The organism is Kitasatospora sp. NPDC088783 (assembly GCF_044750705.1).
Taxonomy (GTDB): domain Bacteria; phylum Actinomycetota; class Actinomycetes; order Streptomycetales; family Streptomycetaceae; genus Kitasatospora; species Kitasatospora fiedleri.
In genome coordinates, this window is the sequence record NZ_JBIVKJ010000006.1 from 282,671 (window position 1) to 339,258 (window position 56,588).

At 74.0% G+C, this 56,588-nt stretch carries 47 protein-coding genes, 1 pseudogene and 1 CRISPR repeat array (2 of these 49 running past the window's edge); of the genes and pseudogenes, 18 read left to right on the forward strand and 30 right to left on the reverse strand.

Annotation, left to right across the window (positions count from 1 at the left end):
- Positions 1 to 9, forward strand: the end of a protein-coding gene (locus ACIP60_RS19420) for a polysaccharide deacetylase family protein (protein WP_400685956.1). Its footprint begins 597 nt before the window's first position; 9 of the gene's 606 nt are visible here — the last part of the coding sequence; the start codon falls outside the window, past its left edge; its stop codon occupies positions 7 to 9.
- Between the two features lie 143 nt (positions 10 to 152).
- On the opposite strand, the gene ACIP60_RS19425 is transcribed toward ACIP60_RS19420, so the two are convergent.
- The gene (locus ACIP60_RS19425) at positions 153 to 1,514 is read right to left on the reverse strand and encodes an ROK family protein (RefSeq protein WP_400685959.1); all 1,362 of its coding nucleotides are present in this window, start codon (positions 1,512 to 1,514) and stop codon (positions 153 to 155) included.
- Between the two features lie 210 nt (positions 1,515 to 1,724).
- Positions 1,725 to 3,152, reverse strand: coding sequence for a xylulokinase (xylB, locus tag ACIP60_RS19430; protein WP_400685961.1), 1,428 nt, complete (start codon positions 3,150 to 3,152; stop codon positions 1,725 to 1,727).
- Positions 3,153 to 3,436: 284 nt separating this feature from the next.
- On the opposite strand from xylB, the gene xylA reads away from it, so the two are divergent.
- Complete coding sequence (xylA, locus tag ACIP60_RS19435) at positions 3,437 to 4,603, forward strand: xylose isomerase (protein ID WP_400685964.1); 1,167 nt, start codon at positions 3,437 to 3,439, stop codon at positions 4,601 to 4,603.
- Positions 4,604 to 4,796: 193 nt separating this feature from the next.
- Here the strand turns inward: xylA and ACIP60_RS19440 are convergent, their stop codons facing one another.
- Positions 4,797 to 5,945 (reverse strand): FAD-dependent oxidoreductase, encoded by a 1,149-nt coding sequence (locus tag ACIP60_RS19440; RefSeq protein ID WP_400685967.1) that lies wholly within the window; start codon positions 5,943 to 5,945, stop codon positions 4,797 to 4,799.
- Positions 5,946 to 6,071: 126 nt separating this feature from the next.
- Between ACIP60_RS19440 and ACIP60_RS19445 the strand changes: the two genes are divergently transcribed.
- The gene (locus tag ACIP60_RS19445) at positions 6,072 to 6,722 is read left to right on the forward strand and encodes a TetR/AcrR family transcriptional regulator (RefSeq protein WP_400685970.1); all 651 of its coding nucleotides are present in this window, start codon (positions 6,072 to 6,074) and stop codon (positions 6,720 to 6,722) included.
- A 40-nt stretch (positions 6,723 to 6,762) separates the two neighbouring features.
- Here the strand turns inward: ACIP60_RS19445 and ACIP60_RS19450 are convergent, their stop codons facing one another.
- A complete protein-coding gene (locus ACIP60_RS19450; protein WP_400685973.1) occupies positions 6,763 to 7,959 on the reverse strand; it encodes an aminotransferase class V-fold PLP-dependent enzyme in 1,197 nt (398 codons plus the stop codon).
- A gap of 429 nt (positions 7,960 to 8,388) precedes the next feature.
- On the opposite strand from ACIP60_RS19450, the gene ACIP60_RS19455 reads away from it, so the two are divergent.
- The 4 genes from ACIP60_RS19455 (at position 8,389) to lanL (ending at position 14,479) form a co-directional block, all read left to right on the forward strand.
- Complete coding sequence (locus ACIP60_RS19455) at positions 8,389 to 8,871, forward strand: tyrosine protein phosphatase (protein ID WP_400685976.1); 483 nt, start codon at positions 8,389 to 8,391, stop codon at positions 8,869 to 8,871.
- 231 nt (positions 8,872 to 9,102) lie between these two features.
- On the forward strand, positions 9,103 to 11,355 hold the full coding sequence (locus ACIP60_RS19460) for an MMPL family transporter (RefSeq protein WP_400685979.1): 2,253 nt from the start codon (positions 9,103 to 9,105) through the stop codon (positions 11,353 to 11,355).
- Positions 11,356 to 11,597: 242 nt separating this feature from the next.
- The gene (locus ACIP60_RS19465; RefSeq protein ID WP_199528016.1) at positions 11,598 to 11,765 is read left to right on the forward strand and encodes an SflA family class IV lanthipeptide; all 168 of its coding nucleotides are present in this window, start codon (positions 11,598 to 11,600) and stop codon (positions 11,763 to 11,765) included.
- A 2-nt stretch (positions 11,766 to 11,767) separates the two neighbouring features.
- Entirely contained in the window at positions 11,768 to 14,479 is a 2,712-nt protein-coding gene (lanL, locus tag ACIP60_RS19470) for a class IV lanthionine synthetase LanL (RefSeq protein WP_400685982.1), read from the forward strand.
- A 69-nt stretch (positions 14,480 to 14,548) separates the two neighbouring features.
- Here lanL and ACIP60_RS19475 read toward each other — a convergent pair whose 3' ends face one another.
- Entirely contained in the window at positions 14,549 to 14,977 is a 429-nt protein-coding gene (locus ACIP60_RS19475; RefSeq protein ID WP_400685985.1) for a nuclear transport factor 2 family protein, read from the reverse strand.
- A 209-nt stretch (positions 14,978 to 15,186) separates the two neighbouring features.
- On the opposite strand from ACIP60_RS19475, the gene ACIP60_RS19480 reads away from it, so the two are divergent.
- On the forward strand, positions 15,187 to 16,641 hold the full coding sequence (locus ACIP60_RS19480) for an amidase (RefSeq protein WP_400685988.1): 1,455 nt from the start codon (positions 15,187 to 15,189) through the stop codon (positions 16,639 to 16,641).
- A gap of 109 nt (positions 16,642 to 16,750) precedes the next feature.
- On the opposite strand, the gene ACIP60_RS19485 is transcribed toward ACIP60_RS19480, so the two are convergent.
- The gene (locus tag ACIP60_RS19485; protein WP_400685991.1) at positions 16,751 to 18,763 is read right to left on the reverse strand and encodes a sigma-70 family RNA polymerase sigma factor; all 2,013 of its coding nucleotides are present in this window, start codon (positions 18,761 to 18,763) and stop codon (positions 16,751 to 16,753) included.
- 552 nt (positions 18,764 to 19,315) lie between these two features.
- Complete coding sequence (locus ACIP60_RS19490; protein WP_400685994.1) at positions 19,316 to 21,892, reverse strand: discoidin domain-containing protein; 2,577 nt, start codon at positions 21,890 to 21,892, stop codon at positions 19,316 to 19,318.
- Between the two features lie 513 nt (positions 21,893 to 22,405).
- Here ACIP60_RS19490 and ACIP60_RS19495 point away from each other — a divergent pair.
- Positions 22,406 to 22,876: a TrkA C-terminal domain-containing protein gene (locus ACIP60_RS19495; RefSeq protein WP_100835080.1), complete on the forward strand. Its 471-nt coding sequence runs from the start codon at positions 22,406 to 22,408 to the stop codon at positions 22,874 to 22,876.
- Between the two features lie 4 nt (positions 22,877 to 22,880).
- Positions 22,881 to 24,098, forward strand: coding sequence for a cation:proton antiporter (locus ACIP60_RS19500; protein WP_100835081.1), 1,218 nt, complete (start codon positions 22,881 to 22,883; stop codon positions 24,096 to 24,098).
- A gap of 415 nt (positions 24,099 to 24,513) precedes the next feature.
- Here the strand turns inward: ACIP60_RS19500 and ACIP60_RS19505 are convergent, their stop codons facing one another.
- From ACIP60_RS19505 to ACIP60_RS19515, 3 genes are all read right to left on the reverse strand, one after another.
- On the reverse strand, positions 24,514 to 25,395 hold the full coding sequence (locus ACIP60_RS19505; RefSeq protein ID WP_400685997.1) for a class I SAM-dependent methyltransferase: 882 nt from the start codon (positions 25,393 to 25,395) through the stop codon (positions 24,514 to 24,516).
- A 63-nt stretch (positions 25,396 to 25,458) separates the two neighbouring features.
- On the reverse strand, positions 25,459 to 25,821 hold the full coding sequence (locus ACIP60_RS19510) for a hypothetical protein (RefSeq protein WP_400686000.1): 363 nt from the start codon (positions 25,819 to 25,821) through the stop codon (positions 25,459 to 25,461).
- Between the two features lie 97 nt (positions 25,822 to 25,918).
- Positions 25,919 to 26,623, reverse strand: coding sequence for a flavodoxin family protein (locus tag ACIP60_RS19515; protein ID WP_400686002.1), 705 nt, complete (start codon positions 26,621 to 26,623; stop codon positions 25,919 to 25,921).
- 186 nt (positions 26,624 to 26,809) lie between these two features.
- Between ACIP60_RS19515 and ACIP60_RS19520 the strand changes: the two genes are divergently transcribed.
- Positions 26,810 to 27,304 carry a glutathione peroxidase gene (locus tag ACIP60_RS19520; RefSeq protein ID WP_100835088.1) on the forward strand — a complete coding sequence of 165 codons (495 nt, stop codon included), beginning with the start codon at positions 26,810 to 26,812 and terminating at the stop codon, positions 27,302 to 27,304.
- Positions 27,305 to 27,464: 160 nt separating this feature from the next.
- Positions 27,465 to 28,049, forward strand: a complete 585-nt coding sequence (locus ACIP60_RS19525; protein ID WP_400686005.1) for an isochorismatase family protein — start codon at positions 27,465 to 27,467, stop codon at positions 28,047 to 28,049.
- Between the two features lie 113 nt (positions 28,050 to 28,162).
- Here the strand turns inward: ACIP60_RS19525 and ACIP60_RS19530 are convergent, their stop codons facing one another.
- Positions 28,163 to 28,405 carry a hypothetical protein gene (locus ACIP60_RS19530; RefSeq protein ID WP_400686008.1) on the reverse strand — a complete coding sequence of 81 codons (243 nt, stop codon included), beginning with the start codon at positions 28,403 to 28,405 and terminating at the stop codon, positions 28,163 to 28,165.
- Positions 28,406 to 28,596: 191 nt separating this feature from the next.
- Between ACIP60_RS19530 and ACIP60_RS19535 the strand changes: the two genes are divergently transcribed.
- Both ACIP60_RS19535 and ACIP60_RS19540 read left to right on the forward strand, forming a co-directional pair.
- Entirely contained in the window at positions 28,597 to 28,998 is a 402-nt protein-coding gene (locus ACIP60_RS19535) for a YkvA family protein (RefSeq protein WP_400686011.1), read from the forward strand.
- A gap of 120 nt (positions 28,999 to 29,118) precedes the next feature.
- Positions 29,119 to 31,176, forward strand: a complete 2,058-nt coding sequence (locus tag ACIP60_RS19540; RefSeq protein ID WP_400686013.1) for a glycosyl hydrolase family 28-related protein — start codon at positions 29,119 to 29,121, stop codon at positions 31,174 to 31,176.
- 7 nt (positions 31,177 to 31,183) lie between these two features.
- On the opposite strand, the gene ACIP60_RS19545 is transcribed toward ACIP60_RS19540, so the two are convergent.
- The 9 genes from ACIP60_RS19545 to casA all read right to left on the reverse strand — a co-directional run bounded on the left by ACIP60_RS19545 (position 31,184) and on the right by casA (position 41,826).
- Positions 31,184 to 31,765, reverse strand: a complete 582-nt coding sequence (locus ACIP60_RS19545) for a GNAT family N-acetyltransferase (protein WP_400686016.1) — start codon at positions 31,763 to 31,765, stop codon at positions 31,184 to 31,186.
- Between the two features lie 226 nt (positions 31,766 to 31,991).
- Positions 31,992 to 32,325: a CRISPR direct-repeat array (repeat unit 29 nt; unit sequence CGGCAGACCCCCGCTCGCGCGGGGAGGAC).
- Between the two features lie 20 nt (positions 32,326 to 32,345).
- Entirely contained in the window at positions 32,346 to 32,666 is a 321-nt protein-coding gene (gene cas2e, locus ACIP60_RS19550) for a type I-E CRISPR-associated endoribonuclease Cas2e (protein ID WP_400686019.1), read from the reverse strand.
- Positions 32,667 to 32,700: 34 nt separating this feature from the next.
- Positions 32,701 to 33,702 (reverse strand): type I-E CRISPR-associated endonuclease Cas1e, encoded by a 1,002-nt coding sequence (cas1e, locus tag ACIP60_RS19555; RefSeq protein WP_400686022.1) that lies wholly within the window; start codon positions 33,700 to 33,702, stop codon positions 32,701 to 32,703.
- Positions 33,699 to 34,355 carry a type I-E CRISPR-associated protein Cas6/Cse3/CasE gene (gene cas6e / locus ACIP60_RS19560; protein WP_400686025.1) on the reverse strand — a complete coding sequence of 219 codons (657 nt, stop codon included), beginning with the start codon at positions 34,353 to 34,355 and terminating at the stop codon, positions 33,699 to 33,701. Before cas6e ends, cas1e begins: the two co-directional genes overlap by 4 nt.
- A 70-nt stretch (positions 34,356 to 34,425) precedes the next feature.
- Entirely contained in the window at positions 34,426 to 37,491 is a 3,066-nt protein-coding gene (cas3, locus tag ACIP60_RS19565; protein ID WP_400686028.1) for a CRISPR-associated helicase Cas3', read from the reverse strand.
- Between the two features lie 66 nt (positions 37,492 to 37,557).
- On the reverse strand, positions 37,558 to 38,313 hold the full coding sequence (gene cas5e, locus ACIP60_RS19570; protein WP_400686030.1) for a type I-E CRISPR-associated protein Cas5/CasD: 756 nt from the start codon (positions 38,311 to 38,313) through the stop codon (positions 37,558 to 37,560).
- Positions 38,310 to 39,506: a type I-E CRISPR-associated protein Cas7/Cse4/CasC gene (gene cas7e / locus ACIP60_RS19575; protein ID WP_400686033.1), complete on the reverse strand. Its 1,197-nt coding sequence runs from the start codon at positions 39,504 to 39,506 to the stop codon at positions 38,310 to 38,312. The genes cas5e and cas7e overlap by 4 nt, the downstream gene beginning before the upstream one ends.
- Positions 39,506 to 40,216 carry a type I-E CRISPR-associated protein Cse2/CasB gene (gene casB, locus ACIP60_RS19580; RefSeq protein WP_400686035.1) on the reverse strand — a complete coding sequence of 237 codons (711 nt, stop codon included), beginning with the start codon at positions 40,214 to 40,216 and terminating at the stop codon, positions 39,506 to 39,508. Before casB ends, cas7e begins: the two co-directional genes overlap by 1 nt.
- Complete coding sequence (gene casA, locus ACIP60_RS19585) at positions 40,213 to 41,826, reverse strand: type I-E CRISPR-associated protein Cse1/CasA (RefSeq protein WP_400686038.1); 1,614 nt, start codon at positions 41,824 to 41,826, stop codon at positions 40,213 to 40,215. Before casA ends, casB begins: the two co-directional genes overlap by 4 nt.
- Positions 41,827 to 42,598: 772 nt before the next feature.
- Between casA and ACIP60_RS19590 the strand changes: the two genes are divergently transcribed.
- A complete protein-coding gene (locus ACIP60_RS19590) occupies positions 42,599 to 43,762 on the forward strand; it encodes a methyltransferase domain-containing protein (protein ID WP_400686041.1) in 1,164 nt (387 codons plus the stop codon).
- A 594-nt stretch (positions 43,763 to 44,356) separates the two neighbouring features.
- Here ACIP60_RS19590 and ACIP60_RS19595 read toward each other — a convergent pair.
- Both ACIP60_RS19595 and ACIP60_RS19600 read right to left on the reverse strand, forming a co-directional pair.
- Complete coding sequence (locus ACIP60_RS19595) at positions 44,357 to 45,391, reverse strand: protein-L-isoaspartate O-methyltransferase (RefSeq protein WP_400686044.1); 1,035 nt, start codon at positions 45,389 to 45,391, stop codon at positions 44,357 to 44,359.
- A gap of 685 nt (positions 45,392 to 46,076) precedes the next feature.
- The gene (locus tag ACIP60_RS19600) at positions 46,077 to 46,430 is read right to left on the reverse strand and encodes a PRC-barrel domain-containing protein (RefSeq protein ID WP_400686047.1); all 354 of its coding nucleotides are present in this window, start codon (positions 46,428 to 46,430) and stop codon (positions 46,077 to 46,079) included.
- A 217-nt stretch (positions 46,431 to 46,647) separates the two neighbouring features.
- On the opposite strand from ACIP60_RS19600, the gene ACIP60_RS19605 reads away from it, so the two are divergent.
- On the forward strand, positions 46,648 to 47,376 hold the full coding sequence (locus ACIP60_RS19605; RefSeq protein ID WP_400686050.1) for a type II toxin-antitoxin system PemK/MazF family toxin: 729 nt from the start codon (positions 46,648 to 46,650) through the stop codon (positions 47,374 to 47,376).
- A gap of 312 nt (positions 47,377 to 47,688) precedes the next feature.
- Positions 47,689 to 48,282 carry a hypothetical protein gene (locus ACIP60_RS19610; protein WP_400686053.1) on the forward strand — a complete coding sequence of 198 codons (594 nt, stop codon included), beginning with the start codon at positions 47,689 to 47,691 and terminating at the stop codon, positions 48,280 to 48,282.
- A 485-nt stretch (positions 48,283 to 48,767) separates the two neighbouring features.
- Here ACIP60_RS19610 and ACIP60_RS19615 read toward each other — a convergent pair whose 3' ends face one another.
- From ACIP60_RS19615 to ACIP60_RS19625, 3 genes are all read right to left on the reverse strand, one after another.
- Positions 48,768 to 49,508 carry a 3-keto-5-aminohexanoate cleavage protein gene (locus ACIP60_RS19615; protein ID WP_400686055.1) on the reverse strand — a complete coding sequence of 247 codons (741 nt, stop codon included), beginning with the start codon at positions 49,506 to 49,508 and terminating at the stop codon, positions 48,768 to 48,770.
- A gap of 227 nt (positions 49,509 to 49,735) precedes the next feature.
- A complete protein-coding gene (locus ACIP60_RS19620) occupies positions 49,736 to 50,872 on the reverse strand; it encodes a winged helix DNA-binding domain-containing protein (protein ID WP_400686057.1) in 1,137 nt (378 codons plus the stop codon).
- An 82-nt stretch (positions 50,873 to 50,954) separates the two neighbouring features.
- Positions 50,955 to 51,827 (reverse strand): metallophosphoesterase family protein, encoded by an 873-nt coding sequence (locus tag ACIP60_RS19625; protein ID WP_400686059.1) that lies wholly within the window; start codon positions 51,825 to 51,827, stop codon positions 50,955 to 50,957.
- Between the two features lie 276 nt (positions 51,828 to 52,103).
- Between ACIP60_RS19625 and ACIP60_RS19630 the strand changes: the two genes are divergently transcribed.
- Positions 52,104 to 52,955: a lysozyme gene (locus ACIP60_RS19630; protein WP_400686062.1), complete on the forward strand. Its 852-nt coding sequence runs from the start codon at positions 52,104 to 52,106 to the stop codon at positions 52,953 to 52,955.
- Positions 52,956 to 53,061: 106 nt separating this feature from the next.
- On the opposite strand, the gene ACIP60_RS19635 is transcribed toward ACIP60_RS19630, so the two are convergent.
- The 5 genes and pseudogenes from ACIP60_RS19635 to ACIP60_RS19655 all read right to left on the reverse strand — a co-directional run.
- Positions 53,062 to 53,808: a class I SAM-dependent methyltransferase gene (locus ACIP60_RS19635; RefSeq protein ID WP_400686065.1), complete on the reverse strand. Its 747-nt coding sequence runs from the start codon at positions 53,806 to 53,808 to the stop codon at positions 53,062 to 53,064.
- A 14-nt stretch (positions 53,809 to 53,822) separates the two neighbouring features.
- Complete coding sequence (locus ACIP60_RS19640) at positions 53,823 to 55,007, reverse strand: hypothetical protein (RefSeq protein ID WP_400686068.1); 1,185 nt, start codon at positions 55,005 to 55,007, stop codon at positions 53,823 to 53,825.
- Positions 55,004 to 55,243, reverse strand: coding sequence for an acyl carrier protein (locus ACIP60_RS19645; protein ID WP_282206433.1), 240 nt, complete (start codon positions 55,241 to 55,243; stop codon positions 55,004 to 55,006). The genes ACIP60_RS19640 and ACIP60_RS19645 overlap by 4 nt, the downstream gene beginning before the upstream one ends.
- A gap of 129 nt (positions 55,244 to 55,372) precedes the next feature.
- A pseudogene (locus ACIP60_RS19650) lies at positions 55,373 to 55,753 on the reverse strand (holo-ACP synthase); the annotation flags it as partial.
- A gap of 35 nt (positions 55,754 to 55,788) precedes the next feature.
- Positions 55,789 to 56,588: the 3' portion of an NAD(P)H-dependent flavin oxidoreductase gene (locus tag ACIP60_RS19655; RefSeq protein WP_400686071.1), read on the reverse strand. Its footprint extends 367 nt past the window's final position; 800 of the gene's 1,167 nt are visible here — the last part of the coding sequence; the start codon falls outside the window, past its right edge; the stop codon is at positions 55,789 to 55,791.

The window sequence follows — 56,588 nt, forward strand, 5'->3', positions numbered from 1 at the left end:
CCCCGCTGACCCTCCCGCCGCCTTCCGGCCCCTCCCCCGCACTCCGGTGGCCGGGCGCACCCGCCCAGCACCACGCGCCCGGCCACCGGTGAACCCGCCGCACCGCACCACGCGGCCGGAAGGCCCGGCCGGAACGGTGGAGGCACGTCCGGTCAGGCGGTCTCGGCCAGCCAGAGGCCCGCCGGGTCGGAGTGCAGGCTGCGGACGGTGACCAGGGCCGCGCCGAGGACGGGGCCGCGGCGGCCCAACGGCGAGGCGCGCAGGGCCTCTTCGGGCCAGGGGCGGACCCGGATCAGCGCGGCCAGCTCGGTCCGCATCGCGGGCAGCAGCCAGTGCGCCAGGTCGGCGTAGCCGCCGCCGAGGACCAGCGAGTCGGGGTCGACCAGGTTGACCGCGGCGGCCAGCGCGGTGCCCAGCGCGGTGCCGGCGTGCCGGAGCGCGCGCCGGGTCGCCGGGTCGCCCCGCTCCGCGCGGCGGACCAACTCCGCGATGGGGTCGCCGTTCTGACGTCCCGTCAGGCTCGTCGCACCCGGCGCCCCGCTGGAACCGTCCGGCCGGTCCAGCCGCTCCAGCCGGTCCGACTCGTCGAGCGCGTCGAGCCCGTCGAACCCGTCCGGCCCGTCCAGTTCGTCGGTGAACCCGGCGGAGCGGAGCACGGCCGCCAGGCCCGCGTACGGTTCGAGGCAGCCGCGGGCGCCGCAGGAGCAGGGGCGGCCGTCGGGGCGGACGGTGAGGTGGCCGAGTTCGCCCGCGAAGCCCTGGACGCCGCGGAACAGGCGCCCGTCCAGGACGAGCGCGCCGCCGATGCCCTCGCCTGCCGAGATGTGCACGAAGGTGCCGCTGCCGGTGCCCTGCCAGAGTTCGGCCAGCGCGCCGAGGTTGGCCTCGTTCTCGACGGCGGGGGCGGTGCCGGGGCCGGGCCACAGCTCGGTGACGTCGACCTGGTGCCAGCCCAGGTTGGGGGCGTGCTCGACCTGGTTGGCGGGGCTGCCCAGCGGGACGCTGCCGGGGACGGCGAGCACCCGGCCGACCACCCGCAGGCCGAGCGCGGTGGCCTCGCGTTCGGCCCGGTCGGCGAGTTCGGCGAGTTCGGCGAGGGTCTGCTCGGCGGAGCGGCCCGCGTTCGCGGCGGGGCGGTGCAGTTCGACCCGGACCTCGCCGCGCAGGTCGAGGACGCAGGCGCTGAGGTGCTCGACGCCGATCTCCAGGCCCAGACCGGCCGGTCCGTCCCCGTTCAGCACCAGGGCCCGGCCGGGGCGGCCGACCCGGCCGCTGCGCTCCAGCTCGCCCTCCAGCAGCAGGCCGCCGCCGATGAGTTCGTCGACCAGGCTGGAGACGGCGGTCCGGGTCAGCCCGGTGCGGCCGGCCACGTCGGCGCGGGAGAGCGGGTGGGCGGCGGCGACGGTGCGCATCACCAGGGCGAGGTTCTGCCGCCGCATGTCCTGCTGGGAGGCGGGGCCGCGCCTGGTCCCGGGGTCGCCGTCAGGCGGCTGCTGCTGCCCGTCCTCTGCCACGTCCGCCCTGTCCCTCCGCGCCGCTGTCCGCCGCACCGTCTGTCCGCCGTCTGCCGTTCACTGCCCGTCCGGTGGACCCGTCCGGTGGTCCCGGGCGGGCCGTGGTCGCCGCCGTCCGGTCGACCCGTTCCCGCCGGTCGCCCCGTCCCGTCCGGTCGGGGTGGCCGCCCGGTGGGGTGCGGCGGTCCCGGCCGGACGGTCCGGTTCCGGTCACCGCGGGCCGTCCCCCTGGAGGGCGGCCGTCTGCGAAATGGTAGTCCCGATCCGTTCGAGTGCCGCGTCGTCCCGGGCCAGGGCGGGCAGCACCGGGCCGTCGGCGGTGCCCCAGCGGCGGGCGACGGCGTCGGCGCGCTCGCCGGTGAGCAGCGCGGCGGCCTGGGCGGCGGCGCCGAGGGCCACCAGTTCGCGGGCGGCGGGCAGTTGGACGGGGCGGCCGGAGAGCCGGCGGACGGTGTCCTGCCAGGCCCGGCCCCGGGCGCCGCCGCCGATCAGCAGGATCGGCCGTTCGGGGTCGGCGGCGTCGGGGCCGTCGACGGCGAGGACGTCGTCGAGGGCGGCGAGCAGCGAGTACGCGGCGCCGTCGTAGGCGGCCTGGAGGAGTTGGCCGGCGGTGGTGTCGTGGCGCAGGCCGTGCAGCAGGCCGCTGGCGTGCGGGAGGGCGGGGGTGCGTTCGCCGTCGAGGTAGGGCAGCAGGACGGCGCTGCCGCCGGGTTCGACGTCCTGGCGGTCGCGGCCGAGCAGGGTGGCGATCCGGTCGACGGCGAGGGTGCAGTTGAGGGTGCAGGCGAGCGGGAGCCAGCCGTCGAGGGCGTCGGCGAAGCCCGCGACGGTGCCGGTGGGGTCGGCGGGGCGGTGGCGGGCGACGGTGTAGACGGTGCCGGAGGTGCCGAGGCTGAGCACGGGGGTGCCGGCGGTGAGGCCGAGGCCGAGGGCGGCGGCCATGTTGTCGCCGGTGCCGGCGGCGACGGGGGTTCCGGGGCGCAGCGGTCCGCCGGGGCGGGCGTGGCCGGCGGGGGTTCCGGCGGGGGTGACGGCGGGGAGCAGGGCGGGGTCGAGGCCGAGGTGGTCGAGGACGGCGGAGTGGTAGCCGTCGGGGGTCCACCAGCCGGTGCCGGAGGCGTCGCCGCGGTCGGTGGTGGCGGTACCGGTGAGCCGTTCGGTGAGGTAGTCGTGCGGGAGGCGGACGGCGGCGGTGCGCTCGGCGTGCTCGGGTTCGGTGGCGCGCAGCCAGGCCCATTTGGCGGCGGTGAAGGAGGCACCGGGGACGCTGCCGAGTTCGGCGGCCCACCGGTCCGCGCCGAACTTCCGCACCAGTTCGGCGGCCTGCGGTGCGGAGCGGACGTCGTTCCAGAGCAGGGCGGGGCGGACGGGGGCTCCGGCGGCGTCCAGGGTGACCAGTCCGTGCTGCTGGCCGCCGACGGCCAGGGCCTGGGCGCGGTCGGCCCAGCCGGTGGCGGCGACGGCGGCGGTGAGGGCGTCCCACCACTGGGCGGGGTCGCTCTCCTGGCCGTGGCGGGAGTCGACCCGGTGGGGGGCGCGGCCTTCGCCGAGGACGCGGCCGGTCTCGGCGTCGACGGCCAGTGCCTTGGTGGACTGGGTCGAGCTGTCGACGCCGATCACCACCTGCGGGTGTGCCATGGGGCGTGCTCCTGTCTGCGGTCGTCCGGCGCCGGTGTGCGGCCGTCCGGGGCGGGGTTCCACCGGAGTGGGTTCCGCCGGGTCCGGGTTCCGTCGGGCGTGGGTTCCGTCGGGTGTTGCGCACGGGGGCTTCCCTCCCGGGCTCGGCCATATTAATTTGTCTTTCGGCCTGACGAATAGACCCCGATCCGGGTTACCGTCGGTTCCGGCCCCGATTCGCGTCGGGCCACCGGTCGATCCCTCGGTCGATCCACCCGGTCGATCACCAGCGTTTGGAGTACGAGATGAGCCAGCTCACCCCCACCCCCGCCGACAAGTTCACCTTCGGCCTGTGGACGGTCGGCTGGCAGGGCCGCGACCCGTTCGGCGACGCCACCCGTCCGGCCCTGGACCCGGTCGAGACGGTGGAGAGGCTCGCCGGACTGGGCGCGTACGGCGTGACCTTCCACGACGACGACCTGGTCCCGTTCGGCTCCTCGGACGCGGAGCGGGAGGCGATCGTCAAGCGCTTCCGCGCCGCCCTGGAGTCCACCGGCCTGCGGGTGCCGATGGCCACCACCAACCTGTTCACCCACCCGGTCTTCAAGGACGGCGCGTTCACCGCCAACGACCGCGACGTGCGCCGCTACGCCCTGCGCAAGACCATCCGCAACATCGACCTGGCGGTCGAGCTGGGCGCGAGCGTGTACGTCGCCTGGGGCGGCCGGGAGGGCGCCGAGCACGGCGCGTCCAAGGACGTCCGGGTCGCCCTCGACCGGATGAAGGAAGCCTTCGACCTGCTCGGCGACTACGTCACGGAGCAGGGCTACGACCTGCGCTTCGCGATCGAGCCCAAGCCGAACGAGCCGCGCGGCGACATCCTGCTGCCGACCATCGGCCACGCCCTCGCCTTCATCGAGCGCCTGGAGCGCCCCGAACTGGTCGGCGTCAACCCCGAGGTCGGCCACGAGCAGATGGCGGGCCTGAACTTCCCGCACGGCATCGCGCAGGCGCTGTGGGCGGGCAAGCTGTTCCACATCGACCTGAACGGCCAGTCCGGCATCAAGTACGACCAGGACTTCCGGTTCGGCGCGGGCGACCTGCGGCAGGCGTTCTGGCTGGTCGACCTGCTGGAGTCCTCCGACTACCAGGGCCCGCGGCACTTCGACTTCAAGCCGCCGCGCACCGAGGACTTCGACGGCGTCTGGGCCTCCGCGGCCGGCAACATGCGCAACTACCTGCTGCTCAAGGAGCGCGCGCTGGCCTTCCGCGCCGACCCGCAGGTGCAGGAGGCGCTGCGCGCCGCCCGCCTCGACCAGCTCGCCCGGCCGACCGCCGCCGACGGCCTGTCCGCGCTGCTCGCCGACCGCTCGGCGTTCGAGGACTTCGACGTCACCGCCGCCGCCGAGCGCGGCATGGCCTTCGAGCACCTCGACCAGTTGGCCATCGAGCACCTGCTCGGCGCCCGCTGAGCCGGGACGGCGGCCGGAACGGCTCCGGTCGGCTCCCCGTCCCTGGGGGCCGACCGGATTCGAGCCCACTCAACTCCGGTACTTAACAGCTCTGCTGACGGAGCATCACCCAGCTGCACCGACGGACCCCCGGCCGGACGGGGACGTGCTCCCGCGAGGCCGACCCGCGCGGGAATCCGCCCCCGGTGTCCGTTCAGCGCGGGAGCGCCCCCGGCCGGTAGTCGTGCAGCCAGCCCGTCGACCGGGCGTAGCCGCGGGCGAACACCAGCGGCATCACCGCGTCCCGCACCCGGGCGGCGAACGGGCCCGCGGTCTTGGCGTCCCGGTTGGCCGCCGCCGTGCGGGCGAGCTTCCCGGCGCGGGCCGTCCGTTCCCGGTCGAACGCGGCCAGGGCGGCGGCCCGGTCGGGCCCGGCGTGCAGCGCCCGGGCCAGCGCGACCGCGTCCTCCAGCGCCATGGACGCGCCCTGCCCGGCGCCCACCGGGTGCGCCGCGTCGCCGACCAGCACGTGCCGCCCGTCCTGGCGGCGCGGCACCGGCGGCAGGACGTGGAACAGTGTCGCCGCCTCGACCCGGGCCGCGCCGAGGATCCGCCGGGGCACCTCCTCGGTGGCGAAGACCTCGGCCACCTCCGCCGCCCCGAGCGCGGGGCCGCCCGGCGGCACGGGGCCGACGAGCTGCGCGGACCACCACACGGTGCCGTCCGGCGCGGGCTGGTGCAGGAACGTGCCGCGACGCCCGAAGGTCAGGTTGAACGTCCGGCCCGGGCCCGCCTCCGGCACCCCCTCCGCGACGCCCGCGACCCCGTACAGCCCGGCGTACGAGGGCTCCGGCCCGCCCGGGTCGAGCACCTGCCGGACGGTCGAGCGCAGCCCGTCCGCCCCGACCACCAGGTCCGCACCGGCCACCGCCGCCGCCACCGGACCGCCCGCCGCACTCCTCTCCGTCCCGTCGTCCGGTCCGGACAGCCGCTCGCCGAGCACGATCCGCGCGCCCGCCCGGACCGCCGCCGCCCGCAGCGCCGCGACCAGGTCGGCCCGCATCAGCGTGACCGCGCGCAGCGGGTCGTCCGCCGCCCGGCCGCGCGGCACGTCGCCCAGCAGCCTGCCGCGCCCCGACCACATCAGCTGCCGGTCGACCTCGAAGCCCGCCGCCCGCACCTCGTCCAGGCAGCCCAGCGACTCCAGCGCCCGCAGCCCGTTGACGGCCAGGCCCAGGAACGCGCCGACCCGGCCGGCCGGGTCCGGGTGCGCCTCGTACACCGTCACCTCGGCACCGATCCTGCGCAGCGCGATCGCGCTCGCCGCGCCGGCCACCCCCGCGCCGATGACTACCGCCTTCATGGGCCCACCCCTCATTGAATCGACGTTCAATGAATGTACATTCACCGAACTGGACGTCAGTATGCTGTCGGCACGAACGGCGGGTCAAGGCTGCGGGTCAAGGCGGGTCAAGGGAGGCTGGACGCGATGGGCGTGCGCAAGGCGCAGGCGGCGGGGACCAGGGCGGCGCTACTGGAGGCCGCCCGGCAGCAGTTCGTCGAACGCGGCTACCTCAACACGAAGATCACCGACATCACCGCGGCCGCCGGTCGGGCCACCGGCTCGTTCTACGCGCACTTCGCCGACAAGGACGAGTTGCTGCGCGCCCTGCTCGACGACGTCCGCACCCAGGCCCGCGGCCAGGTCGTCGCCCAGGTCCACCCGCGCGAGCACGACCTCGGCGACCGGGACCAACTGCGCGCCCACCTCGGCGCGTCCTGGCAGGCCATGCGCGACCACCTGCCGGTCACCATCGCCCTGTTCGAGTCGATCGTCGCCGCGGGCCCGCGCTCCGGCCGGGCCTGGCAGCGCCTCACCACGGACACCGACGTCCTCCGCGACCACCTCGAATACCTCCGCGAACAGGGCCGCCCCCTCCCCGGCGACCCCGCCCTGCTCGCCCCCGCGATGGGCGCGATGCTCGGCCTGCTCTCCTACGCCCTGCTCACCGCCGACCACCCCGCCCACGACGACACCGAAGTGGTCGACACCCTCACCGACCTCCTCCTCCACGGCTTGGCCGGCCGCCCCGCGCCACCGGAGCGGCCGGACCGGCCGGCATCCGGAACGGCGAGCTGACACCCGCCCCCTCAGCACCGCCCCCCTCAGCGCAGTCCCCTCAGCACCGCCCGGACGACCCGGCCGGCGCGGGCACCGCCTCGACCAGCCGGTCGAGTTCGGCCTCCGTGTTGTAGTAGTGCGGCGAGGCGCGGACGACCGACGCGAGGCCCCGGGGCCCGAGGTCCCAGCGCGCGTACTCGGCGAGGGAGACCGAGACGTTGATCCCGCTGTCGCGCAGCGCGCGGGCGACGTCCTCGCTGTCGCGGCCCTCGACGGTGAAGGTGACGAGGGCGCACTGCCGCGCGCCCCGGTCGTGCACCCGCACCCCGGGCAGTGTCCGCAGGCGGGCGCGCAGGGCCGCGCCCAGCCGGGTGACCCGTTCCCCGATCGCGTCCGGGCCGAGGGCGAGGGCGTACTCGGCGGCGACGCCGAGGCCGATCCGGGCCGCGCAGTTGCCCTCCCAGCTCTCGAACCGCCTGGCGTCGGCGCGGACTTCGTAGTCGTCCGCCGAGGTCCAGGTCGCCGCGTGCAGGTCCAGGAACGGCGGTTGCAGCTGTTCGCGGATCCGCGGCGAGCAGTACAGGAAGCCGGTGCCGCGCGGGCCGCGCAGGAACTTGCGGCCGGGCGCGGTGAGCAGGTCGCAGCCGATCTCGCTCACGTCCAGCGGGAGTTGGCCGACGGACTGGCAGGCGTCCAGCAGGTAGACGACACCGGCCTCCCGGGCCACCCGCCCGATCTCGGCGGCCGGGTTGACCAGCCCGCCCTGGGTGGGCACGTGCGTGACCGCGATCAGCCGGACCCGCTCGTCGATCATCGCGCGCAGCGCGTCGACGTCGAGCTGCCCGTCGGCGTCGTCGGGCACGACCTCGACCCGCGCCCCGTGGCGGCGGGCGGTCTGGAGGTACGCGATGGCGTTGCTCGCGTACTCGGCGCGGGCGGTCAGGATGCGGTCGCCCGCCGCCCAGGGCAGCGCGTGGAACGCCATGTCCCAGGCCCTGGTGGCACTCTCCACCACCGCGACGTCCTCCCGCCCGGCCCCGACCAGCCGGGCCAGCGCGTCGTACGTCCGCTCGATCCGCCCGGCCCGCGCGTCCGCCGCCTCGTACCCCCCGATCTCCTCCTCCAGCCGCAGGTGCTCCACCACCGCGTCCACCACCACCCGCGGCTGCAACGCCGCCCCGGCGTTGTTGAGGTGCACCACCCGCCCGACCCCCGCCGTCTCCCGCCGCACCCGCTCCACGTCGATCCCCGCCACCAGCGCCCCCTCCCGGAACCACGCCCGCGCGTCCTCGCCGCGGGCGGCGCGCGAAACTCTTCGGCGCCCGGGGGTAACGCGCCGTCGGTGGCGGCCGGTTCCCCTCGCGGCGGGGCATCGTTGGTCGGGGTGACGGGCGGCGGGGTGGGGGGTGAGGAGGGCGGGCCGGACGGCCCGGGGCACGGGACACCGACGTCCTGACGGCCCGTCCGGCGGGCGGTGCTACGCTCGGGGCACCGCCCGCCGTCGCACCGCGCGCCTCTTCTCGCGCCTGTTCGCACCCGGCCGGCCGGTCGTTCCCCCGGTGTCGACGCCCCGGTCCGCTGTCCTGCCGACCGCCGGGCCGACGCCGCCTCGGTCACCGCCCGCGCCAAGGCCCGTGCCGGTGACCGCCGTTCCCTCTCCCCCGCCCCGGAGGTCCGTGCCGTCATGCGTCCCACCCTGTTCACGATCGAACGGCCCGGTCCCGGGCTGCTGAGCACCATGGCCCGGCCGCGCGGCGGTGACTGGCTCGCGGAGGAGGTGGCGGGGCTGGCCGCGCTGGGGGTGACGGAGGTGGTCAGCGCGCTGACCGTCCCGGAGTGCGTCGAGCTCGGGCTGGGCGCGGAGCCGGGGTTGGTCCGGGCCGCCGGGCTGCGCTTCACGGCGGTGCCGATCCAGGACCGCACCGTCCCCGTCCTGGCCGAAGTCCGGCCGGTGATCGACGAGTTGGCGCGAAGGCTGGACGCGGGCGGCCACCTGGCGGTGCACTGCCGGGCCGGGATCGGACGGTCCTCGCTGCTGGCGGCGGCCGTGCTGGTCCGCTGCGGCACGGAGCCGGACGACGCGTGGGCGCGGATCGCCCGGGCCCGCGGCCTGCCGGTACCGGACACCGCCGAACAGCGGGCCTGGACCGACCAACTGACCGGCTGACAAGACGACCAACCGACAAGACGACCAACCCACCAACCGACAGGCCGACCAACCGACCGCCCTACCGTCCGACCGTCACTCGTACCGGCCCGCCCGGCCGGTGGGGTGGCGGCGTTCGGGTGGGCCTGGCCGTGTCGCGGGGCGGCGGGTCGGGGCGGGGGCGGAGGCGCGCCTAACGTCGGGGTTCGGTCACCGTGCGCGGGTGGTGGCGTTGTGCCCCTGGGAGGGTTGATGTCTTCGTCCGGCAGCACGTCAGCGTCGGCGTCCGGTCCGGCGGGAGCGTCCGGGCCGCCGTCCCGGGGGCGGTTGTGGCGGCTGGGCGGGTGGTGCGCCCGGCATCCGGTGGTGGTGCTCGCGGGGTGGCTGCTGGTGCTGGTGGGGGCACAGATCGCGGACCACGCCGTGGGCGGCACGTACTCGGACGACTTCTCGCTGCCGGGTACCCAGGCGCAGGACGGCGCGGACGTGCTGTCCGCGCACGAGCCGGCCGCGGGCGGGACGGGCGCGCAGGTGGTGCTGCACGACGGGCAGCCGCTGACGCAGTTCCAGGCGCAGGTCGACCAGGCGGTGACCTCCCTGCAGCACCTGCCGCACGTGCTGTCGGCGCAGAACCCGCTGCCGCCGCCGGGGCAGGCCCCGCAGCCGGGCGGGCCGCTGGCCGCGGACGGGCTGACGGGGTACGTCACGGTGCGTTTCGACGGCGTACTGGCGACCTTCGGCGACGACTACCTGGGCCAGGTGGACGCGGCGGTGGCGCCGCTGCGGCAGGCGGGCGTGGAGGTCGAGTACGGTGGTCCGCTGGGCGAGTTGGCGCGGCCGGAGCCGAGCGACCGGGTGAGCGAGCTGATCGGGTTCGGGGTCGCGGTCGTGGTGCTGCTGGCCGGGTTCGGCAGCGTGGTCGCGGCGGGGCTGCCGCTGGTGAGCGCGCTGGTCGCGGTGGTCCTGGGCCTGGGGCTGCTGGGTCTGTTGGCGGCGCTGACCACCTTCGCGACGGTCGCGCCGACGCTGGCGACGATGATCGGGCTGGGCGTCGGCATCGACTACGCGCTGTTCCTGCTGACCAGGCACCGGCAGAACCTGATGGACGGCCGGGACCCCGGGACGGCGGCCGGGCACGCGGTGGCGACCAGCGGCCGGGCGGTGCTGATCTCCGGCACCACGGTGGTGGTCGCGCTGGCGGGCCTGTCGGTGTCGGGCATCTCGTTCATGGCGAAGCTGGGCCTGGCGGCGGGCGTGACGGTGGTGACGGCGGTGTGCGGCGCGCTGACGCTGCTGCCCGCGCTGCTGGGCGTGGTCGGCCGCCGGATGGACCGCTTCACGGTGCACCCGCCGGTGGCCGAGGGCACCGGCCCGGGCGGGGCGTCGGCGAGCGGCCTGTGGCACCGGTACGCGCGGCGGGTCGAGCGTCGGCCGTGGTGGTACCTGGCGGCGGGCCTGGTCACGGTGCTGGTGCTGGCGGTGCCGCTGCCGTCGATCCGGCTCGGGCACGTCGGGGACGGCGCCGACCCGACCTCGTTCACCGACCGGCGGGCGTTCGACCTGATGGCGGCGGCGTTCGGCCCGGGCTCCAACGGCCCGCTGACGGTGGTGGTCGACCAGAGCGCGGTCGCCGCGTCCGACCGTCCGGCGCTGGCCGCCGCCGTCCAGCAGGCGCTGACCGGCGTGCCGGACACGGCGGGCACCGCGCCGCTGCAGACCAGCGCGGACGGCGACGTGCTGTTCACCACCGTCACGCCCGCGCAGGCCCCGCAGAGCCAACGGACCACCGACCTGGTCGGCCACCTCTCCGACACGGTGCTGCCGGACGCGGTCCGGGGCACGCCCGCCACCACGTACGTCACCGGCACCACCGCCGCCCAGGTCGACTTCCTGGACCTGATCGCCGCCCGGCTGCTGCCGATCATCGCGGTGGTGGTCGCGCTGGCCTTCCTGATCATCCTGCTGGTGTTCCGGGCCCCGCTGGTCGCGCTGAAGGCGGCCGTCCTCAACCTGGTGTCGATCGCCGCCTCGTACGGGGTGCTGGTCGCGGTGTTCCAGTGGGGCTGGGGCGGCCCGGCGCTCGGGGTGGCGGGCAAGGTGCCGATCGAGAGCTACGTCCCGATGATGATGTTCGCCATCGTCTTCGGCCTGAGCATGGACTACGAGGTGTTCCTGCTCTCCCGCGTCCACGAGCACTGGCGGCGGACCGGCGACAGCCGCGGCGCGGTCGCGCACGCGCTGGAGACCACCGCGCGGGTGATCGGCTGCGCGGCCCTGATCATGGTCAGCGTGTTCGCCGCGTTCGTGGTCAGTGACGACGTGGTGGTCAAGATGATGGGCCTGGGCCTGGCCGTCAGCGTGCTGATCGACGCCACCGTGGTCCGCCTGCTGATGGTCCCCGCCGCGATGACGCTGCTCGGCGACGCCGCCTGGTGGACCCCGCGACTGCTGGACCGGCTCCTCCCGGACATCGATGCCGAGGGGAGCAACGTCTCTGCTCGATAGCAGAATTGATACTCCATCAGCACTGCGCCGGGCGCCCCTTCCGCTCCACCCGCCCCGCCCGCCCCACCGCTCCCGCCGGTCGGCCGCCGGTGCGGAAGCGGTCCGTCCGCCCCCTTGTCAGGTGCGGCGTTCCTGCCTACCTTCGTGCCCCAGGACTTCGGCCCGACCGGGCCGGGCGGTCCACGGCGCCGGGCGCAAACCCGCGGCCGCGCCGGACGCGCGACAAGACCTGGAGGCGTCACATGCCCGTTGCCACCCCCACCGCGATCCGCGACGCCGGCCCGCTGGCCGTGGACGACGAGACCCTGGTGTTCGAGGACGACGACCGCACCGACCACGGCCCCACCGCCTGTCTGTCCGACCCGTGGGTGACCGCGACCACCCGCGTGGCCTGCGACTTCAACTCCTGACGGTGACCGGCCCCATCGCCGGCCGCCGCCCCTGGTCCGACGACACCTGGTCGTACCTGAACGATCCGCGGATGCCGGCGATGGAGCACGGCTGGAAGCTCCACGTCTCCGCCCGCCCCGGCACCCTGGACGCCGTCCTCGCGCTCGTCCTGCCGGTGCTGGCCCGGCACGTCTGCCACGCCAAGTGGGCCCGCGACCCCGAGGTGCTGCGGACCCTCAACTCCGGTGCCCGGGACGCCGCCTCGGTCGGCAAGGCGATCACCGTCTATCCGATGCCGGACGAACTCCTGCCGCTCGCCACCGAGTTGGCCGCCGCCCTGCGCGGCCGGGAGGGACCGCCGATCACCGGCGACCGCCGCCTCGACCCCGACTCGCCCGTCTACTACCGCTACGGGCCGTTCACCGGCGACTACCGCACCGGGCGCAGCGGGCGCCTCGAATCCGTGATGACCGGCCCCGACGGGCGCCTCTTCGACGGCCTGGCGGGCACCGCGTACCGCTGCCCGCCGTGGGCCGCGGACCCGTTCGCCCGCCCCGCGGACGCCGGCCCGGCCGGGACGAGCGCGGGGGCCGGGGCGAACGTGGCGGCCGGGCGGGCGGACGGGCCGTCCGGGCCGGTGGAGGCACAGGCGGGGCGGCCCGGGTTCGGCGGCGGGCGCTACCGGGTGACCGGCGGGATCGCCCGCAAGGCGCAGGGCAACGTCTACCGGGCCCTGGACCTGGTCAGCGGGCTGGCCGTGGTGGTCAAGCAGGCCCGCGCCCACGTCGCCGAGGACGCGGACGGCTCCGACGCCCGCGACCGGCTGCGCAACGAGCACGCCGTGCTCACCGCGCTCGACGGCGTCCCCGGCGTCCCGCGCGCCCTCGACTACTTCCGCCACCGCGCCGACGAGTACCTGGTCACGACCAGTTGCGGCAACCGCGACCTGCGCCGCGAGGTGCAGGACCACGGGCCCTTCGCCGCGGCCGGACCGGACCACCCGCGCGCGCCCGGCCCGCTCGCCGTCCGGCTGCTGCGGGTGCTGGACGGCGTCCACCGGCGGGGCGTGGTGGTGCGCGACCTCAAGCCCGACAACGTCGTCCTCGACGCCGGAGGGCGCTGCCACCTGGTCGACTTCGGCATCAGCGCGCACCACGGCACCGGACCGGACGGTTCCACCCCCGGCTACAGCGGGCCGGTGCACCGGCCCGGCGCCCCGGCCGAACCCGCCGACGACTACCACGCGTTGGGCATGACGCTGCACTTCGCCGCCACCGGCCTGGACCCGGTCGTCCTCGACCCCGATCCGGCCGTCAACCACGAACGCACGCTCGCCTGCCTGGAGTTCGCCCTCCCCGGCCACGCCCACCGCCGACTCCGCAGCCTGATCAGTGAGTTGACCAGCCCCGACGCCGGGACCCGGGCCGTCGGCGCGGAGCGGCTGCGCCACGGCAGCCGCTCCGGAAGAGGCCACCACCCCTACCGCGCAGCGGAGTTCACCCCGACGGTCGAGTCCGACCCGCCACGCCCGCCGGAACCCGCGCCGCGCACCGCGCCGACGAAGGTGGTGGCGGCGGCGACAGCGGTCCCGCCCGACCGGGACCGGCTGGCGGAGATCGTCGAGCACACCGTCGCCCGCTGCGTCGCCCAGGCCCACCGGATCGCCGACCCGGCGCGCGCCGACCGCTCCGGCATCCCCACCCCGGTCGACGTCTACGGCGGGAGCTCCGGTCTCGGCCTGGAACTCCTCCAGCACCTGCACCGCCCCGGCGTCCCGGCCGCCGTCGCCGCGCTCGCCGACTGGACGGCCCGCCAGGACCGCACGCTCCCACCCGGGTTCTACTGCGGGCGGGCCGGTGTCGACCTGTTCCTGACCGCCGCCGGCGTCCCGCCCCCGGAACGCGCGACGGACCTGCGGGACCTGCCGGACCTGCCGGAGCAGCGCCCCGGCGGCGGGCCGCCGGAGGCCGACCTGATCGACGGCGTCGCCGGGACCGGCCTCGGCCACCTGCTCCTGGCCCGCCTCCTCCCGGCCACCGCCACCGCCACCGTCTCCACCGACCGGCACCTCGCCGCCGCCACGGCCTGCCGCGACCGGCTGACCACCGGCCGCGCCCGCCTCACCCCGCCCGCCGTACCGCGTCCCGGCGACGCCGCCCTCACCCGGGGGATCGCCCACGGCGACGCGGGCGTCGCCCACTTCCTGCTCGCGCACGCCCGCGCCACCGGCGACCCGGACTCCCGGCGCCACGCCGCCCGGGCCTGCGCACGCCTCGCCGAGGCCGTCCCCGCGCTGCTCGCCGCCGCCGCCCGACCCGGCGCCACCCGGCGCTACGGCTCCTGGTGCCGGGGGCTGGCCGGGATCGGCGCCGTCCTGGCCCGCGCCGCCGAACAGCTCGGCGCCCCCGCCCACCGCGCCCTCGCCGAACGGTGCGCCCGCGCCTGCCTGGCGCTGGCCCCGCGCATGCCACTGGCCACCCAGTGCTGCGGCCTCGCCGGAGTGGGCGACCTGATGCTCGAACTCGCGCCCGGAGCACCGGAGTTCCACACCGCCGCAGGCACCGTCGCCACCCTCGTACTGGCCCGCTCGGCCGGCCCCGCCACCCACCCGGTCTTCCCCGACGCCGGCCTGGTCCGCGAGTCCTTCGGCCACGCCACCGGCACCACCGGCGTCCTCTCCTTCCTCCGCCGCCTGCACTCCCCCGGCGGCCCCCCGCTCGGCGTGCTCCCCTGACGCCCGCGGGACGCCGGAGCGGCTGGTGCCGGCGCTACCGCCAGGGCCGGACCGGCCCCTGACCAGACGTCACCCCGACTCCCCGGCCCGCGCCGCCATCATCCGCAGCAGGGGCGTGACGTCCCGCTCGAAGGTGAACTCCCGCAGCAGGGTGGCCCATCGGCCGTCCGCCCGGCGCCAGACGAAGGTGTAGCGGGCCGGCACGCCGTCCTCGCAGCGGTACACGACGACCGTGCCCTGGTCGCCGTGCCGGGTGGTGGCCAGGAACCGGACGTCCTCGGTGCTGCCGCCGACCGCCTCGCCGCGGGCGGCCAGGGCCCGGAACCGGCCCATGAAGTGCGCCTTCGTCAGCCGTGCCACCCGGCCCGCCTCGTCGATCCGGAGGTTCTCGAACTCCTCGTCGTACAGCGCCTCCAGCGCTTCCAGGTCCGTCGCCGCGCCCGCCGCCAGGTACTCCCGCATCCGCGCGACCAGCGTCCCGTCCAGCTTCTCGTCCATCGTCCCGCCCCGCTCCCTCGCACTCTCCGTGCCGGTGCCCCCATCGTGACGACCCCCACCGGCAGACCGCTCTCGGCGCGCTCTCGGTCCGCTGTCACCGCACCGGCGTCACGCCGTCGCGCCGTCGGGCGGTCGCGGCCGTCCCGCCGATCCGGTTGCCCCGCACGGCATTTCGTGCCCCGCGCCGGGGGCACGTACGGTCCCGTTCCATGGAGAAGTGGACGCACGCGACGGCGGAAGAACTGACGGCGGCCCTGCGGTCCGGGGAGGTCAGCTCGGTGGAGCTGACCGAGGACGCGATCGGCCGGATCGAACGGGAGGACGGGGCCCTGAACGCGATCTGCGTGCCGGACTTCGAACGGGCCAGGGACGCCGCCCGGGAGGCCGACCGGGCCCGGGCGCGGGGGGAGGAGCGGCCGCTGCTGGGCATCCCGGTGACGGTCAAGGAGTCGTACAACGTGGCAGGTCTGCCCACGAGTTGGGGCATGCCGCAGTTCCGGGACCACGTCCCGGCCGAGGACGCCCTGCCGGTGGCCCGGGTCAGGGCGGCGGGCGCGGTGGTGCTCGGCAAGACCAACGTGCCGCTCGGGCTGCAGGACATCCAGACCTTCAACGAGATCCACGGCACCACCACCAACCCGTGGGACCGCTCCCGCACCTGCGGCGGCTCCTCCGGCGGCTCGGCCGTCGCCCTGGCCGCCGGGTTCGGGGCGCTGTCGCTGGGCACCGACCTCGCCGGTTCGCTGCGCACCCCCGCCCACTTCTGCGGCGTCTACGCGCACAAGCCGACCCTGCACCTGGTGCCCACCCGCGGCATGGTCCCGCCCCCGGCCCCCGCGCTGCCCGCCGACATCGACCTGGCCGTCGCCGGGCCGATGGCCCGCTCGGCCCGCGACCTGTCCCTGCTGCTCGACGTGATGGCCGGGCCCGACCCGCTGACCGGCGGCCTGGCGCACACCCTGCGCCTGCCGGCCGCCCGGCACGACCGGCTGCGCGACTTCCGGGTCCTGGTCCTGGACGAGCACCCGTTCATCCCGACCGGCACCGACGTCCGCGCGGGCCTCGCCCGGGTCGCCGACGCGCTCACCGCGGGCGGCGCCCGGGTCGAGCGGCACAGCCCGCTGCTGCCCGACCTCGCCGACGCCGCCGAGCTCTACACCCTGCTGCTGTTCTCCGGCCGCACGGCCCACTTCCCCACCGGCCTGCACAGCGAACTGGTCGCCCGCGCGGCCGGGTTGAGCGAGGACGACCACAGCCTGGACGCCGCCCGGCTGCGCGGCATGACGCTCTCCCACCGCGACTGGCTGGCCGCCGACCACCGCCGCGAACTGCACCGCCACGGCTGGCGGGAGTTCTTCGCCGAGTTCGACGCCGTGGTCGCCCCGATCACCCCCACCCCGGCCTTCCCGCACGACCACGACCCCGACCTGATGCGCCGCCGGATCACCGTCGACGGCACCGACCACCCCTACTTCGACCAGCTGGTCTGGGCCGGGCTCGCCACCATGCCGGGCCTGCCCGCCACCGCCGTCCCCACCGGCCCCTCCGCCGGGGGCCTCCCGGTCGGCGTCCAGCTGATCGGCCCGATGTACGAGGACCGCACCCCGCTGCGCCTGGCCGAACTCCTGGAGGAACAGCTCGGCGGCTTCCGCGCACCGCACTGAGCCAGCGCCGGACCGCCCGCCGCCCACCGGCCGTGCGCCCACCAGCCGTGCGCGCAACGGGTCGGCGGGCGGCGCGGCGGCACGGCGGAACGGCGGCGCGGCGGAGCCGTCAGCGGGCGGCCTGGTACGCGCGTCCGGCGGCGGTGGCGGTCGTCCCGTCGGTGAACAGGCCGCTGCTGGGCTTCGCCGGGTCCGCGCCGAGGCCGAACCAGGCGTAGCGCTGGAGGTAGGGCAGCGCGTCGAGGGCCTTGGTGGAGGCGGTGACGAAGGCGGCCTGCTGGTCGGCGGTCGGGAAGCGGGTGCCCTGGGAGAAGTCGATCAGGGCGTACTCGGTGAGCCAGATCGGCTTGTGGTAGCGCTGGTGGACCGCCTCCAGGTAGGAGGTCAGCTGCTGGACGGCCTGCGGGGTGCGGAAGTCGCCGCCGTACCAGTGCAGCGTGATGAAGTCGACCCGGTAGCCCTTGGCGGCGGCGCCGGTCATGAAGCGGTCCAGCCAGCCGCCGGGCGTGTCGGCCCCGTACGCGACGGCCGGGCTGCCCAGGGTCTGCCCGGCCTGCATCAGCTTCGGCCACAGCTCCAGCGCCCGGTCGACCGTCATGTTCGACTGGGCGGCCATGTCGGGCTCGTTGAACCCGAGCAGGTAGGGGCCGTTGGCGCGGGCCTGGGCGAGGGCGGCGTCGGTGACCGAGGACGCGCCCCAGATCATCGGGACGAAGGACGCCGAGGCGGGCGTGGTGATGCCGGGGTGCTGCGGGGCCCAGGTGTAGTACCAGCCCGCGCCGGAGGCGGCGAGCGCCTGGTTCACCCCGGTGAAGGACCACACGCCGACGCCCTTGCGCGCGGAGGTGGCGACGGGGTTCTGCTGCGCCGGGGCGGCCGCGGGGGACGACGCGGACACGGACGCCGACGCGGAGCCGGACGGCGAGGGCGAGGACGAGGGGGCGGGCGAGGGCGAGGACGAGTCGGACGGCGCGGGCGAGGGCGACGGTGACGTCCCGTCGGGGACCGGCAGCGCCGGCGCCTCGGCGGCCGTGGGCGGCGCGACGGCCCAGGCCGGTACGGGGGCCGCCGCCGGGGCGGCGTCCTGCCCCGGCGCGAGCTCGGCCCCGACCAGGACGGCGGCGGCCACCAGCGCCACCGCCGCCACCCCGCCCAGCACCGGCTTGGAGAGCAGCGGCTTCGTCCGGGCGGAGCGCGGCCGCCGGTGGCCGGAGCGGCCACCCGGAGCGCCGCCGGAGGAACCGGACGGACCGTCACCGGCCGGGCCGTCACCGACCGGGCCGGAGGGCCCGCCGGGGTGCGGGCCGTCCGGGGCGAGCGCGGCGAGGATGCGGGCCGGGTCGAGGCTCGGCGGGACGGCCAGCAGCGGCAGGCCGTACAGCAGCCGTTCGGCGGGGAGCAGTTCGCCGCGTCCGCCGGTGCAGCGTCCGCAGTCGCGCACGTGCCGGGCCAGGCGCTTGCGCCACAGCGGGCCCGGGGTGCCGTCCCAGGTGGCGGCGGTCTCGGCCAGTCCGGGGCAGCGCGGGTCGGCGGCCAGGGCGCGCACCAGCAGGCGGGAGAGGTCCAGTTGCTTCTTCATCCGGCCGGTCCGGACGGCGGCGTGGCCGGAGCTGAGGCCGAGCGCGGCGACCAGGTCGGCCTGTTCGAGTTCGCCGGTCTCCTTGAGCCACCAGAGCGCGAGCAGTTCGCGGTCGTCGGGGTCGAGCCAGCGGGTGGCCTCGGCGATCTCGCGGCGCTGTTCGGTGAGGCCCAAGCGCAGGACGGTCAGCCCGGCGAAGTCGAGCGCGGGGTCCGGTATCGCCTCGGCCTCCTCCAGCCGGGCGGACCGGTCGAGGGCCGCGGCCCGGTCCTGCTGGCGGTTGCGGACCTGCCGGACGGCGATGGCCACCAGCCAGGACCGGAAGGCGGCCGGGTCCCGCAGGTCGGGCAGTCCGCGGACCGTGCGCAACAGCGTCTCCTGTACGACGTCGTCGGTGTCGGCGTGGCCGTTCAGCGCGCGGCCGACGATGTTGTAGACCAGCGGCAGGCTCTGGGCCACCAGGTGTTCCAGCGCCTGCCGGTCCCCGGCGCGCGCCGCCGTCACCGTTGCGGTGTCGGGTCCACTGCGTCTGGTGTGCGGCATGGGTCCGTTCCTCTCCGTACGCGGGGTGGGAGCTGCGGCGGGATCGCGCTCCGTCCTGGGAGACCGGCCCCGGGGGTGGCCGCCAACAGAAATTCTCCGTCCGGGCCGGAATTTGTGTTGGCGGGTGCCTCCGGCGGCGGTCTCCGATACGTGCGCGACGCACCCCGGGGAACGTCCCGGGAAGCGCCGCGCCGAGCGTCCCGGGGAACAGGAGGAGGACCGAGGATGGCACGCCGACCTCGCCGCCCCGCCTCCGGCACCCCCTGAACCAGGCGGCCGGGCGGCCCCCACCGCCCGTCCGTCCCCACCCCTGCCGACCCGGGCCCCACCCGGCCCCACCCGGCCCGGCAGGGCACGCCGGGCACCGCGCCCTTCCCCCTGCACGGGGCGCGGTGCCCGGCTTCTCCGCGTTCGCGCCCGGTGCGGTCGGCCCGGTCGGTGCGGTCGGCGCGCCCGGTGCGGTCCGCGCTGTCGGCGGGACGAAACGGTGGCGGCCACCGCCCCGGGCATGGGGACGGTGGCCGCCGGTTCCGTACTGGCCGTGGTTTCCCGTTACGGGTAGGAGACCAGGTTGGAGGGGACGGTCCCGGTGCCGGAGGTCCCGGCGCCGGTGTTGTTGACCACGTGCAGGAACTGGCCGTTGCCGCCCAGCGAGTTGACCAGGACGTCGTGCAGCTTGACGCCGGGTGCGTTCGGGACCTCGAAGCCGTGGTCCATCACGATGGTCGGGTCGACGTTGAAGTAGCAGTAGCTGCCCAGGCCCCAGCCCTCGTGGGTGGTGACGTTGTTCTCGACCTTGTAGGCGGCGTAGCCCTTGGTGCTGCCGTTCTGGATCGCGGCCTGGTTGGGGGCGTCGTACGCCTTCTCGTTCTGGAAGAAGATCGTCCGGCCGCCGTTGCCCTTCCACCACACGTCGTACTTGTTGAAGTGCTCGACGAACAGGCCGGTGGCGAGGACGTCGTTGCCGCCGACGACGAAGCCGTAGTCGGAGCGGTTGCTCTCCCAGCCGACGCCCGCGCCGTGGTCGGCGCGCCAGATCCAGGTGTGGTCGACGATGGTGTTGTTGCTGTTGATCACCATGCCGTTGGTGGCCTTGCCGGCGGTGACGCCGCCGACCCGGACGAAGACGTCCTGGATGACGATCGGGTCGGCCGCGTGGTTCGCGCCCGGGGTGTCGTTGCCGACCTGGAGCAGGGCCGGGGAGTTGACGGTGCCGGCGTCCAGCAGCAGGCCGGAGACCTTGACGCCGTCGACGTCGGCGACCTTGAGCGCGGTCACGCCGTTGTCCGGGATGACGGTGGCGAGGCCGAGGCCGAGCACCACGGTGTCCGGGCGGGTGATGTTGATGCTCTGGTCGACGTGGTAGACGCCGGGGGTGAAGAGCAGGTTCAGGCCCTGGGCGAGCGCCTGGTTGATGCTGGCGGCGGTGGCGCCGGCCTTCACCACGTAGAACTGGCTGAGCGGCAGCGAGGCGCCCTGCGGGGTGCCGTTGCCCCAGGAGGTGCCGCGGGCGTTGGTGCGCTTGGCGGGCACGAACACCTTGTAGGCGTTGCCGTCCAGGTACAGGAACGGCTTCTCCTGCGAGACCGGCGTGGTGTCGAGCGTGGTGTACGGCGGGTTCGGGAAGCCCTGGGCGGGGGCGCCCTGGACACCGGAGAAGGTCTGGTTCCACACGCCGTTGGAGAACCCGCCGATGGAGCTGTCGCGGGTGTACCACTGCTGCTGCGAGTAGTTGCCGACCTGGCCGTCGATCTTGGAGTCGGCGATGTAGCCGCCCGACGCCCAGCCGTAGCTGGCGGGGGCGAGGTTGAGGCCGCCCTCGACGTGCATCCGGCGGAACGGCGCGGCCTGCGAGACGGCCCAGCGGTCGGTGCCGCTGACCGGCTTGAGGTGCAGGTTCTCGGCGGAGCGCCAGAAGTTCTGGGTGGCGTTGCCGTTGAACCAGCCCGCGTCGACGGTGACGTCGCCGTTGAAGGTGGTGTCGTCCGGGTTCAGGCCCAGGCCCGCGATCGAGGTGTAGAAGCCGATCTGGGCGTTGATGTTGTTGTACGTGCCCGGCTTGAACAGCAGCGCGTAGCGGTCGGTGCCGAACTGGTTCGACTCCTGCTTGGCGAAGACCTGGTCGACCGTGGCCTGGATGTTCGGCGTGGACGGGTCGAAGACCAGCACGTTCGGGCCGAGGTCGCCGCCGCCCTGCACCGGCGGGACGGTGGAGCCGCCGCCACCGGTGTGCACGCCCAGCTCCCACAGCGAGTAGCCGTAGTTGGTGGCGCGCTGGGTGCCGTACAGCCGCACGTAGCGGCCGGAGCCGGAGACGTTCAGCATCTCGTTGCCGCCGGCGCCGGTGGTGGTGGAGTAGATCGTCGCCCAGGTGGTGCCGTCGCTGGACGCCTGGATCTGGTACGACTTGCCGTACGCGGCCTCCCACTTGAGGTCGACCTTGCACAGCTGCTGCACGGAGCCGAGGTCGACCTGGAGCCACTGCGGGTCGGCGGCGGCCGAGGACCAGCGGGTGCCGAGGTTGCCGTCGACCGCGGAGGAGGCCGGGGTGCCGCCGTTCTCGGTGGAGGAGGCGGTGGCGGTCTTGCCCTGGGCCGCGTTGTCGGTGGAGCAGGTCCCGCCCGTCGGGGTGGACGGGTTGCCGGTGGGCGTGCCGCCGAGGGTGCCGTACACCTGGAACTCCCAGAGGGAGTAGCCGTATCCGGTGCCGCGGGTGATGCCGTTCATCCGCACGTAACGGCCGGAGCCGGAGACGTTCAGCACCTCGGTGCCGCCGGCGCCGGTGGTGGTGGAGTAGATCGTCGTCCAGGTGGTGCCGTCGTTGGACGTCTGGATCTGGTACGCCTTGCCGTACGCGTTCTCCCAGTTCAGCTGGACCTTGCTGATACTGGAGACGGAACCGAGGTCGACCTGCAGCCACTGCTGGTCGGAGGCCGCCGAGGCCCAGCGGGTGCCGAGGTCGCCGTCGACGGCACCGGCCGCGGTGGTGCCGCCGTTCTCGATGGACGACGCGGTGACCGCCTTGCCCTGCGAGATCAGCGAGTCCGCGGCCTGCGCGGTGCCCGGGATCGTCATGACGGCACCGGCGACCAGGGCCGCGGCGGCGAGTACGGCAGGCGTCCGGCGCATGGGGGCACCGGAAGGGGGAGGGGCGAGCCGCATGGCTCCTCCTGCTGTGAGCGGTGGGTGGGGTGGGGAAAACAGCGGAGAGCGCTCTCCAGGCGGAGTGTCACGCCAGGATGCACCGGGCGTCAAGCCTGCCGTGGGGGTGGCTTGAAACCTCGGCTTCACCTGGGGGAAACGCCGCCGCATCAGGTTAGTTCATGGCGAGAGAAAAGTAGAGACCCTGACGCCAACATCTCGATTTCCCGGGATCGCGCCGGGAGAGCGCTCTCCCAGATCGCGGCTCGGGGGCTCCGCGGGAGCCGACGCCCCGTCTCCGGCCTCCCGCCGTCCCGCGCTCGATCCGGGACCGGCTGGCGCTCGGCCTGGGATCGGACGGGAGACCCGGCGTGGGGAAGGTCACCCTCTTGGGAATGCCTTTACCTTTGGTTGACCCTTACGATCTCGGGCCCACCTCTGAAAGGGTGGGACGACCGCCCCGACCTGCACCCGAAGGAATGCACCGTGCCCGTCTCGCGCATGCAATCGACCCCGCTGCCCGGCATCGGCGTGCGGTACGACCTGACCACCCGAGAACGCCAACACGTCTCGGTCATCGCCCACCGCGACGGCACCCGCACCGTCAACACCTACCGCCGCGAGGACCCGGACGCCTGCGCCCACTCCCTCCACCTGACGGAGGGTGAGAGCGCCGCGCTCATCGACGCACTCACCCCCACCCACCACAGCCCCAACCTGCTGCACACCTCCGGCCTCGGCCTGGTCGCCGAACGCGTCGAACTGACCGGCTCCTCGCACTGGAACGGACGCGCCCTCGGCGAGACCCGGATGCGCACCGAGACCGGCGTCTCCATCGTCGCCGTCCTGCGCCGCACCGGCGCCGTCCCCTCCCCCACCCCGGACTTCCGGCTGGCCGGCGGGGACACCCTCATCCTGATCGGCACCCGCGAAGGCGTGGACGCCGCCGCCGTGATCCTCGGAAGGGAGTGAACGCTTGCACACCGCCACCGTCTTCATCGAACTCGGCGCGATCATCCTCACCCTGGGGCTGCTCGGCCGAATAGGCTCCCGCTACGGCCTCTCCCCCATCCCGCTCTACCTGCTCGGCGGCCTCGCCTTCGGCCACGGCGGCCTGCTCCCGCTCAGCGCCAGCGAGGAGTTCGTCGCCACCGGCGCCGAGATCGGCGTCATCCTGCTGCTGCTCATGCTCGGCCTCGAGTACACCGCCGCCGACCTGGTCACCAACCTCAAGAGCCAGTACCCCGCCGGACTGGTCGACTTCGTCTTCAACGCCCTGCCCGGCGCCGCCATGGCCCTGCTGCTCGGCTGGGGCCCGGTGGCCGCCGTCGTACTGGCCGGCGTCACCTGGATCTCCTCCTCCGGCGTCATCGCCAAAGTCCTCGGCGACCTCGGCCGGCTCGGCAACCGCGAAACCCCGGTCATCCTCAGCATCCTGGTCCTCGAAGACCTCGCCATGGCCGTCTACCTGCCGATCCTCACCGCCCTGCTGGCCGGGGCCGGACTCCTGGTCGGCAGCGTCACCCTCGCCATCGCCCTGGCCACCGCCGGCGCCGTCCTGTTCGTCGCCCTGCGCTACGGACGCCTCATCTCCCGCTTCGTCTCCCACGACGACCCCGAGAAACTGCTCCTCGTCGTCCTGGGCCTGACCCTGCTGGTCGCCGGCATCGCCCAGAAACTCCAAGTCTCCGCCGCCGTCGGCGCCTTCCTCGTCGGCATCGCCCTGTCCGGCGAAGCCGCCGAAGGCGCCCACACCCTGCTCAGCCCGCTGCGCGACCTGTTCGCGGCCGTCTTCTTCGTCTTCTTCGGCCTCAACACCAACCCCGCCAGCATCCCGCCCGTCCTGCTGCCCGCCCTCGCCCTGGCCCTCACCACCGCCCTCACCAAGATCGCCACCGGCTACTGGGCCGCCCGCCGCGCCGGCATCGCCACCAAGGGCCGCTGGCGCGCCGGCGGCGCACTCGTCGCCCGCGGCGAGTTCTCCATCGTCATCGCCGGACTCGCCGTCACCGCCGGCATCGAACCCTCCCTCGGTCCCCTCGCCACCGCCTACGTCCTGCTCCTCGTCATCATCGGCCCCCTCGCCGCCCGCTGGACCGAACCCCTCGCCGCCCGCCTCACCCGCCGCGACCGGACCGCCACGACCGAACCCCACCCCCACCCCGAAACCGAAGAACCCGGCATCCGCGTCTGACCACCCGCGCTCGACGGCCACTTGCCGCCCGCCGCCCGTTGCCCGAAGGGGCGGCGGGCGGTCGGCGTCTGACGTCCCGTCGGCACCCACCGCCCCCGACGGCCCGCCCGCTCAGCCGAGTTCGGCGACCGCCACCCCGGCCCGAGCACAGCGGGACACGGACCAGCACCTCGCGCTCCCCCACCGCCCGCCTTCTCCCCGCCGCCCGCTCAGCCGAGTTCGGCGACCGCCACCCGGCCCGAGCGCAGCGAAGCGCGAATGGCGGCCCGCCAACACCGACAGCCCCCGACGCCCCACCCCTTCCCGCCACCCACTCACCCGAGTTCGGCAACCGTCGCCCCGGCCCGAGCACAGCGCGACGCACCCCCACCGGACCCCCCCGGCGCCCCTCCCCTTCTCCCTTCCTCCCGCCCACTCAGGCGAGTTCGGCGACCGCCACCCGACCGGAACGCAGCGAGGCGCGGGTGGCGACCGGGGTGTCGAGGGACCGGGCGAGGGTGAGCAGGTCCCGGTCGGAGCGCGTCCGCAGGCCGTGTTCGGCGAGCAGGGCGGCCATCCGTTCCGGCCTCCACCGGGAGCGCCAGGGTTCGCCCGCGGTGATGGAGTTGCGCAGCAGCCGGGTCAGCAGCCGTCCGGCGGTCGCTGCGGCCGAGGGGGCCTGGTAGTTGAGGACGAGTGTGCTGCCGGGGGCGGAGCGGGCGGTGAGCGCGGCGAGGGTGGCGCGGACCTGGTCGCGGGTGAGGTAGGGGACGACGCCCTCCCAGAGCCAGGTGGTCGGGGCGGCGGCGTCGTGTCCGGCGGCGGCCAGGGCCGCGCCGAGGTCGTCGACGGCGAAGTCGACCGGGGTGAAGCGCACCGACCGGGCGACGGGCCGGACTTCGGCGTCGGCCAGGCGGCGGCGCTTGTCCTGCTGGGAGGCCGGGTGGTCGACCTCCCACACGTCGGTGCCGGCGAGCGCGGCGAGCCGCCAGGCGCGGGTGTCCAACCCGGCGCCCAGCACCACGAGCTGGCCGTCGGCCCGTTCCCGCAGGGCTTCGTCGATGGCGACCGTCCGGGGCACCGCCACCTCGGCGCAGGCCCGTACGCTCTCGTACCCGGTGCGGGCCTGCCAGCCCTGCGGCGGGGTGCCGGCCCGTACGGCGTCGACCACCGCCCGTTCCGCGGGGCGCAGCAGCCGGACCGCCACCGGGTCCGCGAAGCGTCCCGTCGCGGTGCGGCCGTCGGCGACCGCCCGGCCCTGGCAGACCAGCACCGCGGTCCGGCTGGCGGCCCGTCCGTTCCCGTGCGTGGAGTCCATGGGCCCATTGAACACGCCGGGCCCCGCCCCGGCGGGGGGCGGGGCCCGGTGGGGCGGGGGCGGTCAGTCGTCGGAGTAGCTGAGGTCGCCGACCGACCAGGCGCTGATGTCGGCGATGGCGATCCGGTACATGCCGCCGGTGTGGGGCAGTCCGAAGTCGCCCTGGAGGATCTTCGCCCGGTGCAGGTGGAGGTGGGTGGGCGGGGAGGGCGCGGGCTCGGCGGGGTGGCTGAACAGGGTGGCGAACGGTTTCAGGTGGTCGGACGTGCGCAGGACGTCCGCCACCCGCTCCCACCACAGGGCGGCCGGCGCGAGCCTGCCGGTGATCACCGCACCGGGAACCACTACTGTCATGGACATCTGGTTGCTGTGCTCGGATTCGACCGTCGCGGCGATATCGACGAGCAGCCCGTCGGGGTTCGACATGCCTCCGAGCCTAGGCCACCGCCCGGCCCCGCGGTACGCGGTCGTACGCATCTCCGGTTTTCGAGTCGCCGTCCGGGTCCGGAGGGGCGGGCGCCGGCTACCGGTGCTCGGGGTTCTCGAAGTCGAAGCGGCAGCCGGCGTCCCACTCGGAGCGCTGGTTGCCGTGGGCCGGGAGGCCGCCGGCGTCCTTGAGCATCCGGGCCAGGTGCAGCTGGTTCCAGGTCATGAAGGTCACGTTGCGGTTGGTGAAGTCGTTCTCGGGGCCGCCGGAGCCCTCGTCCAGGTAGGACGGCCCCGGCCCGGCCTCGCCGACCCAGGCGGCGTCGGCCTGCGGCGGGATGGTGAAGCCCAGGTGCTGGAGGCTGTAGAGGACGTTCATCGCGCAGTGCTTGGCGCCGTCCTCGTTGCCGGTGATCAGGCAGCCGCCGACCCGGCCGTAGTAGGCGTACTGGCCGCGGTCGTTGAGGACGGACGAGCAGGCGTAGAGCCGCTCGATGACGCGCTTCGTCACCGAGGAGTTGTCGCCGAGCCAGACCGGTCCGGCCAGGGTGAGGATGTCGGCGTCCATGAGCCGGGAGTAGAGGACGGGCCACTCGTCGGTGTCCCAGCCGTGGTCGGTCATGTCGGGCCAGACGCCGGTGGCGATGTCGTGGTCGACGGCGCGGATCTCGTCGACCCGGACGCCCTGGCGGCGCAGGATGCCGGCGCTGAGGTCGATGAGGCCCTGGGTGTGGCTGCGTTCGGGGCTGCGCTTGAGGGTGCAGTTGAGGAAGACCGCCCGCAGGTCGGAGTACTGGGTCATCGCCGTCCGTCCGTTCGTCTCGCCGCTGTTCCGGTGGCCCATCGGACCACGCGGGCCGCCGCCCGGCGGGGACCCTCCGCCGGACGGCGCAGCGGCCGCGGTGTCGGGGGTCCCGGCGTCCGGGCCCGGACGGGGGGTAGGTTCGGGGGCGTTGGTGTGTCGTCGCACAGGAAGCAGGTTCAGGTCATGGTGGATTCGCTGTTCGAGCTCCCGATCCGGACGCTGGCGGGCGAGCCGTCCTCGCTGGGCGAGTACCGGGGCAAGGTGCTGCTGCTGGTGAACGTGGCGTCCAAGTGCGGTCTGACGCCGCAGTACTCGGGTCTGGAGCAGTTGCAGAAGACGTACGGGGAGCGCGGGTTCACCGTGCTCGGGTTCCCGTGCAACCAGTTCATGGGACAGGAGCCGGGGTCGGCGGAGGAGATCCAGGAGTTCTGCTCGACCACGTACGGGGTGTCGTTCCCGCTGTTCGAGAAGATCGACGTGAACGGGGCGGAGCGCCACCCGCTGTACGCGCGGCTGACCGAGGTCCCGGACGGGGCGGGCGAGGCCGGGGACGTGCAGTGGAACTTCGAGAAGTTCCTGGTGTCGGCGGACGGCGAGGTGGTCGGGCGGTTCCGGCCGCGGACCGAGCCGGAGTCGGCGGAGCTGGTGGCCGCGATCGAGGCGCAGCTCGGCGGCTGAGCGGGGCGGCCGGGGCCGGGCGGCGCCCGGTCGCGTGACGGGTCCGGGGCCCGGGCGGTCCGGTGGTTCGAACTGTACAGGTAACCTGCACAGTGGAACTGGACAGTCCGGGCTCCGGCCTGTCCGCACGCCCTCCCGTCCCTCCCCCGAAAGGTCCGCCGTGTCCGTCACCGCGCTCGACCCGACCACCGCCCTGGTCGTCATCGACCTCCAGCAGGGCATCCTCGCCATCCCCGGCGCCCCGCACCCCACCACCGAGGTGCTGGAGCGCAGCGTCGCGCTCGCCCGGGCGTTCCGCGCCGCCAAGCTGCCGGTGGTGCTGGTGCGGGTGTCCTTCGCCGCCGACGGCGGGGACGTGCCGCCCGGCCGCACCGAGCAGAACCGTTCCGGCGGCGGGGCCGCCCACCCCGAGGGCTGGGACCGGCTCTCCGCCGAGCTGCACGACCCGTCCGACCTGGTCGTCACCAAGCACAACTGGGGCGCCTTCCACGGCACCGACCTGGACGTGCAGCTGCGCCGCCGGGGCGTCACCCAGATCGTGCTGACCGGCGTGGCCACCAGCATCGGGGTGGAGTCCACCGCGCGGGCCGCGCACGAGCACGGCTACCACGTGACGCCGGTGGTGGACGCGATGACCGACATGGACCCGGAGGCCCACCGCAACAGCGTGGAGCGGATCTTCCCGCGACTGGGCGAGACCGGCACCACCGAGGAGGTCCTGGCGCTGCTGGCCGCGGGCCGCTGACGTCCGGACGCGGCGGAGCCCGCGCCCACCGACTCCCGTGAGGGGCGGTGGGCGCGGGCTCCGCCGCGTCGGGTCAGGCTCCGCCGAGGCGGGTCAGGTTCCGCCGCGCCGGGTCAGGCTTCGCCGGGGCGCCAGGCGGGCCACTCCCAGGGGCGGTCGTCCCAGTGCACCCGGACGGGGTCGCGCGGGTCGAGGTCGGGGAAGTGGTGGCGCACCTCGGGTTCGAACTCCTCGGGGGCGAGCGGCTTCCAGCCCTCCCCCTGGAAGTGGACCAGCCGGTAGCGGCTGTCGGTGCGGAACTCGGCGACCCGGACCAGGGGCTCCTCGGTGCTGCTGCTGTTCGTGTGGCTCGTCATGCGGCCAGCATCGGCCGGGCCGCGGCGCGACGCACGCCCGCTCCGCCACCCGCAGCGTGTCGCGTCACCCCGAGCACCAGCACGGGCACCGACCCGAGCACCCCCGGAGCGTGGGCGGCGTCCCGTACCGTGGAGGGCCGGCAGCGGAACCGGCCGGGAGCGGAACCGGCCGGACGTGCGGGGAGGACCGGATGGGCAAGGGACGGGGCAGGGGCGGCGTCGGCGGCACCGGCGGCGGGGCCCGGGTGCGCGGGCTGGACGGGGTGGCGGTGACCCGCTCGGCGTGGGGGCTGTACCGGGAGACCCGGCGGCCTGGCGCGCCGGGGCTCGGGGCGCGGGTGCGGGCGCTGCCCCGGCTGCTGCGGGACGCGCTGACCGGCCGCTACCCGGGGGTCGGGCCGGGGAAGCTGGCGGCGCTGACGGTGGCGGTGGGGGTGTACCTGCTCAGCCCGGTGGACGCGGTGCCGGACTTCCTGCCGGTGATCGGCTGGGGTGACGACACGGCGCTGCTGCTGTGGTTCCTGATGGGGCTGACCCGGGAGTCGGGCCGGTACGTGGAGTGGGCCGGGAGCCGATCGCACCGCAACGATTGACCTTCAAGTCGCAAGAAGCTGACATCTGTAAGAAATTTCTGCGCAACTCTCTTGTGGTGGTGTGGCGCGTCCCCCTACTGTCGGCTCGCTTCCACCACGCCTTCAGAGAGCCGGTCCCCGATGACTGCTGCCCCCGCATCCCCCCACCGTTCCGTGCTGTCCCGTCCGGCCCGCGCGGGAGCGGTGGTGGTCGCCTCCGTGCTCGGGCTGGGGGTGGCGCTGTGCGCCCCGGCCGCGCAGGCCGCGTCCGCGTCCGGCGGGAGCACCGCCGCGGTGACCCGGGCCGGGATCGACCCGGCGCTGACCGCGGGCCGCGGCGCGCGGGTGGACTTCCTGGAGCAGGAGGCGGAGCACGCCGCCACCAACGGCAGCGTGATCGCCGCCGACCGCACCGCGTACACCCTGGCTGCCGAGGCGTCCGGCCGCAGCGCGGTGAAGCTGGCGCCCGGCCAGTACGTGGAGTTCACCCTCCCCAAGGACGCCAACGCGATCACCGTCCGCTACAGCCTGCCGGACGCGGCGAACGGCGGCGGCCTCACCGCGCCGCTGGACGTCACCGTCAACGGCAAGGACCGCCGGCAGCTCTCGGCCACCAGCCAGTACTCCTGGCTGTACAACCAGTACCCGTTCAGCAACGACCCGAAGGCCGGGCTGCTGCACCCCGACTGGTGGATCACCGAGTGCGGCTGCGTGCCCGCCGACACCACCCCCGCCCCGGCCATCTCCACCCCGTTCCGCCCCGGCCACATGTACGACGAGCAGCGGCTGCTGCTGGGCCGCACCTACAAGGCGGGCGACAAGGTCCGGATCGCGCTGCCCGCCGGGTCCAAGGCGCCCTGGGCGGCGATCGACCTGCTGGACTCCCAGCTGGTGGCCGCGCCGCACGTCGAGCTGAAGGCCGTCAACGTGCTCGCGCTGGGCGCCGACCCGACCGGGCGGCGCGACTCCGCGGACGCCATCGACCGGGCCGTCCAGCTCGCCAAGCTGCTGCACCTGCCGGTCTACCTGCCGCCGGGCGTCTTCCAGGTCAACCGCCACCTGGTGGTCGACGACGTCACGCTGATCGGCGCGGGCAGCTGGTACACCGTGCTCAAGGGCAGCCAGCAGACCCTGTCCGCCCCCGCGCCGGACGGCAGCGTGCACACCGGCGTCGGCCTCTACGGCAAGGACGCGGCGCAGGGCGGCAGCCGCAACGTCCACCTGTCCGGGTTCGCGATCGAGGGCGACGTCCGGGAGCGGATCGACACCGACCAGGTCAACGGCATCGGCGGGGCGTTCAGCGACTCCAGCATCGAGGGCCTGTACATCCACCACACCAAGGTCGGCATCTGGCTGGACGGCCCGATGAAGAACCTGAGGATCACCGGCAACCAGATCGCCGACCAGATCGCCGACGGCATCAACTTCCACACCGGCGTGGCCGACTCGGTGATCCGCGACAACTTCCTGCGCAACACCGGCGACGACGGCATCGCGCTCTGGTCGGAGAAGACCGAGGACGCCCGCACCGTCATCGACCACAACACCGTGCAGTCGCCGACCCTGGCCAACGCCATCGCGGTGTACGGCGGCACCGACACCACCGTCTCGAACAACCTGGTCGCCGACCCGGTCCGCGAGGGCTCCGGCCTGCACGCCGGCTCCCGCTTCGGTGCCGAGCCGTTCACCGGCTACCTGCACTTCACCGACAACACCACGGTGCGGGCCGGCACCTACGAGCTGAACTGGAACATCGGCCTCGGCGCGATCTGGTTCGAGGTGCTGGACCGGGACATCGACGCGGACGTCAAGGTCACCGGCGACCACTACCTGGACTCCACCTACAACGCGATCATGGCGGTCGCCGAGTGGGGCGTGAAGGACCAGTACAAGCTGTCGAACCTGGCCTTCAAGGACGTCCGGATCGACGGCACCGGCACCTCGGTGCTCAGCGCCCGGGTGGCCGGCTCGGCCAGCTTCCAGAACGTGGTGGCCCGCAACGTCGGCGCCGTCGGCGTCAACAACTGCGGCACCTTCCACTTCACCCCGGCCGGCTCCGAGTTCTCGGTCGCCGACCTGGGCGGCAACTCCGGCGGCGGCACCACCGGCGACTGGCTGGCCTCCTGGGAGCTGCCCAACACCATCACCTGCGACGACCGCCCGCCGGTGGTCGCCCCGCCCGCCCCCTCCAACTGGTGACCGGCCGTCACTCCCCCTGCGGCTCCAGCGGCTTGACCAGCCGGGCGAACCGCAGGTCGGGGCGGAGCGGCACGCCGAAGCGCTCGTTCCCGTAGGGGAAGGGCTCGAACTCGCCGGTACGGGCGAAACCCCGTCGCTCGTACCAGGCGATCAGGTCGGCGCGCTGGTCGATGACCGTCATCTCCATCGCGGTCGACCCCCACGCGGCCCGGGCCCACTCCTCGGCCCGGGCCAGCACCCGCCGCCCCAGGCCACCGCCCTGGACGGCGGGCGACACCGAGAACATGCCGAAGTACGCGGCCGGGCCGCGCCGCTCCAGGTGGCAGCAGGCCACCGGGGCGCCGTCCCGCTCGACCAGCAGCACCACCGAGTCCGGACGGCCCAGCAGCTCGGCCACCGCGGCCTCGTCCGTGCGCTGCCCCGCCAGCAGGTCCGCCTCGGTGGTCCACCCGGCCCGGCTCGCCTCGCCCCGGTAAGCCGACTCCACCAGCGCCACCAGCGCCGGCACGTCCGCGGGCCCCGCGGGCCGCAGCACCGGGTCGGGAGTCCGGTCGGTGGCCGGGGCGGACGTCGGCTCGGCGGCGGTCATCGGTGCTCTCCTCGAAACGGGGTGCGGTGGTACGGGCGCGGCCAGGCGGACACCGCGCCACGGCGGGACGCCGGAACCGCCATGGTGCCACAGCACCCACCCCGCCGGGCCACCCCCACGGCCCGGCGGGGACCCCCCGACCGGCGCGGTCGACCCCGGGCCGGGGGCCGACCGCGCCGCACACCCCTCCCGCCGAGGGCCCAGCCGGCGCCGTGCACCCCACGACACCGGACCCTCCGCCCGCGCAGGGAGGACGCCCGCCCCACGCCCGCGTTTTCCTCCTTCGGCGGCAGACCCCCGCTCGCGCGGAGAGGACCCGATCGCCCTCTACCAGGCGTACGCCTCCGCCGGCAGACCCCCGCTCGCGCGGGGAGGACGAGCCCGACATCTTCCGGTTCGCCGAGTTCGACGGCAGACCCCCGCTCGCGCGGGGAGGACTGCTTGATGCCGATGCCGCCGTTGCCCAGTGGCGGCAGACCCCCGCTCGCGCGGGGAGGACTCGACCAGGGCCTGGCGGGTGGCCTTGTCCGCCGGCAGACCCCCGCTCGCGCGGGGAGGACCTTTTTGACCTGCACCTCTTCTAGAGCTTTGCGATTTCTTGACCATTTGGCGCGATGGTTCGCGCTTGGGCAATGAGGAGCAGTCCGTCGAAGTCGACGGGCTGACGTCGTTGGGTTCCCGCCGTTCGTAGTGCGAATCCTTGTTCGTTTGCGGCGGGGTGGACGAGAACGGCGACTCCGTCGGCGATGCAGTTGCTGACGGACGACCAGAGTTCTTCACGGATCTTGGCGGAGATGGTGCCGACGTACAGCTGGGGTGTGACTTCCAGCAGCCATCTGGTCAGAGCGCCGCGCAGGTGGTCCGGGACGGCGGTCATCGACAGGACGGTCAGGGACGCCACGGCAGCTCCTTGGTAGCGGCGGCCGGCAGGAAGCTCACAGCGCTTCTCCGGTGGAGTAGTTGACTCCGCCGGGGACGACTCCGACGACCGGGTCCCAGAGGTCGACGAGTTGCTCGTCCGGGTCGGGGGTGGCGATGTCGGTGCCGGGCGCGAGCAGGCGCTGGACGTCGGTGACGATCCTGGGCAGGAGTTTGAAGAGCCGGAGTCCTTCCCTGAACCCGCGGCGGGCTTCGGCTTCCGGTTCGGTGGAGGAGTGCAGGGAGAAGGCCAGGGGCATGGTCAGTTCGGCTTTGTAGAGGTCGGCGATGTCGTAGACGAAGGCCTGCTGGTTGCCGCTGTGGACGAAGCCCAGCGCGGGTGAGCAGCCGAGGGCGAGGATCGCGGCGTGGACGATTCCGTAGAGGCAGGTGTTCGCGGCGGACAGGGCCAGGTTGACGGGGTCCTGGGTGTCCCAGGAGTCCGGGTCGTAGTTACGGCGGAAGCGCCCGATGCGGTGCTGTTGGGCCAGCAGGCGGTAGTGGGCTTTGACGCGCTGGCCTTCCATGCCGCGGAGTTTGTCGAGGTTGGTGTCGGTGGGGATGTCGGTGTCGCCGAAGCGCTGCCGGTACATGGCGATGGCGACGGCCATGCGTTGCCGGTCATCAGCCCAGGCTCGCGCTTGGCGTTCGAGCCAGGTGGTGCTGAGGGATTCGGGGAGGGTGGCGGCGTAGCAGCGCACGCCGCCGGAGCCGGCGATGAGGACGGTGGTGCCGTGGCGGGCGAGGGTGGCCAGGGCGCGGGAGGTGATGGAGGTGCCGGGCCCGAGCAGGACGCAACTGAGGGCGGCGGTGGGCAGGTAGACGGTCTCGGTGCCGCGTTGGGTGGTGTTGATCTCGGCGCAGACGCCGGTGTCGTCCTGGACGATGCGGACGAGGTCGAGGTAGAGGAAGGAGAGGGAGTCGGCGATGCGGGGCAGCATCGCGACGGTGGGTGCGGCGAGTCTGCGGCGGGCGTCGGCGGGGTTGCCGTTGCCGTTGCGTGGGCGCGGGGGTGTCATGAGGGTTCCCGGCGGGGGGCGATGCTGAGCAGGCCGCAGCCGTAGGCCTTGCCGCGGCCGATGCCTTCGCGGATGCGGGTGCGCAGGAGGTCGGGGTCGGTGATGTGGGCGGTGCCTTCGAAGAGGGTGCGGGCGTGGTGGACGCGTTGCTTGTCCTGGCGGCGGTTGCCGGTGGCGGCGTCGAGGGGGGTGGAGTGCAGGGTGGTGAGAGCGAGGCCGGAGGTCTCGGCTTGGCGGGTCCACCATTCTTCGGCGTACGGGCCGTTGAGAGCGACGACTTCGGGGAGGTCGTAGAGGGCGCGGGTGGTGGTGCCGGGTTTGCGGACGGCGCTGGCTGCGATGCGGTAGCGCACGGGCAGGCCCTTGCGTAGGGCGGCCAGGAGCGGTGTGAGTGGTTTGGCGGCGAACGTCCCGTAGCCGTCGGGGAGTTGGGTCGGGTCGGGTTCGCGGTTGCTCTGCAGCAGGATCTGGTCGCCGTCGCGGCCGGTCTCGGTGCGGAAGAGGATGCCGAGGTGGCGGCGGGGTTCGGTGCTGGGGACGTCGTCGGGGAACAGCGACATGATCCGGTGGTGGAGGTGGACGGCGTCGGCGCCGTCGTGGCGGACGTCGCGGTGCCACTGGTCGGTGATGATGCGGGTCAGCCAGATAGACATGTGGAGTTTCCTAGGGAAGTCGGGATCCGGGTAGGGCCTGTTGAGGGGTGAGGACCTGCACCGGTCTGTTTCAGTCAGTACCGCGCTCGCGGACGATGCCGTGGGCACGGTGGGCGTGGAGGGTGTGGCCGGATGGAGCTTGGTACTTCCACTTGGCCGGGGTTCCGGTGCGGTGGTGGGGCAGGAGCCTGAGATCGCATGCGATGGGTGTGTCGGCCCAGGCGTCCGGGGTGTGGGTATTGCTGTCCTCGAAGGGCAGGTAGTGCGCGGGGGCCTGGATGCTGCGGCGCACCAGGTCTTCGACGGTGGCACGGTCGAGTTGTTGTCCGTCGGCAGGTTCGGGGAGCGGCCTGGTGCGTTGGCGGTTGAGCCAGTGACTGCCTTTTTGGTCGAGGTAGACGGGCAGGAGTCGGACGGTGGCGGCGCCCAGGCGGGTCGTCAGGTCGTCCTCGTCGCCGTCGTAGGTGGTCAGTGGGTAGAGGTCGGTGACGGCGCAGGGGCTGGGAATGGTGCGGATGTCCGCGGCGGCCTGTTGGGCGGCGTCGCGGGCCGCGAGCTGCCGGTCGTCGTACTGGGCGAGGGTTTGTTCGGCGAGGGCGTTGTAGTCGGCGTAGACGGTGTTGATCGCGGCGGCGACATCCTTGGGGACGTGGATCCTGCGGGTGGGCAGTTGTGCGAGGTGTTCGGCGGTGCGGCGCAGGAGCGCGGCTTGATAGACCTGTTTGTCGCCGTGGCCCCATGCCTGGGGCGGGAGCTGCCCGGTGGGGACGAGCACGGTGAGCGAGGGGAGGGGGGCCCAGGCGGGGCGGGTGCCGCGGCCGGTGATGTCGTGGCGGTGGCAGCGGCCGGCGCGCTGCAGGAGCTGGGCGAGGGGGGCGAGGTCGGAGATGACGAGGTCGGCGTCGATGTCGAGGCTCTGTTCGGCGACCTGGGTGGAGACGACGATGACGGGCCTGGTCGGGCGCGGGCCGGTTTTGCCCAGGAGTGTTTTCAGCCTGTCGGTGCTCTTGTCGCGGCGGCGTTCGCTCATGCGGGCGTGCAGGAGCAGGACGCGGGGGCGGCGGGTGCCGTCTTTGTGGGTGGTGAGGAGTTTGTAGGTGGCCTGGGCGTCGCCGACGGTGTTGCACACGACCAGGACGCTGCCTGTGTCGGCTGTCGCGTCGTACAGGGGGGCGAGATGGTCGAGGAGGGCGCGGGCGCGGCCGTCGGGCTTCTCGGGGTCGTGGGTGTGCCGGGCGGTGATGGTGGTGATGGGGAGGTCGCGGGCTCGGGTGGTCCTCAGGGCTTCAGAGGGGATGACGTCACCGGTGCGGGCGTCCGCGAACAGCCAGCCGGGGTAGGCGGGTTCGATGGTGCTGGGTTCGTGGTGGCCGGCGCCGGCGCGGTAGGCGTTGACGAGGCGGCGGGCGATGCCGCCGGCGAGGGTCGCGGAGAGCAGGACGACCGGGGCGCGGAGCTGGCCGAGCCATTCCAGGAGCCGGACGGTCAGGGCGTGGCCGTAGGCGTCGTAGGCGTGGGCTTCGTCGATGATGATCGTCTTGCCGGAGATGCCGAGCCAGCGCATGCAGCCGAACCGGATGGGAAGGGCGGCGATGGCGCCCTGGTCCCAGGTGGCGACGGTGGCACCGGAGAGCCAGCCGCGGTGGCGGCCGCGCAGCCAGTCGTTGGGGCGGACGCAGCCGCAGCCGGCGGTGAGGACGGTGTCGTCGGCCGGGCCTTCGCCGGGGGCGTATTTGAGATTGAGCCAGGCCATGGAGTGCTGCAGCGTTACCGTGATCGCGTTGGAAGCCTGTCGACCGACGTACTCGGTGACGCGTTCCCACATGGCGTTGGTGGTCGCCATCGTGGGCAGCAGCACGGCCAGTCCGGGCCGGCCGGACAGGGACGCGAGGACGAGTGCCGCGTACAGCGCGGACTCGGTCTTCCCGTCGCCGGTCGGGGCGGTGATCAGTACGAGCCCGCTCCGCCGGTCCTGCTTGTCGTCGGGGCTACCGCACGCCTGGATGACGTCGGGCAGCCGGTCGAGGTCGGCCTGCAGCGGATGCGGGTCCTTGATCTCGGGGAAGACGTCACGGAACGCGGCGGCGGGCTTCCAACGCGGTGCCTGCAGTTGGGTCCGGGCCAGTTCCCTCGGCGCGTATGCGACGGCCCGCTCGTAGTGGGCCTGCCAGTCGTGCGGGTCGTCGCGCTCCCACTGGGCCTGGCGGGCCTTGACCCAGCCGAGGCGGGAAGCGAGCCAGTCCGCAGTGACGATCAAGCCGGTCACCACTACAGCGACAGCCGGCTTCGCGATCCGGCGCGGTGCTACGGGTTTTCCGGTGAGGTCGTACAGCAGGTCGGCGATCTCCTGCCGCTCGCTCATCCAGCCCGGTGCTGTCCCGACCCGGGCGTCCCCGCCGGACGGATCTGTCAGGTGTTCCCGGTCGAGGGCGCGTCCGTACACGCCGTGGTGGCCGCCGAGGATCTGTGCGATCTGGTGCGCGCTGGACTTGCTCGGCCGAGAGGTGTTGTCGTAGCCGTATCGGGCGAGCAGGTGGGGGGCGACGAGGTGGGTGACCCGCTCGTGGGCGACTGGGTCTTGGTGCATCCATCCCATGGGCGGGACGAAGTCGGGTGTGGCGAGGAACACCGGAGCGGGCCCACCGGGTTGATCTTGGAAGCAGGGGCAGGCTTTGCCGATGTCGTGCAGGCCGGCCCAGAACCGCACCATGGCAGCGGCTTCGACGACGTCGACGCCGAAACCCTCGGCGATCATCTGCCGCTGCCCCTCGGACAGGTAGCTGTCCCAGAGCTCCCCGGCCATCGCGGCCGTGTCGATCAGATGCCCGCGCAACGGGTAATGCCTGGTCAGGCCCTTTGATTTCCCCCACATGCCGCACTCACGGCACGCACCACCGTGTCGCCGACTACCCACGACACCCTCCTCACTCGAATTCCAAGACTGCGGACAACACCTCGGCCCGAACCGCACCGCACCGCACCGAGGCCCCACCGCGTTCACACCGGGCCCAGGTCCAGACGCCCAGGCCCAGTTCCAGGTCCCGGCCGCAGCCCCGGCCTCCCAGGCAGGTACCGACGGTCCGGAACATCTCGCCCGTGCCCTCTGGCACCCGTCGTGCCCCAGGTGGAGCCCCATGCGCCGACAGGACGACGGGGCTCCACCCGAGCAGGAACACACCGGCCGGGAGACGGGCCGGGTACTTCAGGCGGCGATGCCTTCCCGCCAGGCCGTGAGCGTCGACACGAACTCGGTGCCGTACCCGCCGCACTGCTCAGCCGGATGCGACCTGTGGCTCTCCCACACCGGACGGCTCGTCCACGAGCGCCCGGCCAACCCGACATCCGGCACGTGCCGCGTCGCCGGACGGCCCGGCTCCGCGGCCGGCGCCCGCTCCGCGATGTACGCCACCCGCACCGGCGGCGCTTCCTTGCCCCAGGGTGCTTGCGGCTTGGGCCGGTGCAGAGGCATCCGCAGCAGCAGGTCCTCCACCTCGTCGCTCTCGGCAATCAGCACCGGTGTCGCGGGCGGGCAGGAACGCCGGCCCAGGTAGGGCGGGAAGTGCGGGCACCGCAACGCCCCTGCCACCTGCGCGACCACCTCGTCGGGGCCGAAGAGGGCAACCGTGAACGCCGCGTCTGCCAGGTACCAGCTGTCGAACAGCAGCGCGTCACCGCGGCGGTCGCCGCCCGCCGTCACCACCGTCCGCTCCTTCGGCAGGCCTCCACCGACCGTCTGGAAGTCCCGGACCCGCTTCCCGGGCCGGTCCACCCGCACCAAGTGCGACAACTCCTCCAGGTCCCCGATGTCCGAGCCCCGCGGCCGCCCGAGCACTGCGGCCAGCATCCCCGTCACACCGCTGCGCGTCGGCACCGGATACGTGTCGCGCACCTTGCCGCCTTTGGGACCACCCCACGACTGCAGCGGACCGGACAGGTGCAGCAGGACGCCACGGCTCAACGCGCCGACTCCAATTCCAGCTCCAGCGCGCGGCGGGTCGCCAACTCCACCAGGTCCCCCAAGCTGCCGATCCGCTTCCCCAGGTTCTGCACCCCCGACAGGTCGGCGGTGCCGGCGTGCCCGTGCTCGGCCAGCGCTTCCTTGTCGAAGAAGTCCGCGACGGCCTTCGCGTGCACGTCCAGCCGCTCGATGCTCGGCGCCGTCCACCCGCTTCCCGCCTTCGCCGTCACCGGCGCCTCGAACGCCCCCGACAGGTTCACCGGCTGATCGGTACGCACCGTCAGGTACACCAGCGCCGGCGGCGTGAACGGCGCCGTGTTGCGCTGCTTGGCCGTCGGCACCAGCACCGCCAGTTCGCGCAGAAACGCCCGCAGGAACTCCTCCGCCGCCTCCCGGTCACCGCCCATGTTCCCCACCAGCTCGCTCACGTTCACCGACCCGTAGCGGTAGTAGGTGCCCGAGGTGTGCCCGGCAGACCCCATGTGCGCCGAGCCCGCGTCCTCCCCCGGGATGTCGTCCACCGCGGTGAAGAAATCCGGCTGCTCCACCAGGGCGTGGGTCGTCAGGGTGTGCGCCACGCTCACCGCGCCGTCCACCGTCGACTCCGAGCTGTTCGCCAGCATCCGCCCGAACGCCGCGATCGACGCGTTGCGGCTCGACAGGATTTCCCGCACCCGCCCCTGCAGCTCCTTGACGAATGCCTTCTCCTCCTTCGACAGCGCCGGCGCCTTCGTCTTCTTGGTCTTGTCCGCTGCGGCCTTCGCCACCGCCTCCGCATGCGCGGCCACCTTCAACACCGCGCCCCGGTCAGCAACGACCAGGTCCGCCAGCTCCTGCGCCACCTGCTGCGGCACGTACAGCATGACGCTCGTCATCCCGCCCTCGCCGATAATCAACCCCTGGATACCCGACGCCATCACCACCGCCTGGCCGGCCGCCACCGCCTCCTCCTCGTCCCAGCCCCGCTCCCGCAGCAGCTGCGCGACCTGCGACGGCAGCCGACGCGTACGCAGCGCCCGTTCGCCGATCCTCTCCTCCACCCGCACCCGAGCCACTCGCTTCGTGTTCTGCGACGACGTCCGCCCCCGCAGCGCGCCACCGAACTCCACCGTCTTCGGACTGCCCAGGTCGTCCCTGTTCAGGTTCGACAGCGGATAGTCGTGCACCACGTGCGCGCAGATGTGAACAGCCATCAGGAAGTCTCCTCGGAACCGAAATCGTTCACGCCACCACCGGGCACCACAGCGCTGTCGCCGCCCGGCCCGTTCTCCTCACCACCGCCGTCGCCGTCCGGCGCCATGCCGTGGACGAAACTGAAAAACCAGCCGTTCGCGATATCCACCCGCCGCTCCGGCCAGCGCCGCAGATCTTGCAGCAGCAGCGGCCAGTTCAACGGCACCCCCTCACCGGCCACCCGCGCCACCAGCGGCCGGCACTGCACCACCAGAGCACCCAAGTCCGACAGCCGCGCCAACCGCTGCAGCCGCTCCTGCGCCGAGTCCTCGTGCAGCACCCCCGAGAACACCGCCATCCGCAGCGTCCACCCCAAGTCGCCCCACCCCGGACGCCACACCCGCGCCACGTCCGAACCGGACTCCCTGCGGCCGGCCGACACCGACGGCGACTGCGCCGCGAACATCCCCGCGACCGCCCCGTACGCCAACCGCCCCACCGGGTTCTGTGGCACCAGTCTGGCGACATGCACCGGCAGCTCCCATCCGGAGACCGTCCCCGCCGACGACAGCACCCGCCGCAGCCGAGCCCGTCCAGCAGGCGTCCCACAGGCCCTCGCGACCGCCTCCACGTACTTGACCTCGTAGGCGATCCACTCCGGCGGCCCCTCCGGGCCGCCCTCACCCTCCACGGGGGGCGCTTCCACGCCCGCACCGATCACATCCGTCACGACGCCATCACCTTCTCCTCCTTCTTCCTGTTCTTGGCGCGCGCCCGCTGCTCGGGCACACCCGCCAACGGACCCCGCGCCAACTGCACAGCCGCCATCCCCCGCACCGTCGCCGACCGCACCCCCACCGTCACCTCGTCGAACACCCCAAGAGCCAGCCGCCGAAACTGCGGCGCCTGCCCAGCCGGATCGGCCACCACACGCCAGAACTCCACCTCCGCCCGCTCCATGAACACCGCGATCCCCGGACCCACGAACCCCTCCCGGTCATCACTCCTACGACCGGGGTTCAACAGGTGCCACACCCGCGCCAGCGACTTGCCCAGCAGCGACGCCGCCTCCTCTGCCGCCCCCCGTGCCGCGGAAACCGCCGCCGCCCCGTCAGGACTGCACTCCTCCACCAGCTCCAGCACCGGCGGCGTCTCCCCCACCACCCACGCGCTGTTCTTGTCCTGCTTGTCCTGATCCCAGCCCAGCGCCCGCACCCGCAACGCCCGCCTCACCTCGACCGGAAGGTCCTTCGCGCTGTCGAAGACTCGCGGTCGGCGCGTCGTCACCTTGTCGCCCGGGCGCTCCTTCAGCAGCAATGCGTCCAGGTCACGCCACACCGCCCGCCGGTGGTTCGCCCGCACCGGACCGCCACTTGAGCGGTCGATCACATACGGGTCCACCGCCGCAGGAAGGTCCACGCTTGTCCCCCACGCGATCCGGCACCCCACCGTCTGCCCACCGCCCGCGCTAGGCGTCAGCAGCACGGCGTGCGCGGACCGGCCGGTCAACAACGACACCACCCCGCACGGCGCCGCCGGTGCCAGCGGATCCGGCAACTGCTCCGTCTCCCACGGCGCCAGGTCCTCCCCCGGACCCGACGGCCACGCATCGGGCTGCGGCACCGACAGGACCAGCGACTCGAACAAGTTTCTCCCTCGCGGGAACCAGCGCATCAACGCCCGCGCCGGCCCCGCCTTGCAGGACTTCGACGACCGCCCGCCGTGCGAGCGCACCGCCCCCATCCCCGACGGACCGAACGCCCGCCACGCCAGCACCCACCCCAACGCCTCCCCCGAGGCAACCGGCACCGACTCGGCGATCCGCCCGCTCCACATCGCGTTCGCCCCCGACGGACGGTCCATCACCAACCGCCCCGCCGGCACCACATCCCCCGCCTCCAACGCGAGCCGCGGATCCTGCATGAACGGCCGCACCCCGTCGTAGAGACCCAGCCCCGCCGAACACTCCCCCAGGTACTCACGGACCGCCTTCGCATCGAACCGGCCCTCGGCCAGGACCTCCTCCAACCGGTCCAGCCACCACTCTCCCAACCCTTCCCCGGCCCGATCGGCCGTCCGACCATCGAGCCCCGTCACCCGCGCCGCGAACGCCGCCAGCACCGGACGCACCGCCGACTCCACCGGCACCACACTGAAATCCAGCTCACTCAGCAGATGAGCCGCCAACAGCACGTTCTCCACCCCGGCGACCGCCTGCCCTCCCGGCTTCATGCCAGGCAGCACACCTCCCAACTCGCCCAGCTCCTCAGCAGACAAGTCCACCCGCGCCCTGACACGGACCCACCCGTCCGACGCAGCCGAAAACCCCTCGTCAGACACCAGCGCACACCTTTCCCAGACGTGTAGCCATCACAGGAGAAGAAGTAGCAACAGCCACCGACAGTTATTGATTGCTGACCATAAGTGATCAAAAATGTCTATCAATGATTCCTTTTGGCCAATAAATCGCGCACGGGCGGGACCGTCCGCGCGCGGAAGGGCCGAGAAGTTCGGCAGCTACGCCCTCCCCCGCACCTGCGGGATTCTGCCGCCCGGGACGCATCGGCCTTGCCGGCCCGGCCCGGAAGCCCGGTGGAGTCCCGCCCCGTCGTCGTACCGCCGTGCCAAGATGCACCCGCACACTGCTCTTTGACACCCCAACAGCCAAAAAATGGCAAAGAAATCGTAAAGCCACCATCATGCCGCAGTTCACGAAACACCCTCCCCGCACCCGCGGGGGTCAGCCGTAGTCCAGCTCGATGTCGGTGCCGTGCGTGGTGTTGTCCCCGCATGAGCGGAGGTCAGCCGCCGTCACCGGAGCCGGGCCCAACGTCCTCTCCGCCAGCGCGGGGATGGTCCCCGGCGGGGCCCCGTCATTACTTGTAGAGCTGACCTAGCGTCAGCATGCCCTCTACTTCTCTCGGATCCGGGCGGGCACAATCGGAGGCGACATCGAGGAGGTCCGTATGGACAGCACCATCGACATGGAGAATTCCGGTGGGGATGGGGGCGGCAGCGGGGGCGACGGTCACCCCGGCACGCCGTGGACTCCCCCGCCTACGCCGCCCTCGCCGGATGGCACCACCCCGCCCGGTGACGGTGGGCGCCGCAAGTGACCCTCGCACCCGACCAGGTGGGCCGCCTTGACCAGGGGCGGCCCTTCCCCGTTCCCCCCGCGTGGGCGCCCGCGTTCGACGCCGTACCCCGAGCGCTGTTCCTACCGGACCTGGTGTGGGCGCACGACATGGCCGACGGGACGAGCCGGCCCGTCGACCGGGGCGTCGACGAGGCGGGCTGGCTGGCGGCCGCGGCCGCGGACATCCCGATCGTGACCCAGTGGGACGACGGCGACCACCAGGGCACCGGAGCCGGCAACGTGCCCACCAGCTCCGCCTCGCAACCCTCACTGGTCGCCGCCATGCTCGACGACCTCCGGGCCGAACCCGGGATGCGGGTCCTGGAACAGGGCACCGGCACCGGCTGGAACGCCGCCTTGCTCAGCCACCGGCTCGGCGACACCAACATCACCACCGTCGAGATCGACCCCGCCGTCTGCGCGCAGGCCCGCACCGCCCTCCACACCGCCGGCTTCCACCCACACCTGGTATGCGGCGACGGCGCCCCCGGCCACCTGCCCAACGCCCCCTACGACCGCATCATCGCCACCTACGGCCTGCGCGACGTCCCCCGCGCGTGGATCGACCAGACCCGCCCCGGCGGCCTGATCCTCGCCCCGTTCGGCACCCACTACTCCAACGCCGACGCCCTGCTCCGCCTCACCGTCACCGGCGACGGCACCGCGACCGGGCCCTTCCTCCAGCCGGTCGAGTTCATGAAGATGCGTTCCCACCGCCTCGCCTGGCCAGCCAACCCCGCCCCCGGTGGCCTCGTTACCGAAACCACCACCACCGCCCAACTTCCTACCCACGGCAAGTTCGACCCGTTCCCGTTTGCCGCCGGACTGCGCCTGCCCGACATCGTCCACGCGATCCAGTCCCACCCCGACGGCGCCCGGACCCTGTGGCTGTACTCCCTCACCACCCCGGCCTGGGCCGCCGTGACCTTCCGCGACGACGAGAACACCCACCAGGTCCGTCAGTACGGCGGCCGCTGCCTATGGGACGAATTCGAACAGATCCTCCACTGGTGGTACGACGCTGGAGAACCGCACGTCGAACGCTTCGGTGTCACCGTCACCCGCGCCGGCTGGCACGCCTGGCTCGACAACCCCGGGCAGCCAGTCCGGCCGGACCCGGCGACCGGACCCCGAACCTAGGAACCGCGCGCCGGAAGGCCGGCACCTGACCGCGGTCTACCAGCCGACGGCGGCGCGCCCGAACCGGCGGATGGGTCGTCCCCGCGCGAGCGGAGGTCAGCCGGAGGCCCCGCCGCAGCCGGTGCCCGACGTCCAGTCATCCCCGCGCGAGCGTGGGCAGCCGGCCTTGCCGGTCCGGCGCGGGAGTGCGCTGAAGTCCTCCCCCGCGTCGTACCACCGTGGCACGATGCGCCCACACACCGCTCCTTGACACCCCAATAACCAAACACGGCAAAGAAACTGCAAAGCCACCACAACGCCGCAGTTCACGAAGGTTCTCCCCGCGCGAGCGGGGGTCAGCCGCCGCACGTGGTGGCCATCGTCTTGGACGCCCTGTTCTCCCCGCGCGAGCGAAGGTCAGCCGTGCTGTGTTGTCCGCGGACACCATGGTGTCCTTCTACCGGCGGGGGATCAGCAACTGTTGGTGGGTGGTCAGGTTGAGGTGGGCCACCGTGGGCCGTTGTCGGGGTCGGCGTGCCAGATCCACTGCCGCTCCGGGGTGACGGTCATGCCGTAGTCGTAGACCGACGGTCGACCGAGTTCCTCCCACTCCGCTCAGGCGTTCTCCGGCAGGTCGGCGAGATGTCGGGGGCCGCCCTGGGCACGGTAGACGCCTTCGGGCGTGGAGGACAGGGTGGCCCAGGACTCGTGGCCGTCGTGGATCCAGGCGCTGGCGCCGTCATGGTCGACGGCGGTGGTGATCACCGACTCGGGCAGGACGACGCGCAGGTGGGACAGCAGGCCCCAGTCGGTGCGCAGGTGTTCGGGGTCGCGGGTGGTGTGCTGTTCGGGGCCGGAGGGCGGGGTGTGGGCGCGGACGGTGGCGAAGTCCCGGGTTCCTGGTGGGGTGGTGGTGCGGTCGGGCATGAACTGGGCGAGGCCTTGCATCCAGCCGGTGGCGTGGGTGTGGTCGGGTGCGACGGCGAGGGCGGCGTGGCCGAGGCGGCCCCAGGGGAGGACGAGGCGCCCGCCGGGACGGGTCTGCTCGATCCAGGCCCAGGGCACCCGGTCGACGGCGTAGGTGGCGATGGCCCGGTCGTACGGGGCGCCGGCCGGGTGGCCGAGGCTGCCGTCCCCTGTCACCACGTCGACGTCCAGGCCCGCCGTCTTGAGCCGGGTGGCGCCGGCGGCCGCGAGGTCGGGGTCGACTTCGACGGTGGTCACCCGGCCGGGCCCGGCCCGGTGGGTGAGCAGGGCGGCGTTCCACGCGGAGGGGCTGGTGCCGAGTTCGAGGACGCGCTGTCCGGGTTCGAGTCGGAGGGAGTCGAGCATGTCGACGACCAGGGCCTGGGCCGAGAGGCTGGAGGTCGGCAGGCCGCCGGTGACCTGGGTGACCGCGGCGCGGTGCGCGGTGCCGTACAGCAACTCCAGCCAACGATCCGGGTTCGAGCCGCGGTCGACCGGCTGCCAGGCACAGCCGTCCCAGTCCCACAGCCGCTCGGGCGCGAACGCGTCGCGCGGGAGGCGGGCGACCGCGTCACGGATCCACGGCGAGCGCTCCGGCCACAACCCGCCGGGCGCCATCTCCCCGTCCAGCCGCCGCCGCGCCTCGGCGGCGGCTCGGGCAGCGGCACCGTCGACCGCGACCACCCGGGGCCCTTACTTCTTGTGCTTGCCGTCGCCGGGCGGCGGCGGGGGAACCTGGCCGTCGGAGTTCCCCGGCGGAGGCGTCCCCTGCCCCGAATCCGGCGCCGGCTTCTCGTGCTCACCCATCGCGCTCCCCCTCCCCCGACAGCCGTCGGACGGCCCGACCGGCCACCGTCCCACCCTTCCGCCACCGGCCGCCGGGCGGTGGTACGCGTCAGAACGCATGACAGGTCGGCGAGTTGACGCCGACCTCCCGCACTCCGCCCAGCCGGTCGGCGGACCCCACCTCACACCGTCGTACCACCATGCCAAGGTGCACCCACACCGCTCCTTGACTCCTGAACGCATCGAACAACCAGGCATGGCAAAGAAACGGCAGAGCCGTCACAACGCCGCAGGTCGCGAAGGGCCGTCCCCGCGCTGCCCGCGCGGGGTACCGGGCGGGCGGATCAGGGGTGCGGGCCGACGCGCACCGTCTTGACGGCACCGCCGCTGCTCCAGGTCCGGTGGATGCGCCAGCCGTTACCGGCGCGATGCGGCTGCCGTGGACAAGCTCGCCGAGGTAGCCGGGCAGAGCGGGGTGGCGGTGAGTGCGCAGTCCAGGGGGCGGAGGTCGGCGGGGTGCGGAACGGGCGGGGCCCCGCGTCCTGTGCGGACGCGGGGCCCCGATCGGCCCGGGTGCGGCGGGTCAGATGCCGGTGCCGTTGCCGTAGTAGTCGCCGACCTGCTGGCGGTAGGCCGGGTCGTCGGCGTGCTGGTCCTTGTCGTACTCGGGCGAGTTCTTGACCTCGTCCCGGGTGCGGTTGACCCACACCGTCTTCTCCTGGTCGTCGACCCGGGTGACGGTGCCCGCCGGGAGCAGCACCTCGCGCCCGAAGATCCACGGGCCGGTGTCGACCACGAGGTAGCCGGCGCCGACGTCCACGGTGTGCTTGTCGACCTTGCCGATGTGGCCGTCCGTCGCCTCGACCCGGTACCCCGTCAGGTTCGCGCCCGCGGCGTAGCCCTCGGCACCCTCGTAACCCCACATAGCCTCGGTCATCGCTGCCTCCTCGTTCGGCGTGCCTGGTCCTCCGTACGACAGGCCGCCTGCCCCGGTCCCCGGCGAACATGCCGCACCGGACGCGCCCTCCGGGAGGCTCCGCGTCGCCACCCGCTCCCGGGCCGGGCGGTACCGGCAGGAGTCCGGACTGCCGGACCGGGCATGCGCTGCCCCGCGGACACGGCGGGACGGTTCCGGGAAGCAGGAGGAAGAGACGTTGGAAGAAGAGCGGAAGAAGCGGCGCCGCGGGGCCCCCGCCGCCCCCGGCAGGAACTCCGGCGGGAGCTCCGGCGGGAGGAGTGCCCGGCCGGGGCGGGGGGATCCCCCCGCGTACCTGCCGGACGGGCTCGTCCGCCTGGCCCTGTACCTCGGCTACGGCGCGTTCTGGGCGCTGGGCTCCCGGCTGCTCCTCGGGCACGGAATCTGGAGCGCCCTGGTCGCGGTCGGCGCGCTCGCCGGCGCGGCGGCCCTGTGGTTCGTCCCCTCGTGGTGGAGAAGGGCGCGCCGTCGCGTGGGCGGCAGGCCGTCTTCCGCCGGAGGTCCGCGCGGTCCCCGCGGCGGCAGGACGGGGCCGGGCTCGCGGCGCCCGCCGCTCCCGCCACGGCCCCGGGCGGGACAGCGCCCGCAGCCCGGTCAGGTCTGGTACGCGTACGTCCCCTTCGAGGAGGGGGACGGCGGCAAGGACCGGCCCTGCCTGGTCGTCGGCGCGGGACCGACGGGTGCGACCGTCCTGAAGATCACCAGCCAGGACAAGAGCGACTTGCCCGAGCACTACTGGCCGATCGCCAACACGGGGTGGAACCGTTCGGGGCACGAGAGCAGTTGGCTCCAGAACCACACGCCGCTGCGCGTGCCCTACGACGGGTTCCGCCGACCGCTGGGGCTCTGCCCGGCCGACCTGTGGCGCGAGGTCACCGACCGTCTCGACCTGTCGGCGGCCCGCTGACCCGGGCCCGCCCGGGCAGGCCCGCTCCGGCCGGCAGCAGGCTGGCGGACCGCCCTTCCCGCCAGCCCGAGCCACCTCACCCGCAGGGTCCAGGCCCACGGCCACCACGGCCACCAACATCGGCCCGGCCCGGGCAGGGCCGTCCCCGCCCCCGCGGGGACGGCCCCCCGACGGAGTGAAAAGCCGTTCCATGGACCGGGTGAGGGTTGGGCCGGGAGCGGGGGGAGAGACGGTGTCTGTGCATCTGAGCCCCTCCGGCCGGGCCTGCCCGCGCTCAACCGGTCCGTGGGGACGACCGAAGGAGCGAACCGCATGGCCGCCGACCCCGTCACCGCCGCCGAAGTCTCCGCCGACAGCGGTGGCGACGACTTGGCCCACTGGCTGCTGCGCGCCTGCGCCCTGGACGCGGCCGCCCGGAGCACCACCGGCGCCGAGCTGCCCGACTGGCGGATCGTCGACACGCTCACCGCCGTCCTGAACGGCTGGGAGCGGCGTGCCGTCCTGGCGACGGAGGCGACACTGGCCACCGCTGTCCTGGCGCTGCAGTCGACCGCCTGTCTGCTGCGCCGCTTCGACAACGATCACGACCTCGCCCGGCAGTGGCTGCTCGACTTCGGCCACCGCTTCGCCGGGAAGCAGGGCCACCCGCACTCCGCCGGTCCCACCGCGATCGAGGTCCTGGACACCGCGGTCCTCGAGGTCCGGCAGCACCCCGGGGCGCCGTCGGCCGCCGCGCTGGTCCACATCGGCGCGCCGGTGCTGGACCACATGCGTCCGGCGTCCCGGGCGGAGGACGCCCGCGAACTGCTGCTGACCCTGGGCCTGTGGGCGGGCAACGACCTCGCCCGGCTCGCAGACTGGGACGACGCCCGGATCGCCGCCCACACCCGTCCGAGGACCGGCTGACGCCCGCCGACGTCGCGCGTCGGACGGCAGGGCGCGGGATCGGTCAGCAGCCTCGGGCGCCCCTGGCGGACTTGGCCGGGCTGTGGTGCAGGAGTCGGACGAAGAGGACCAGGACGTCCGGCCGCACCTCGACCCGGCCAGCTCCGGCGGTAGCCGAACGTCCGCTCCTGGAGCGGGATGCTGACGTCCATGTCCCGGGGCAGGCCGCGCAGCACCAGGTCGCACGGCACGCCCACCACCGCGGCCAGCGCGGCGGACATGCCAGTCGAGACCCTCTCCGCACTCGCCCGCCGCCAGCACGAACACCGCGCCCGCACCGACTCCCGCCACGGCGTGCAGAGCGTCACCGACAGCACCAGCCGCATCGCCCCCGCCGCGGCCTCGTCCACCTCCTGCGCCTGGCCGGCGACTTCACCGCCGCCCACCAGGCCGCTCAGGGCCTCGGATGGAAGGGCCGCGAACAGCGGATCCTCGGCGGCACCGACTCAGGCCAACGGTCGGCCGCCGGACTGCGCATCGATCAACTTCCTTGCTTTCCCCACCAGTTCGGCATTGTCACGGGCGGGGGAGCCGTCCGGCAGGTGGAGGACGTCCTCCAAGCCGATCCGGGTGTCCAGGCCCCGGGCGGCGGCCATCGCCAAGACCGGCCAGGCCGAGCCGTCCTCCCCGTGGAGCAGGACCGGCAGATCCGTTCCGGCCCGCAAAGTGTCCAGCAGCGCCTCGGCACCGACCAGGGCGGCTGCCGGGTCCGTCTCGGTGATCTCGGCCAGCACCCGCAGCGCGCGGTGGGCCCTCGGCCAGGCGAGGAAGCGGCGGGCTGCGTCGGTGCCGGAGAAGATCCCCACCTCGATGCCGACCCCCCGGGCCAACAGCGCGTCGGCGACCAGGTCCGCGCCGTCCTCGTGCCAGTTCACCGAGGCGTGGTCGGGCAGCACGGTCCAGGCCCGCACGTGCGCGGCGCGCCGCTCTGGGTCCGGCGCGGCCCACGCGCCCGTGGTCACACCGATCCGGACGCCGGGCACCGCCGCGCGCACCGCCGCGACGGCGGCAGCCACGTGTTCCGGCTCCAGCGTGTCCCGGCCCGCGGGACCCTTGGGGTGCAGGTGCACGTCCTCGGCCCCGGCGCGCACCGCCGACCGGACCTCAGCCGCCAACTCCGTTACGGTCAGGGGGAGACGATCGCACTCGACGCGGCTCCTGGACCCGTTCGGGCATACCTGCAGCATGCGGACGATCCTCTCAGAAAGTGCTGGGTGGCTGCTCAACCGCTTGGTGCGATGCGGGACCGTCCCCGCGCACACGGGAAGGACGGTGTCCACCCCGTACTTACCGGTGCTGGGCGGGGCAGACCTCCGCGCGAGCGGGGGGCGGCCTTGGTGCTGTAGCGGTGCTCGTGGGGACGGAGCGTCAGCTCTTGGGCCGTGGACGCGTTCCGGCAGGCATCGTTGCGGTGCTAGCCGTCGGTGGACCAGCGGATGGTCAGGTCCGGGGTGTTCGTGGCGGTGGCGAGGCGGGTGAGGGCCGGGGTGAGGGACTCGGTGGGCGGGCGGTGGGTGAAGGGGGTGAGGGTGAGGGTGGGGCCGTCCTGGTGCCAGGTGCCGGTGATGCGGCCGTCGACCAGGAGGAGTGGGGCGATCCGGCCGGCGGTACGGCTGACTGCGGGGCGGTGGGCGGGTGGGAGGATTTCGGTGGCCTTGGTGCCCGGGCCCAGGACGTACTGGTCGAAGGGGCCGAGCAGGTGGACCGAGCCGGTGGTGGGGGCGGGGGTCGTGAGGTCGTCGAGGTGTTCGGTGAGGGCGTGGGCGGGGGTGCCGTCGACGGTGACTTCGGTCAGTCGGTCGCCGAGGGCGGCGGCGAAGCCCTTGAGGACGCTCCGGCGCAGGCTGTTGCGGGAGAGCCAGGCGTCGAACCGGTCCAGGTCGGCCGGGCCGTACGCGCCGAGGTAGGCGGCGAGCAGGCGCGGGCCGGCCTGGTCCACCGGGGGGAGGCCGGGCCAGGTGGGGCTGTGGTTGGCCGGGTGGGTGAAGGCGGTCCGGCCGTGGGGGGCGGGCGCGTGGCAGAGTGCGCCCTGCCAGGCGAGCGGTTTCAACAGCGTTCCCCAGCCGGAGCGCAGTTGTTCGGTCAGCTCGGCGAACCGGGGGTCGGCGGCGAGGGCGGCGGTCAGTTCCTCCCTGGTCAGCACGGTGCCGTCGAGCAGTTCGGCGACGGCTTCGACCAGCTGGGCGACCTGGGCCGGGGTCGCGCCGAACTCCCTGGTCCAGGCGGGTTTCTCCCAGGTGCGGGCGGAGCCGATCAGGGCCAGTGCGTCGGCGGCGGTGGCGGGGTCGAGCAGGTGCAGGGTGCCGCGCTGGGCCCAGGTGCGCAGCAGGCGGCCGTCGGCGAGGGCGGTGCGCAGTTGCGCGGCGGCGCCGGGGCCGGAGCCGGTGCGCAGGGCGACGGCGAGTTCGGCGGCGGCCGGGACCTGGGCCTGCACCCCGGCGAGGCGTTCGACCACGGCGACCGGCCCGTCCGGGGGCGGTGCAGTGCCGAGGTGTTGGCGGCGCAGGCGCCAGGCCAGCACCTGGTCCGCCGTCAGTTCGACTCCGCCCACCGCCCGTCCCCCTCCGTGCCGGTTCCCGAGGGCACCGACCCTAGCCGTCGGCACTGTCAGCGGCCGTCCGGGGCAGGGGCGTTCAGGGCGCGGGCGGGGCGGGGACGGGCTGCTCGGGCGGGCCGGGGTAGGGGAGGATCTGGCGGAGCAGTCCGCGCGGGTGGCCGCGGCGGCGCCACTCGCGGGGGTAGCCGATCGAGACCTCCTCGAAGCGCACGTCCTCGTACCAGGTGGTGCGGGGGATGTGCAGGTGGCCGTAGACCACGGCGGCGACGTTGAAGCGGCGGTGCCAGTCGGCGGTGCGGTCGGTGCCGCACCACTGGGCGAAGTCGGGGTAGTGCAGGATGTCGGTGGGGCGGCGGTCGAGCGGCCAGTGGCTCGCCAGGACCAGCGGCAGGCCGGGGTCGTGCGCGGCGAGCGCCTTCTCGGTGGCCTCGACCCGTTCGCGGCACCAGTCGTCGACGCCGGCGTAGGGCGCCGGGTCGATCCGGTACTCGTCGGTGCAGACCACGCCGTTCTCGTGGGCGCGGGCCAGCGACTGCTGCTTGTCGGCGACGCCGGGCACCCGCCAGCTGTAGTCGTAGAGGGTGAAGACGGGGGCGACGGCGTACGGGCCGCCGGGGCCCCGCCAGACCGGGAAGGGGTCCTCGGGGGTGTGGACGCCGAGGGCGCGGCAGCGTTCGACCAGGAGCTGGTAGCGGGCGGGGGCGGGGAGGTCGACCTGGTCGTGCGCGGTGCTCCACAGTTCGTGGTTGCCGGGCGTCCAGATCACCTGGGCGAAGCGGCCGGTGAGGAAGCGCAGCGCCGCCTCGACGTCGCGGACCTGTTCGGCGACGTCGCCCGCGACGATCAGCCAGTCGTCGGGACCGGTGGGGTGGAGCGCTTCGAGGGTGCCGCGGTTGTCGGCGACGCCGACGTGCAGGTCGCTCACCGCGAGCAGGCGTCCGTCCGGCACCGTTCCCCCGTCCTCGTCTCGGCCCGGCGTCCCGGCAGCGGGACGCGCGTTGACACGCTACCGCCGAGGCGGTGGGGCGCGCCAGCGGGCCGTTCTCCGGTCGGCGCGTCAACGCCCGGCGGAACCACGGGTGTTCAGTTGTCACATGTATGGATGTTCGCTCTACATACGGTCATTCGATGTGTAGTTTCAACACTCTGTTGACTGACGGGGCCATGACTATATCTTCTCGGCATGCGGCCGATCCGGCCGCCGCCACCGGATTGAGGAGTCGTCATGCCCGCTTCCGGCACCACCCGGATGCTCCGTCGCGCCGCCACCGCGGCCGCGTCCGCAACCCTGCTCGTCGGCGCCGTCGCCGCCGTCCCCGCCCAGGCCGCCGCGCCGGGCACCCCCGCCGGCTTCCACCCCGAACGGGACTTCGCCGGCTCGACCGTCGCCGGCCACGAGGGCCGCACCGACACAGCCGACACCGCGAGCGCCTTCGCAGCACTGGCCGCCACCCAGACCAAGGGCATGGACGTGTCCAGCTACCAGGGCAACGTCGCCTGGAGCACCGCGTACGCCAACGGCGGCCGGTTCGCCTACGTCAAGGCCACCGAGGGCACCAGCTACACCAACCCGTACTTCTCCCAGCAGTACAGCGGCTCGTACAACGTCGGGATGATCCGCGGCGCCTACCACTTCGCGCTGCCGAACGTCTCCAGCGGCGCCACCCAGGCCACCTACTTCGTCGGCCACGGCGGCGGCTGGTCCAAGGACGGCAAGACCCTGCCGCCCGCCCTGGACATCGAGTACAACCCGTACGGCGCCACCTGCTACGGCCTGAGTCAGGCCGGGATGGTCAGCTGGATCCGCGACTTCTCCAACACCGTGCACAGCAAGACCGGCCGCTACCCGACGATCTACACCACCACCGACTGGTGGACCACCTGCACCGGCAACAACTCCTCCTTCGGCGCCACCAACCCGCTCTGGATAGCCCGCTACGCCTCCGCCGTCGGCACCCTGCCGGCCGGCTGGTCCTACCAGACCATCTGGCAGTACTCCGACTCCGGCACCCTGCCGGGCGACCAGAACTACTTCAACGGCGCCTTCGACCGCATCCAGGCCCTCGCCAACGGCTGACCCACCGCACCCCCGCCCGCCCCGCCCGCCCGCAGCCGTCCACAGCCGGACTCCGCCCCGCACCGGCTGCGGACGGGCGAACGGGCGGGCGGACGGGCGGGGATGCTCAGTCGCGGCGCAGCACCAGCAGGTCCATCCAGCTGACGGCCTCCTCCTCCGGTCGCTCGGCGGCCGCCCGGCGCAGCCGGTCGAGCCCGGCCTGCCACGCCTCGTCGGGCAGGGCGCGCAGCTTGCTGTCCGCGTCGCGGCGCAGTCCGGCGGCGAACGCGGCCAGGGTGGGCGCGGAGCGCTGCGGCAGCGAGCGCAGGGCGACCGGGGTGAACCCGGCCGCCTCGAACGCCGTCGTGACGTGCTCCACGGTCGGGTAGTCGGCGATCCCGGCGGCGGTCTCCGGGAAGTACCGCACCCGCAGGTCGCGTTCGCACCGGCCGGGGAAGGCGTTGCGGATCAGCACCGTCCCGCCGGGGCGCAGCACGCGGTGCAACTCCCGTGCGGCGGCGGCGAGGTCGCCGATGTGGTGGACCACCGAGCCCAGCCAGGCGGCGTCCGCCCCCGCGTCCGCGACCGGCAGCTGTTCGGCCCGGCCGTCGAGGACCGTGATCCCCTCCCCCACGGGGATCAACTCCCGCATGGCCGGGGCGGGTTCGACGGCCACCACGTGGACGCCGAACCAGTCGCGCAGCGCGGTGGCGAAAGCCCCGGTGCCCGCCCCGACGTCGAGGACGGTGGCGCCGGGGCTCGGCGCGGCGTGCTCCGCGATCGCCTCCCGCCAGGCGGTCAGCCCCTCGCGGGGGATCTCCCGGGCCGCCCGGTAGTCGGCGGCGGTGCTGGCGTCGTACACGGTGTCGGCCACGGCGGGCTCTCTCCTCAGGTGAGTCGTTCCAGGACGGGGGTGAGCGGGGCGGGGTCGGCGTCCCCGAGCGCCGCGAGGAACAGCCAGCCGCGCGGCGCGGCGAGCGTACCGGCGGCCAGCGGGAGCAGGCCCGGGCCGCCGGCGGCGGGCAGCAGCCGGGCCTCGTCCAGGGCGTTGACCAGCCGCTCGAACCAGCCCTCGCCGTCGATCGGGACGAGCCGCAACTCCAGCCGGGCGTCCAGCTGTTGGGCGATCATGCCGGGCGAGAGCCGGGCGTTGGCCTCCAGCACGGGGACGAGTGCGCCGTCGGCGGTGGTCATCGAGTCCACCGACAGCGGCCCCCGGTAGCCGGCCGCGGCGGCGGCCTCGGCGACGGACTCCGCGGTCTCCCGGTAGCCCGCCCGGTCCAGCCGGGCCAGCAGTTCGGGGCTCGGCCGGTCCGAACCCCGGTACGCGTGGCCGTCGTTGAGCACCTGCCGGATGCCGTGCCAGTGCGGCCGGCCGGACGGGTCGATGGTGAAGTGCGCGGCGAAGTCCTCGGCGGGCCGGTGCAGCGGCTCGACGATCAGCTCGATCCGGGCCGAGCGCCGCTCCACCTCCCGGGCCAGGTGCCGCTCCAGGAAGGCGAGCCGCTCGGGCGACTCGACCACCAGGTTGCCCTGGCCGGAGACCCCGTACGGGTCCTTGACCACGCACGGGCCCAGCGCCCCGGCCGCGGCCCGCAGTTCGGCGAGGCCGGTGACGACGGTGCCGGCGCCGGGGTGGCCCAGTTCCGTCGTCCAGGTCTTGGAGTTGACCAGCCGGACGGCGTCCGGCTCCGGCAGCCGCCCGCGCAGCCCCTGCCGGGCGAGCACCGGCGCGGTGCCGGGCAGCACCGCGTACGGCGCGGCCACCGCCCCGGCCAAGCCGGGGACGGGGTGCGCGGCGAGCCGCCGCTCGACCGGCTCCGCCGGGTCGCCGGGGACGGCGAGGTGGCGGCCCCCGAAACCGGCCGCGTGCATCAACTCGGTGAACACGGAGGGTAGTTGGCGGTTGGTCAGCAGGACGTCGCCGGGCCCGCAGAGCACCGCCTGGAGCTGGTCCATCTCCCGGGTCAGGCGTTCGCTGTGCGGGTTGCGCAGCGCGGGCAGGGTGGCCAGCTCCGCGGGGCGCCAGTGGGCCTCGGCGTCGCAGCTGCCGAACCGGACGGTGCCGCTCACGCGGCGCCTTCGGCGGGGGCGAGGAAGCGCTCCTCGATCCGCTCCAGCGTCCGGAAGTCGTCCACGGTGACCTCGGCGAGGTCAATGGGCCGGCCGGAGACGCTCTCCAGCAGGTAGATGAACTCCAGGAAGTCGAGCGAGTCGATCAGCCGGCCCTCGATGAGGTCCTCGGCGGGTTCGACCTCCCGGCCGAGCTTCGGGTTCTTGCCCTGGATCCAGTCGGCGATCTGCTGCACGGGGTGACTCCTCGGTGGGGTGGTCGGGAACGGGCGGGGGGTGTCGGACGGGCGGGAGGTGGTCGGGGAGGAAAGGGAGGTGGTCGGGGAGGGAAGGGGGGTGTCGGTCAGGGCGGCGGCGACCGCGATCGCCCACTCGCCCTCGTGGGTGATGCTGAGCGTCCACTGCGCGAGGCGTTCGGCGCGCAGCCGGCGCAGGGCGGTGCCGTGCGGGTGGACGGCGGGGGCGCCGCCGGGGCCGCGGAGCACTTCGATGTCCCGCCAGCGGATCAACTCGCCGTCGGGGGCGAGCAGTTTGAGGAACGCCTCCTTCGCGGCGAGCCGCCCGGCCAGGGTGGCGTCGGGGGTGCCGTCGGCGGCGGCGAGCTGTTCGCGTTCCCGGGGGGTGAACTGGTCGGCGAGCCAGCGCTCGCCGTGGCGGCGGGCGACAGCGGCGGCGCGGGGGACGTGCACCAGGTCGACGCCGACCCGCAGCCGGGGGTCGGTCCCGTCGGGGGTGTCGCCGAGCATCCGGTGCAGGGCCGCCCGCAGGGCGTCCTCCCCGGTCACCGGGCCGCGACCGGCGCAGGCGGCTGCGCCCGCGCCGGGACGTGTGCCGACACCTGCGCCTCTGCCTGCACCTGTGCCTGCGTCTGCACCTGTGCCTGCACTCGCGCCTGCACCTGCGCCGAGTCCCTCGCCCGCGCGTACTGCTCGCGCAGGCGGGCGAGGATCGCCGCCGCGGGTTCGACGGCGGTGACGGCGCCGCAGCCGAGTCCGGCGTAGCGGGCCATCTCGCCGACCCGGCCCTCGGCCTCCGCGGTGGGTGCGGCGGCGGAGCCGCGCGGGACGGGGCGCCGGCTGCCCATCACGGTGGTCCAGGCGATCAGTGCGGAGGGCAGCGGCGCCGGTGCCTCGGTGACGGCGCTGCGCAGGACGCGGTGGGTGCGGCCGGGCCAGCCGATCGAGAAGCGGTCGGTGACGACGGTGTCGGCCGGTCCGGCGGCGATCAGGTCGCGCCGGTAGTCGGGGTGGGCGGCGGACTCGGCGGCGACGACGAACAGCGTCCCGCACATCGCCCCGTTCGCCCCGGCGGCCAGGACCCGCAGCAGGTCGGCACCGGTGCCGACGGCGCCCGCGGCGAACACCGGCAGGTCGAAGCCGGAGTCGGCGCGCAGCTCGGCGAGCAGGTCGGCGAGCGGCCGCTCGCCGAGGTGGTGGCCGCCGGCCTCGGTGCCCTGGACGGTGACGGCGTGCGCGCCGAGCCCGGCGGCGGTGCGGGCGTCGCGGGGGCTGCCGGTCTGCACCAGCAGCCGGTGTCCGGCGGCGCGCACCCGTTCGGCGAAGGGGCGCGGCGGCAGGCCGT

Excerpts from the sequence above, each read along its gene's own strand:
- ACIP60_RS19490 (WP_400685994.1), bottom strand. The coding sequence starts at position 21,892 with ATGCGCCGGACGCCTGCCGTACTCGCCGCCGCGGCCCTGGTCGCCGGT.
- ACIP60_RS19505 (WP_400685997.1), bottom strand. The coding sequence starts at position 25,395 with ATGGACTCCACGCACGGGAACGGACGGGCCGCCAGCCGGACCGCGGTG.
- ACIP60_RS19610 (WP_400686053.1), top strand. The coding sequence starts at position 47,689 with ATGGCCGCCGACCCCGTCACCGCCGCCGAAGTCTCCGCCGACAGCGGT.
- cas1e (WP_400686022.1), bottom strand. The coding sequence starts at position 33,702 with ATGACACCCCCGCGCCCACGCAACGGCAACGGCAACCCCGCCGACGCC.
- xylA (WP_400685964.1), top strand. The coding sequence starts at position 3,437 with ATGAGCCAGCTCACCCCCACCCCCGCCGACAAGTTCACCTTCGGCCTG.
- ACIP60_RS19530 (WP_400686008.1), bottom strand. The coding sequence starts at position 28,405 with ATGACGAGCCACACGAACAGCAGCAGCACCGAGGAGCCCCTGGTCCGG.
- cas3 (WP_400686028.1), bottom strand. The coding sequence starts at position 37,491 with ATGGGGCTCCACCTGGGGCACGACGGGTGCCAGAGGGCACGGGCGAGA.
- ACIP60_RS19475 (WP_400685985.1), bottom strand. The coding sequence starts at position 14,977 with ATGGACGAGAAGCTGGACGGGACGCTGGTCGCGCGGATGCGGGAGTAC.
- ACIP60_RS19485 (WP_400685991.1), bottom strand. The coding sequence starts at position 18,763 with ATGCCGCACACCAGACGCAGTGGACCCGACACCGCAACGGTGACGGCG.
- xylB (WP_400685961.1), bottom strand. The coding sequence starts at position 3,152 with ATGGCACACCCGCAGGTGGTGATCGGCGTCGACAGCTCGACCCAGTCC.
- ACIP60_RS19520 (WP_100835088.1), top strand. The coding sequence starts at position 26,810 with ATGGTGGATTCGCTGTTCGAGCTCCCGATCCGGACGCTGGCGGGCGAG.
- ACIP60_RS19615 (WP_400686055.1), bottom strand. The coding sequence starts at position 49,508 with ATGCTGCAGGTATGCCCGAACGGGTCCAGGAGCCGCGTCGAGTGCGAT.
- ACIP60_RS19515 (WP_400686002.1), bottom strand. The coding sequence starts at position 26,623 with ATGACCCAGTACTCCGACCTGCGGGCGGTCTTCCTCAACTGCACCCTC.
- cas6e (WP_400686025.1), bottom strand. The coding sequence starts at position 34,355 with ATGTCTATCTGGCTGACCCGCATCATCACCGACCAGTGGCACCGCGAC.
- ACIP60_RS19545 (WP_400686016.1), bottom strand. The coding sequence starts at position 31,765 with ATGACCGCCGCCGAGCCGACGTCCGCCCCGGCCACCGACCGGACTCCC.
- ACIP60_RS19480 (WP_400685988.1), top strand. The coding sequence starts at position 15,187 with ATGGAGAAGTGGACGCACGCGACGGCGGAAGAACTGACGGCGGCCCTG.
- ACIP60_RS19445 (WP_400685970.1), top strand. The coding sequence starts at position 6,072 with ATGGGCGTGCGCAAGGCGCAGGCGGCGGGGACCAGGGCGGCGCTACTG.
- ACIP60_RS19455 (WP_400685976.1), top strand. The coding sequence starts at position 8,389 with ATGCGTCCCACCCTGTTCACGATCGAACGGCCCGGTCCCGGGCTGCTG.
- ACIP60_RS19440 (WP_400685967.1), bottom strand. The coding sequence starts at position 5,945 with ATGAAGGCGGTAGTCATCGGCGCGGGGGTGGCCGGCGCGGCGAGCGCG.
- ACIP60_RS19495 (WP_100835080.1), top strand. The coding sequence starts at position 22,406 with ATGCAATCGACCCCGCTGCCCGGCATCGGCGTGCGGTACGACCTGACC.
- ACIP60_RS19465 (WP_199528016.1), top strand. The coding sequence starts at position 11,598 with ATGCCCGTTGCCACCCCCACCGCGATCCGCGACGCCGGCCCGCTGGCC.
- ACIP60_RS19510 (WP_400686000.1), bottom strand. The coding sequence starts at position 25,821 with ATGTCGAACCCCGACGGGCTGCTCGTCGATATCGCCGCGACGGTCGAA.
- ACIP60_RS19540 (WP_400686013.1), top strand. The coding sequence starts at position 29,119 with ATGACTGCTGCCCCCGCATCCCCCCACCGTTCCGTGCTGTCCCGTCCG.
- ACIP60_RS19460 (WP_400685979.1), top strand. The coding sequence starts at position 9,103 with ATGTCTTCGTCCGGCAGCACGTCAGCGTCGGCGTCCGGTCCGGCGGGA.
- ACIP60_RS19630 (WP_400686062.1), top strand. The coding sequence starts at position 52,104 with ATGCCCGCTTCCGGCACCACCCGGATGCTCCGTCGCGCCGCCACCGCG.
- ACIP60_RS19535 (WP_400686011.1), top strand. The coding sequence starts at position 28,597 with ATGGGCAAGGGACGGGGCAGGGGCGGCGTCGGCGGCACCGGCGGCGGG.
- cas7e (WP_400686033.1), bottom strand. The coding sequence starts at position 39,506 with ATGGCTGTTCACATCTGCGCGCACGTGGTGCACGACTATCCGCTGTCG.
- ACIP60_RS19600 (WP_400686047.1), bottom strand. The coding sequence starts at position 46,430 with ATGACCGAGGCTATGTGGGGTTACGAGGGTGCCGAGGGCTACGCCGCG.